Source organism: Bradyrhizobium sp. 35 (genome assembly GCF_023073215.1).
GTDB classification, from domain to species: domain Bacteria; phylum Pseudomonadota; class Alphaproteobacteria; order Rhizobiales; family Xanthobacteraceae; genus Bradyrhizobium; species Bradyrhizobium canariense_D.
The window spans coordinates 1-56,281 of record NZ_JADPJC010000092.1; the positions used below are offsets into that span (position 1 = coordinate 1).

Consider the following 56,281-nt stretch of genomic DNA (forward strand, 5'->3'; position numbering starts at 1 on the left):
AGGCGTGTTGCTACTCGCTACGACAAACTTGCCAGAAACTTCTTGGCCGCCGTCCACCTCGCCGCTCTCGTCGCTTATTGGATCAATTGAGTCTGAACCCTAGTGTCCGCCTCGGCTTATGCGGCAAAAATGGTTTGCTCGAATGTGTTCATTGCCGAACGTGATGCGGATGCGGTGATCAAAACCGACCTCGCGTTAACACATCCACGCATTGTCGAACGTCTGAAGATCAACGTCGACACCGCCAACCAGCGTGTCGAGGCGGCATATCGAGGCCTGTTCGCCAAACGCTACGCCCAATATGAGGAAGGACGTGGTTGTACGCTGGTGTCTAAGGACGAAATCCCCGACCGTGCCGAGCCGCCCTCACTGCCCGGAAAGCCTAGTGCGCTCTGGCCGGTCGGCGAGAGTGCTCAATTGTCTGACGACAAACACTTACTGGCGACGCTGAACGATCCGGCTCTCCAGGGGCCGGGCATGCGCGCGATCGTCGTGGTCCAGGACGGGCGCATCATCGGAGAAACCTACGGCGAAGGCTTCAACGCTTCGACGCCCCTCCAGGGCTGGTCGATGACGAAGACCGTGAACGCCGCCTTGGCCGGCATGGCGATCAGGGACGGAAAGCTTTCGCTGGACCGAAAAAATCTGTTTCCGCAGTGGACTGGCGACGCGCGCGCGGACATCTCGGTGGCCGATTTGATGGCCATGACAAGCGGATTGAAATGGAGTGAGGACGGTGACTCTCCCGACCCCGACGGGTTAGAAAATCTCGCACATGATGCGGCGGCTTTCGCGCGGGACCGTCCGCTTGTCGCCCCGCCTGGAACGCAGTTCAACTATTCCGGGGGTTCGTCTGTCCTGTTGGCCCGGGTCTGGCAGAACGCGGTTGGAGCCGACGCGCGAGCGTATCCGCAGGAGCGATTGTTCAAGCCTTGCATGACCAGCGCTGTTCTTGAGGCTGACCCTTCAGGCACATTCCTTGGCGAAGCCTTTCTCTTCGCCAATGCGCATGATTGGGCGCGCTTCGGCGAATTCCTGCGCATGAACGGAGAGTGGAACGGTGCTCAGCTTTTGCCGCCGGGCTTTGTCGATTACATGCGCTCGCCTGTGCCAGCGTCCGATGAGGGACATGGCCCGGTCTACGGTCGCGGACAGCTTTGGTTGGGGCCGGGCCAGGGATTCCAACTCCCTACCGACACGTTCATGTTGCAAGGGCACCTGCGCCAGGTGATTGCGATCATCCCCTCGCGTAAACTGGTGATCCTGCGTATGGGTCTCACGCGGGAAGATATCGGGTACAGCGTCGCGAAACTACTGTACGCGATTGTGGCGGCGCGCCGATCGAATGAATGAGCGATTACTTCCGCTTGTGGCCCAACTCGGACCCAGGGAGAGTTACGCCAACGCGACTGCTATCAAGATACGGAGCGGACCTCTACGAGGCAGCTCGGGTTTGTGAGTACACGCTCTAGCCGAGACCAGCGTCGACCTGAAAACACTGCCGCGTGATGCGCTGGCTGTCGTCCGAGGCGAGGAAAAGCGCCATGTTAGCGATGTCGTCGGGCGTCACCGCGTCGGGAATGGCCTGACGCGTGCGCAGCTCGGCGATCACCTGGTCGTCCGGGTACCACAGCCGGCGCTGACGCTCCGTGATCACCATCCCCGGCGCTATCGCGTTGACGCGGATGCGGTCGGGCCCGAGCGACCGGGCCAGGGAGTTGGTGAAGCCGACGATCGCGGCCTTTGCCGCGGCGTAGACAGGCAGCCCCGGCGCGCCGCGCATCCAGGCAATCGACGACATGTTGATGATCGAACCGCTGCCGCGCGCCTGCATCTGCGGCACCACCGCTTGCGCGGCAAAGAAGACGTGCTTGAGGTTGACGCCGATCATCCAGTCGAATTCGGCCGGCGTCACCTCGGCCAGCACCTGACGCTGATCATTGGCGGCGTTGTTGACGAGGACCGCGGCATCGCCAAGCGATCCCCGGACCTGCGCCATGGCGCCGCGCAAGGCGTCGATGTCGAGGAGATCGCACGGCACGAACAAGGGTACGGTCCCGGCCGCGGCCTTCACTTCCGCGACCAGCGTCCGGCCGGCTGCTTCATCGAGATCCAGGAACGCGACGCGCGCCCCTTGCGCCGCGAACGCCCGCACGAAGGCGGCACCGATGCCGCTGGCGCCACCGGTGATCAACACCACGCGGTCCCTAAGGCCGGCATAGCTCGTTCTTGTCATGCGATCAGTCGCTCCGTCTCGGGGTCGAACAGGCAGATGCGACGCGTGTCGAGCGCGAACGGGGCGGCGGCGCCCGGTGTGGGGCGGATGTCCGGCGTGATGCGCGCCAGCGCAGGCTCGCCGCCAAGCCGCAGCAGCACGATCGTTTCGGCTCCCGTCGGCTCGACCATCTCCACCGGCGCGTTGACGACGACGGGCGGATCGGCGGAGAACACGCGGCTGCCCTCGGCGATGCATTCCGGCCTGATCCCGACCACCACGTCACGGCCGACAAAGGGAGCCGCCGCGTCGTATTGGCCAAGGCGGAGGCGGACCTCGTCCGGCCGTCCCGCGCCGATCACGACCACCGGGCCGCTGGCATCAGCGTCGAGCCGTGCCGGCATCGTGTTCATCGGCGGCGAGCCCATGAAGCGGGCCACGAACAGATTGGCGGGATAGCGATACACGGTATCCGGGTCGGCAAACTGCTGCACCACGCCGCGATGCATCACGGCAATGCGCGTCGCCATCGTCATCGCCTCGATCTGATCGTGTGTGACATAGACGATGGTGGCGCCGATGCGCTGGTGCAGCCGCTTGATCTCCATCCGCATCTCGACGCGCAGCTTGGCGTCGAGATTGGAGAGCGGCTCGTCGAACAGGAAGAGCAGGGGATCGCGCACCAGCGCCCGGCCCATCGCCACACGCTGGCGCTGGCCGCCGGAGAGCTGCGAGGGCTTGCGGCCGAGCAGCGGCTCGATCTGGAGCAGCCTGGCCACATTCGCCAGCGCCTTTTCCTGCTCGGCCTTCGGGACGTGACGGCATTCCATGCCGAAAGTGATGTTCTGGCGCACCGTCATCGACGGATAGAGCGCGTAGGACTGGAACACCATCGCGATGTCGCGGTCCTTCGGCGGAATGTCGTTGACGATACGTCCGCCGATTTCCACGGTGCCTGCGCTCGGGAGGTCGAGCCCAGCGATGATGTTGAGCAGCGTGGACTTGCCGCAGCCGGATGGGCCAACGAGCACGGTGAATTCACCGCTCTCGATGTCGAGATCGATGCCCTTCAGCACCTCCAGATTGGCGTAGCGCTTGGACAGGGAGCGAATGCTTAGGGCTGCCATGACGATCCGATCATTTCACGGCCCCGGCGGTGAGGCCGCGCACGAAATACTTGCCGCCGATCAGATAGATCAGCAGGGTCGGCAGGGCGGCGATCATCACCGCAGCGCTCTGCACGCCATGCTGCGGGATGTCGGCGACCGCGGCGGATAGCGCGATCAGCGCGGCGGTGACCGGCTGCTGCTGACCAGTCGTGAATGTCACGCCGTAGAGAAATTCGTTCCAGATATGCGTGAACTGCCAGATCACGGTGACGACCAGAATAGGCGGCGAGAGCGGCAGGATGATGCGCCAGAAAATACGAAAGAACCCTGCGCCATCGATGCGCGCAGCTCTTATCAGATCCTGCGGGATGGCAGTGTAGTAGTTTCGGCAGAACAAGACGGTAAAGGAGAGCCCCTGGATCGTGTGGATCACGACCAGGCCCGTGAGCGTGTTCATCAGGCCCGTATCGCGCAACACGATGGTCCAGGGAAGCAAGCGCATCTGCTGGGGAAGGAAGAGGCCGAGGGTCACGATGCCGTAGATCCAGTTATCGCCGCGAAAACGCCAGAGCGACACAGCGTAACCGGCGACAGCACCGAGCAGAGTCGAGAAAATCGTCGCGGGAATCGTGACGAGCGCGGAGTTCAGCATGTACGGCCGGATGCCGGCGCAGGTCTCGGCGACGCAGAAACCGCTCCAGGCCGCGGCGTAGTTGCTCCATGCCCATTGCTTCGGCCAGCCGATCATCGACGCCTGCGCGATCTCCTCGTTGGTGCGGAGCGAGTTCAGCACGACAACAACCAATGGCGCGAGCCATGCTGCAGCGATCAGCGAGACGACGAGATAGATCAGAATCCGGCTTGGCGCGATGGTTCGCTCACGCATGGATCGCCCGCCGCCGCTGGACATAACGCCACGCTGCATAGGGCAGCAAAACCGCAAGAAGAATGAGCAACATGAGCACTGCCGCCGCCGCTCCGCGTCCGAGCAGGCTGCGCTGGAACATCAGGTCATAGACGACGAGGGCCGGCAGCTGGGTGGCGATCCCGGGTCCGCCATTGGTGAGCGCGCGGACGAGGTCGAAGGTCGAAATCGCGAACTGCAGCTGGATGACGATGACGGTGATGGTGATCGGCCAAAGGGTCGGCAGGATGACACGCCGGTACATTCGGATCGGTCCGGCGCCGTCGATCTGCGCGGCCTTGATCAGGTCGGCGTCGACGGAGCGGAGGCCGGCGAGGAACAGCGCCATGGCGAAACCGGACGATTGCCAGATCGCAGCGATGACAATGGTCCAAATGGCCATGTCGCGGTCGATCAGCCAGTCGAACCGGAAGGAGGTCCAGCCGAGGTCGCGGACCAGCTTCTGGATCCCGAGGCCGGGATTGAGCAGCCAACTCCAGACCGTGCCGGTGACCACGAATGACACCGCCAGAGGATAGAGGAAGATGGACCGCAGCAGGTTCTCGCCGCGAATGCGCTGATCGAGCAGGATCGCAAGGATGAGACCGGTCGCCAGGCTCAGCAACACGAAGGCGCTGCCAAACAGCAGCAGATTGTCCAAGGCAATCTGCCAGTTCCGCGATGCGGCGACCGCAGAATAGTTGCGCAAGCCGACCCAGCCCGAGACCGGGACCAGAGTGGACGGCGTGAACGATATCCAGATCGTCCACAGCATAAACGCAATGAGATGCGCGGCGGACAACAGCAGCGGCACCCAGATCGTCAGATATTCAGGCAGCCGGCGTACCCAGCCAGAGGCCGCCGGCCGGCCCGGTGTTGTCGAGACGGCGATCGTCAACGTGAGCTCTCGACGGCTTCGGCGAGGCGTATGGCCGCTTGCTCCGGCTTGATCGTCTTGTTCTTCACGTACTCCGTGATCACGTCGATCATCGCTGCGGTCATGCCGTTTTCCTGCGCCATGTTGTGCGCAAGGCTGAGGACGGCCTGATTGCTGGCAATCGCGTCTTTCAGGGCTGCTGCGGTCCGCCGTTGCCCGTCCGACCAGCCTTCGCCGGAGAGATCGACATCGGTGCGTACGGGGATCGATCCCGTGATCTGCGAATACATAGTCTGGATCGCCGGATCCATGACGAGCTGGGCCATCAGCGTCTGGCCGGCCTGCAGGTCGGGCTCCTTGCGCTGCCAGAATATGAAGGCATCGGCGTTCAACAGGAAGACCGGCTTGCTATTGTCGCTCGGGCCCGGGGCGATGATGAAGTCCTCGAACTTGAAGCCGGCGTTGCGCAAGACGCCCTGCGCCCACCCGCCCATGATCATCATCCCCATGTCGCCGTCGACAAAGCGCTTCAAGTTGGTCGAAAAGTGCTGGGCGCCGACGTTGGGGTCCATCCAGTCGGCAATCTTGCGCACCTGTACGAAGGCAGCCTTTATCTCGGGGCCCTCCAGGGCCTTCTTGTCGAGATTCATGATGGCTGCGCGGTAAGCGGTGGGGCTGATGCCCGCCAAAGCGGCCTCGAATTTCTGGCCGTCGTCCGGGCGGGTGCCACCGTTGGCGATGGGATAGGGGACGCCGCCTGCTTTCATCTTCTCGGCGAGGTCGTTGAACTCAGCCCATGTGACGGGGACCTTGTCGGCCTTGGCCTTGTCCATCGCGCGTTTGGAGAGAAACAGCATGTTGGTGCTGTAGATCTGCAACGGCAGTGCAATCCACTTGCCCCCCGGCTTGTGCAATTTTGCAAGATCCGGAGCGACAACCTTTTCGTAGCCGGCGGCAGCGACGACGGCATCGAGATCGACGGTTGGGGCAATCTTGGACCAGGCCGCGATCTCGGGACCTTTGAGCTGCGAGCAGGCCGGCGGATCGCCGGCCATGATCTGGGCACGCAGCTTGTTCATCATCTCGGTGGTGAAGCCGGGGACGGGCGAGTGCTGCCAAACCCCGCCTTTCTCCTCGAATTTCTTGCCGAGTGCCGTGATGGCCGCCCCATCGCTACCTGCGGACCATTGCGAGATCGCAGTCAGACGCGGCTTGATCGCGCCTTGCGCGCGGGCGAATGCCGGCAGCGCGAGCGCGGCCGCAGATCCGGCGAGCAGTTGGCGCCTTGTTGTCGTGATCGGCATGGCAATTTCCTCCCGGTGTGAACTCTTTCGCGCGAGAGCCGCGCGGCATCAGGTACGTCAGGCGGCCTCGGCCGATGCGGCCGGCATGCCGCCGCGGCAAGCGAGGCAGAAAGACGCGAATGCCAGCGCCGCCCGCGGATCGTTGCCGTTCGACGGCGGCACGAAAGCGAGCGACACTTGCGCGTGTTTGCGGCCGCCCAACAGGCTGGCGTCGATCCCCTCGACGAGCGCGTTGCGATCGTCCTCGGTGAGGAGCGACGGCCAGCCGCTGATCGCGACGCCCTTGCATGGCTTCACGTTCAGCGTATTGCCGATCGCAAGGCCAAGCCGGAACAGCCGCCGGCGCAATTCCTGCCGCACGCGCGACGAGAGCGGCATCGCGGTCACCCACTCGCTGCCGAGCTCAAGCAACTCGGCTTCCGCGACGCCAAGAAGCTCGGCCAAAGCGGGAAGCGACGTATAAGCCTCGACGCAGCCATGATGACCGCAGCGGCAAATTGGTCCGTCGGCTCCGAACACCATGTGGCCGAGCTCGACCGGCTGGGGGACATCGTCCTCGACCGCGTCATCCATCCAGGTGCCCGCGACGCCCTGACCGACGAAGACGAAGAGATGCGCGCCGCTGAATGGATAATGCTCCGTGCGGCAACGGTGAAAGATGGCGTGCGCGACGACCGAATTGGTGAACTCGACCCGCACGCCGGGAAGCGTCTCGCCGAACATCTCGCTGATCCGCCCGACATCGCAGGGAATGATCGGATTGCCTGACGCGCCCAGCCGGCCGAGACCCGGAATCGAGACGCCGATCTGTGCGAGGGGGATACGTCGACGCCGCGTCCACTCGCGCAGCAATGTCATCGCTTCGCGAAACGCCCGGCCGACCGTCGCGACGGTCGGCGTCTTCGGCAGCGGCACATGCCCGGTGTAGTGCAGTTCGCCCGACAGGCCCCCGACCCCGACGCTGAGCCGCTGAGTGGTCAGCTCGAACGCCGCGAGCGCCACCGCCTTATCGAGCGACACGAGACCCGTGGGGCCACCGACATAAGGGGCAGGGCGCCGCACTTCCTCGATCAGGCCTTCGGCCTTCAGATCGAACAGGATGCGCGACAGGCTCGCTTCCGACAGGCGCACGGCCTTGGCCAGCGGCGGGCGAAACGACGCGCCTGACTGAAGCAGATGAATCAAAATGGCAGCACGCGTCTGCCGCCGACTTCTCGGCTGCTCCGGCATTTCCATCCCTGTCGTCATTCTTACTTAGAGTAAGAATTTGCGCGCGAAGCGTCTCAACGTCAAGCGTCGGCCGAGGCATTGCGCTGACTTGTTGTTGTGCGCGGCAGCAAGATTGTCTCAGCGCAAACAAAAGCGGCGCCATCTTGTGATGGCGCCGCTTCGAAAGCCGTGATGGGCTCGACCTTACTTCCGGTTGTTGATCGCGACGTAGTCGCGGCGGGTGACGCCGGTGTAGAGCTGGCGCGGACGGCCGATCTTCTGCTGCGGATCCTCGATCATCTCGCTCCACTGGCTGATCCAGCCGACGGTGCGGGCGACCGCGAACAGCACGGTGAACATCGAGACCGGGAAGCCCATCGCCTTCAGCGTGATGCCCGAATAGAAGTCGACGTTCGGGTAGAGCTTGCGGTCGATGAAGTACTGGTCGCTGAGCGCGATCTTCTCGAGCTCGAGCGCCACCTTCAGCATCGGATCGTCGCCATGGCCGGTCTCCTTGAGCACGGCGTGACACATCTTCTGCATGATCTTGGCGCGCGGATCGTAGTTCTTGTAGACGCGGTGACCGAAGCCCATCAGGCGGACTTCAGAGTTCTTGTCCTTCACCTTGGCGATGAACTCGGGGATCTTGTCGACCGAGCCGATCTCGGCGAGCATCGCGAGCGCTGCTTCGTTGGCGCCGCCATGGGCCGGGCCCCACAGGCAGGCGATGCCGGCCGCGATGCAGGCGAACGGGTTGGCGCCGGAGGAGCCGGCGATACGCACGGTCGAGGTCGAGGCGTTCTGCTCGTGGTCGGCGTGCAGGATGAAGATCTTGTCCAGCGCGTCAGCCAGCACCGGGTTGATCTTGTAGTCCTCGCACGGCACGGCAAAGCACATGTGCAGGAAGTTCTCGGCGAACTTCAGCGAGTTTTTCGGATACACGAAGGGCTGGCCGACCGTGTATTTGTAGGCCATCGCAGCCAGCGTCGGGATCTTGGCGATCATGCGCATGGAGGCGATCATGCGCTGCTTCGGATCGTTGATGTCGGTTGAGTCGTGATAGAACGCGGCGAGCGCGCCGACAGCCGCTACCATGATCGCCATCGGATGGGCGTCGCGGCGGAAGCCCTGGAAGAAGCGGGCCATCTGCTCGTGCACCATCGTGTGATGGATCACGCGGTCGTCGAAATCCTTCTTCTGCGCGGCGGTCGGAAGCTCCCCGAACAGCAGCAGATAGCAGGTCTCGAGGAAGTCGCCATTCTCGGCGAGCTGTTCGATCGGATAGCCGCGGTATTCCAGCACGCCCGCGTCACCGTCGATATAGGTGATCTTGGACTGGCAGCTCGCGGTCGAGGTAAAGCCCGGATCGTAGGTGAACAGGCCGGACTGGCCGTAGAGCTTGCCGATATCGATGACGTCGGGCCCGACGCTGCCGCTGTGGATCGGAAGATCGAAATTCTTGTTTCCGACCGTCAGTGTGGCGGTCTTATTGCTTGGTTTGGCGTCCATCAGAGGTCCCCGATGTATGGTGAAACGGGCCGGACCCGGAGGCCCCGATGAGATATCGCGGGGCAGGCCGGATGTTCCAGAAGGTACGGGTGAGATGGGTATATTATTGCTGTGTGCGCTGCAAGATGGCGCCACGCATGGTCGACTTACGTCGTAGGCTGGCCCTCAGCTAGTCCTTAGCCTGATCCTTAAGCCGGCCCTGGCTTTCCTGGCGTCCCAGGACGTCCAAAACCTCGAATATGCCGGGCGACGTCGTCCGACCGGTCAGCGCGGCCCGCAGCGGCTGGGCGACCGCGCCGAGCTTGAGACTATTTTCCTCGGCAAAGGCGCGCAGCGCGGCTTCCGCATTGGCCGCGCTCCACGTCTCGACTTTCTCCAGCGCGGAATGAAGCTGGCCGATCAGCTTGCGGTTCTCAGGCGTCAGCAGCGCCGCCGCCTTCGGGTCAAGCTCCAGCGGCCGGTCCGCGAAAATGAAATAGGCGCTGTCGATCAGCTCGATCAGCGTCTTGGCGCGCTCCTTCAGGGCCGGCATGGCCTTCAGGAGCTGCGCGCGCGTGGTGTCGTTTAACTTGGCCTTAAGCTCGTCGCGGCTGGGCACGACGTGGTCGAGCACGTCCTCGAACATCTTCACGAGTGATTGATCGTCGGCATTGCGGATGTAGTGGCCGTTGAGGTTTTCCAGCTTGGCAAAATCGAAGCGCGCTGCTGCGCGGCCGACGCTGGCAAGATCGAACGCCGCGATCATCTCCTCCGTCGAGAAGATTTCCTGGTCGCCATGGCTCCAGCCGAGCCGGACGAGATAGTTGCGGAGCGCGGACGGGAGGTACCCCATGGCGCGGTAGGCATCGACGCCAAGCGCGCCGTGCCTCTTGGAGAGCTTTGAGCCGTCCGGGCCATGAATCAGGGGGATGTGGGACATGCTCGGCAGCGTCCAGCCCATCGCGTCGTAGATCTGCTTTTGGCGGGCCGCGTTGATCAAATGGTCGTCGCCGCGGATGACGTGGGTGACGCCCATGTCGTGATCGTCGACCACCACAGCGAGCATGTAGGTCGGGTTGCCATCGCCGCGCAGCAGGACGAGGTCATCCAGATTCTCGTTCTGCCAGACCACGCGGCCCTGGACCTGGTCCTCGATCACGGTCTCGCCGGTCTGGGGCGCACGGAGCCGGATGGTGGGCTTTACGTCGGTCGGGGCCGTCGCCGGATCGCGGTCGCGCCACAGGCCGTCATAGAGGCGCGTGCGCCCCTCTGCGCGCGCCTTCTCGCGCATCGCGGTGAGCTCCTCGGCGGTGGCGTAGCAGCGATAGGCCTTGCCGTCGGCGAGCAGCTGCTCGGCGACCTCGCGGTGGCGGGCGGCGCGGCTGAACTGGTAGATGACGTCGCCATCCCAGCCGAGCTCCAGCCATTTCAGGCCGTCGAGGATGGCGCCGATCGCGGCCTCGGTGGAGCGCTCCCGGTCGGTGTCCTCGATCCGGAGCAGCATCTTGCCGCCGTGCTTCTTCGCATAGAGCCAGTTGAACAGCGCCGTGCGCGCGCCCCCGATATGGAGGAAGCCGGTCGGCGAAGGAGCGAAACGGGTGACGACGGGAGAGGTCATTCTTGGCAGGGCCTATGCATTGGAGGCGCTGGTATATAACAGGACCGGAGCATAACTAAAGCCCGGCAGCGGACCGCCAGGGGTTGCTTGAGACCTTGCTTAAGCCCTTGGCTCAGCCAAGGGAATTTGGCAGAAGGGCCGCTGATTTCCCTACAGGATTTTCGTAATGACAGAACCGGTGGCGAACGAGGTTGGGCGCGATTTCATTCGTGACATCATCCAGGCCGACCTCGAGGAGGCCAAATACAAGGAGATCGTGACCCGGTTCCCGCCGGAGCCGAACGGTTATCTCCATATCGGCCACGCCAAGTCGATCGCGCTCAATTTCGGCATCGCCCAAGAGTTTCCGGGCCGTTGCCATCTGCGCTTCGACGACACCAATCCGGTCAAGGAAGAGCAGGAATATATCGATTCCATCCAGGCCGACGTGCGCTGGCTCGGCTTCGACTGGGGCAAGAACCTGTTCTTCGCTTCGGACTATTTCGACCGCCTCTACGAATGGGCGGAGCAGCTGATCCGCGACGGGCTCGCCTATGTCGATGACCAGACCCAGGAGCAGATTCGTCTTGCGCGCGGCACGCTGACCGAGCCCGGCAAGAACTCGCCGTTCCGCGATCGCACCGTGGATGAAAACCTCGACCTGTTCCGTCGCATGAAGGCGGGCGAATTCCCGAACGGCGCGCGCGTGCTGCGGGCCAAGATCGACATGGGTGCGGGCAACATCAATCTGCGCGACCCCGTGCTGTACCGCATCCTGCATGCGCACCATCCGCGCACCGGGACCAAATGGAGCATCTATCCAAGCTACGACTATGCCCACGGCCAATCGGACGCCATCGAAGGCATCACGCACTCGATCTGCACGCTGGAGTTCGAGGACCATCGGCCGCTCTACGACTGGTTCATCGAGAAGCTGCCGGTGCCCTCGAAGCCGCACCAGTACGAATTCGCGCGGCTGAACCTGACCTACACGCTGCTGTCCAAGCGTGTGCTGACCCAGCTCGTCCGCGAGGGCCATGTCGCGGGCTGGGACGACCCGCGCATGCCCACCATGGCGGGCATGCGCCGCCGCGGCGTGCCGCCGGCCGCGCTTCGCGAATTCGTCAAGCGCATCGGCGTTGCGAAAGCCAATAGCGTGGTCGACGTCGGCATGCTGGAATTCTGCATCCGCGAGGAATTGAACCGCACGTCGCAGCGGCGCATGGCGGTGCTTAAGCCGCTCAAGATCGTGATCGAGAATTATCCCGAGGGGCAGACCGAGGAGCTCGAGGCGATCAACCATCCGGATGATCCCTCCGCCGGCACCCGCAAGATCACGTTCGGCCGTGAGCTCTATATCGAGCAGGACGACTTCATGGAGAACCCGCCGAAAAAGTTCTTCCGTCTGTCGCCGGGCAACGAGGTGCGGCTGCGCTACGCCTATTTCGTCAAGTGCACCGGCGTGATCAAGAACGATGCCGGCGAGGTGGTGGAGCTGCGCTGCACCTACGATCCCGCGACCAAGGGCGGCAACGCGCCCGATGGCCGCAAGGTCAAGGCCACCATGCACTGGCTGCCGGCGGCGACATCCGTGCCCGCGGAAATCCGCATCTACAATCAGCTGTTTGCCAAACCGAGCCCGGACGCCTCGAACTTCGCCGCCGACCTCAATCCGCAGTCACTGGAAATTCTCGCTAATGCCCGCGTCGAGGCATCGGTCGCGGAAAGCAATTCGACCGAGCCGATGCAGTTCGAGCGCCAGGGCTATTTCGTGCGCGACAAGGACTCGACGTCCGACAGACCGGTATTTTCCAGGACTATCGGTCTGCGCGACACGTTCGCGAAGGAAGTTGCCAAAGGCTGAAAAGAGCTGCGAGACCACAATGAGCAACGAAGCCGACGCTATCGTTTCCGGCATCATCGCGAAATGGCGCGCCGGCTTCGCCACGCTCGATGCGGCCGCGCTCTCATCGCTCTATGCGAGGAATGCCTTCTTCTTCGGCTCCAACCCAAAGCTCTACCGGGGCAGGGCCGGCGTCGCAGACTATTTCAACGGCCTGCCGCGCTGGCGCAAGCCGAGCGCGGTGTTTTCCGAGGTGACGGCGGCGCAGGCAGGTCCTGATCTGATCAATATGGCCGCGACCATCTCGTTCGATCTCGCCGGCGAACGCCCCGATTTCTCGGTCAAGATGAGCTGGGTCATCATGCGCGAGGACGGCGAGTGGAAGATCGTCAATCACCATGCTTCGTCGCAGGCGCCGCTGATCTGACGAGCGGGCACACGGCTTCGTCATTCTCGTGAGAGAACGAACGTGCTCCCCGCGCGTTGGGGTGGGTCCAACAAGGAACCCACCATGCAGAACATCGCAGAGCATATGGAAGTGATCGGCGCCGACGGCGTCCACATCGGCACCGTCGACAAGGTCGAAGGCAATCGCATCAAGCTGACCAAGAAGGACAGCGGCGAGGGCAGCCACAAGGGCCATCATCACTTCATCGACAAGGGCCTCGTCGCCGATATCGAGGGCAACAAGGTCAGGCTGTCGGCCAAGGCGGATGTGGCCGTGACGATGGAAGAGGAAAAGTAGCGGCCGCGCCCCTTCGTTCCTGATCCGTACCGCTATCCGCCCACCTGCACGTTCCGGTAGCTTCTGGCTTCGTTGCGTATCATCGAGTGCAGGGAATGGCGGAGCCGGGCCGGCCGGTACGATCGCAGGGGATCGCGGGGACGTGGCCCGCGGGCCGCGCCGCGTCCGCGGGCGGCCTCGCGCCTGCAGGCCTCGACCTCTGGACATCGCTGGCCGAGACCCTCCGCGCCTGGCTGCGCGCCGAGGCGGGCGCCGGGCGGCTGTTGCCGTGGGTGCCCGTCGCGTTTGGCTGCGGCATCGCGCTTTATTTCTCTGCCGATCATGAGCCGGTGCTGTGGGTCGTTGCCACGACCGCCATCGCGCTCCTGCTTGGCGCGGCTCTGTTGCGGCGGAGCCGGCTGTTCGCCCCGGCCATCATGATCGCGGCGGTCGCGGCCGGCTTTGCCGTCGCAACCTGGAAGACGGCGCGCATCGTCCACCCGGTGCTGGCAAGGGCGCTCTATTCGGTGTCGTTGTCGGGCTTCGTCGAGGCTCGCGACATCCGCGAGCGTACCGATCGTTTCGTGCTGCGCGTCACGGCGATGGAGGCGCAGCGCAGCGACGTCAGGCTCGAGCGCGTGCGCCTGTCGGTCCGCAAGGGCACCGCGCCGGAGGTCGGTAGCTTCGTTCAGCTGAAGGCACGGCTGATGCCGCCACTCGCGCCGGTGCGGCCCGGCAGCTACGACTTTTCGCGTGACATGTTCTTCCAGGGCATCGGCGCCTCCGGCTTCGCGATGGGCGCCATCACGGTGGCGTCGCCGCCTGAGACCGGCGGCTTACGGCTGCGTTACGCGGCCTTCATGCAAGGCCTGCGCGATGCGATCGATGCCCGCATCCGGGCGACGCTCGACGGCGACAATCGGGCGATCGCGACCGCGCTGCTCACCGGGCGGCGCGATGCGATCACCACGCCCGTCAACGATGCGATGTTCATCTCCGGCCTCGGCCACGTGCTCTCGATCTCCGGTTATCACATGGCCGTCGTTGCCGGCGTCGTGTTCTTCGCGGTGCGCGCGCTGCTCGCTCTGATCCCCGGACTGGCAGCCGGCTTCGCCATCAAGAAATGGTCGGCCGCCGCCGCGCTGGTCGCCGCTGCGTTCTACCTGCTGCTGTCGGGCGCGGAGGTCGCCACGCAAAGGTCGTTCTTCATGACGGCGGTGGTGCTGATCGCGGTGATGGTCGATCGCCGCGCCATCACCTTCCGCACGCTTGCTGTGGCTGCGCTGATCGTGCTGGCGGTCGCGCCGGAAGCGCTGGTGCATCCGAGTTTTCAGATGTCGTTTGCGGCAACGCTCGGCTTGGTCGCACTGGTGCAAATCGGCATGCCCAATTTGTTTGCCTCGCCGGACAATTCGGCGACTGCGCGCATTGCGATGTGGGGTGGGCGCGAGATTGCGATGCTGTTCATGGCTTCGCTGATTGCGGGACTTGCGACCACGCCCTATGCCGCCTTTCATTTCCACCGTGTCACGCCGTTCGGCGTGCTCGCCAATCTCGGCGCGATGCCCGTGGTCTCTGCGCTGGTGATGCCGGCGGGGCTGTTGGGGCTGCTTGCTGCGCCGTTCGGGCTGGACAGCGTGTTCTGGTGGCTGATGGGGATTGGCATCGAGTGGATGGTCGCGGTCTCGCGCTGGGTCGCGGCCTTGCCGGGCGCGGTGGGCCGCATCCCGGCGTTCGGGATCGCGCCGCTGATCGCGGCGAGCCTGGGAATCATTGTGCTCGGCTTGTTGCGCACGCCGCTGCGCTGGTCCGGCGCCCTGGTGCTGCTGGCAGCGATCCTCTGGGGACTGTCGGCGCGGCAGCCCGACATCCTGATTGCCGGGGATGGCGCGAGCGTCGCGGTGCGGGGCAGGGACGGATATCTGCACCTGATCAGGACGAACAAGGACGGCTTTCTGCTCAAGGAATGGCTCGCTGCCGACGCCGATCCGCGCGATGCGGGCAGAGCCTCGCTTGCCGATGGCGTGTCCTGCGACGAATCCGGCTGCGTGACGCCACTGGCCGACGGGAGGCTGGTCGCGCTGGCACTGCGCGTCGACGCTCTCGCAGACGATTGCAGTCGGGCCGCCCTGGTGGTGACGACTCGTCCCGCGCCGCCCGATTGCGCGGCGATGGTGGTCGATCGGCAGCGGCTCGCCAGCCAGAGCGCGCTGGCGCTGACGCAGCGTGGTGACGGTTTTGTGGTTCAGGCAGTGAGGGCGAGAGGCACGAGCCGCCCCTGGTTGCCGGCCGGCGCCGGCGAGGGTGATTTCGACGGCAGCCTCGCGCCAAAGTCGACCGCGCCTCGCATCAAGGACGCAACGCCGGCGGACACCGACCTGCAAGCCGACGATTGATCTGATGGTGCGGAGCAACGCAGTGGTTCGGTGCGTCCGTTCGGATTCGCGGGGCGCAAACCACACCATCTCGCCGGCCACGGCCGGCGATGGCGATTCAATCCTGACCTCCGACCTCGTAGCCGGAGGGCGGCTCTGTCAGCCGATCGGCAGGTGCGTGACGGTCGGCTGCCTGTCGGCGGTGATCTGCGCCTTGTGCTCGCGCTCGGTGACCGACTGAGTCACCGGCAGTTGCAGCACCGTCGCGCGCTGGCCTTCGACGAGCTGCGTCACCAGCACGTATTTGCCGTCGGGGAATTCGATCGCATCATGATGGCGGTCGGGAACGTGCGGATCGATCTTGCCGAACTTGCCGACGCGGGAATTGATGGTGCGCGTCCAGATCCAGCGATTGTCGTAGCGGACGTCGTCGGCGAAGGCGAGCTCCGTCCCCGGCAGCAGGCAGACGGCGACGGACGGATCGGCTGCAGAGGCGAAGCCGCGCGTCGAGGTGCCGCGGAAGCTTGTCGTGACGATCGTCTCGCCGACTTCGGCGGGGCGCGACGCGACGGCATGTAGGCTGTAGTCACACATCGGGTGCTCCTCATGCTGGGATAGCAACCCGCGTCTCTTATCGAGGCGCAGGCCTCTATCAGAGTGGAAGCACGAACGCTGTGCTTGGTTGTGGGCAAATCTGCGGCTGGCTTCCGCAAGCCGCGATCACATTATCTTTCCCGAATTCAATAGGAACAAAGCTCGCCGCGATGCATTCGGGAGGCGCGTACGCGAACATTGCCAACTTGGCTGCAACGGCCGAACTTGACCGCTGGTCGCTGTTTCCTCGAACAACCGAGCCGCGAAGCGGTGCTGCTTGAAGCGGTGCTGCTTCGTCGGCGTGGCGAGGAGCCAGCGTTGGAGGAGGGGCCGGATAGTCTGTGCAGAACCAGAAAGGCTATCCAGCCGGAGCGGACGATGATCCGCTCCAATCTCTGACCGGCGATGCCGATCGGAAGCGCGCGAGGCGCCAAGCACCTCCGGCATGAAGTGCTTCCGATATGAAGTACTGCCGATAGAAAGGACTCCCGGTATCAGTACTTCCGGTAAAGCCCGATCAGCTTGCCCTGAATCTTCACCCGGTTGGGCGGCAGGATGCGGACCTCATAGGCCGCGTTGGCGGGCTCGAGCGCGATCGAGGCGCCGCGACGGCGGAAGCGCTTCAGCGTCGCTTCCTCGTCGTCGATCAGCGCCACCACGATGTCGCCGGTATCGGCGCTCTCGTTGCGCTGGATCAGGGCCATGTCGCCGTCGAGAATGCCGGCTTCGACCATCGAGTCGCCGCGCACTTCCAGCGCGTAATGCTCGCCCGAGCCGAGCATGTCAGGCGGTACGCTGATAGTATGGCTGCGGGTCTGCAACGCCTCGATCGGCGTGCCGGCCGCGATGCGGCCCATCACCGGCACCGCGACGGGACGTTCGCCCTCGTCAGCGGGCAGGCTCGCGCTCGCACGCACCTTGCCGAGATTGCCCTCGATGACGCTCGGCGTGAAGCCGCGGCGGCTGCCAGCGGCTGCCTGGAGCTCCGGCAGCTTGATGACTTCAATCGCACGGGCGCGGTTGGGCAGGCGTCGGATGAAGCCACGCTCCTCGAGCGCCGTGATCAGGCGATGGATGCCCGACTTCGAGCGCAGATCGAGCGCATCCTTCATCTCGTCGAAGGAGGGCGGCACGCCGCTTTCCTTCAGACGTTCACTGATGAACCGCAGAAGCTCGTATTGTTTGCGCGTTAACATCTCGACCAAAGTCCCCCGGTTGATGTCGTCCGATTCCGAGACGCTGAATTCGGCCATAAGCCGCTGCATGCTCGAAACAAATCATGAACAGACACTATATGTTCGATACATGTTCCGCAACTGCTTAATTTACGGTGAACAGAGCAAAGTGCGCGGAACGCGCGTTGCGGGGGCGCTCAGACGGGGAGCCGCAACACTTCGCAAGCCGTGCCGGCTTCGGCCTTCGGCGCGAATGGTGCGCGGACGAGAAGTACCTGTGCTGCAGCGAGATTCGCAAGCAGCGAAGAGTCCTGATGATTGACGGGAACAACGACGCGTGTGCCATCGTCACGCTCCTCAAGATGCGCGCGCAGATAGTCCTCGCGCTGGTCGTTGGCGCCGACGTCGCGGCCGAGCACGGCGCGTTCACGGCGATGGTGAATCACTGAACGGCCCGACAGGGCGCGAATCAGCGGCACCATGAACAGGAAAGCGCACACGTAGGACGATACGGGATTGCCCGGCAGGCCGATCACACCCATTGCGCCGAGTCGCCCGTGCATCATCGGCTTGCCTGGCCGCATCGCGATCTTCCAGAACGCCATCGCGATGCCTTCGTCCCGCAGTGCCTGCTGGACCAGATCGTGGTCGCCGACCGATGCGCCGCCGGTCGTGATCAGGACGTCGGCGCCGCTCTCGCGGGCGCGGCGGATGCCGGCGGTGGTGGCCTCGAGCGTGTCGGCGGCAATACCGAGGTCGATGGTCTCGGCGCCCTCGCTGCGGGCGAGCGCGTGCAGGGCGTAGCCGTTGGAATAGACGATCTGGCCGTGGCCGGGCGTGGTGCCCGGCATCACCAGCTCGTCGCCGGTGGCGAGAATCGCGACCTTCGAACGCCTGACAACGGCAAGGTGCGGATGATTCATCCCGGCGGCGAGCGCGAGGTCTCGCTCGGTCAGACGGCTTCCCTTGCGCAGGAGCACGTCGCCCTCGCGGAAATCGACGCCGGCGGGGCGGATGTGCCGGCCGGCGATCGCGGCTTCCTTGATCGTGATGCGCTTGCCGGCGGCGACCGTGTCCTCCTGGATCACGACGGCGTCCGCGCCAAAGGGAATGACGCCGCCGGTGAAGATCCGCACGGCCTCGCCGGCTCCGACCGTCCCCTCGAACGGTCGGCCCGCTGCGACTTCGCCGATGACGGTGAGCTCCGAATCGATCGTCGCGGCATCGGCCGCGCGCACCGCGTAGCCGTCCATCGCCGACATCGCTTGCGGCGGCTGCGTGCGCCGCGCCAAGACGTCACGCGCGAGCACGCGATGGTAGGCCTCGTCGAGGGAAATCATTTCTTCCGGCAGCGGCTCTGCACCCGCCAGCACCGCGGCAAGCGCGTCGGAAACCGGCATCAAGGCCACGGCGAAAACTCCTGCTCGGCACGTTCGGGCGAATGTTCCGCATGTCTTCTAGCCGAGCGCAGGCGCAGAGGCAAAAGCGGCTGAGCAGGCACAGTCATCCCGCCCCTTCACATTGTTCCGGAAGACAGGATCAAGCGCGTCGCGGCATGATCCGAAGGAGGTCACAGATCGGCAGGAGAGTGGTCATGGAAGCGACGAAAATCATGGCAAGGGGAGAACGCGCCATGGCCTGAATCGATCAGCTCCCTGCCTGCCCGGGAGTTACGTCGGGCGCCTTGGATCCCTGATCCTTGTCGGGCAGCGGGTCGGCTTGGGATTTCAGGTCGGCGGCCTTGCTCACAAGCTTGGCGGAAAGGTCCGAATCTGAAGTTGTCCTCGCGAATTCAAGAAGAAGAGAGGCCTGCTTGGTGAGGTAGGTTTTGCCCAGCAAGATGATGCATCCGTCCGTAGAAGTCCCAACGGACTCTAAGAGTCCGGAAGGCGGTATTCCGTTCCCGGAACTCTGTATAAAAATGTACAAAGTGATCCGGTTCCTCAATTTTTCAAAATTGGTCCGTCGGGCCGTGCCGTCGTGGGTTTCGCGACAACGGACCGTCGTCAAATGCCCAATGCCTTCAATGCGTTCCCGACGTCACGCGGCGAGGTCACATGCACCGCCATCAAGCCGCGCGCGCGCGCTCCCTCGATGTTTTCGGCAAGATCGTCGAAGAACACGATGCGCCCGGCGGGCACGCCGATCGCCGCAACGACGTGGTCGAAGGCCTCCGCATCCGGTTTGCGCAGGCCGATGCTGGACGACAAATACAGCTCGCGGAAATGGCCGAGGAGGTCGGCATATTCCCTCGAGAAATGGTCCACGTGCGGCCGGTTGGTGTTGGAGAAAGCATAGAGCGGCATCTGTTTCGCTGCGCGCGGCAGCAGCTCGGCGATGTCAGGCATTTCGCCGGCGAAAATCGCGTTCCAGCCTTCCAGGAATTGCGCGTCCGAAATGCCGATTCCGAGCGAGGCTCGCAATGAGGCGAAATAGTCCTCATCGCTGATCTTCCCCATCTCGTGCAACCGATAGGCTTCGCTGTCCCGCACATAGCGCGCGACGATGGCTTCGGGCTTGCAGCCGGCATGTCCCGCCCAGCAGGCGATCGCCTTGGAGAAATCGATATCGAGCACGACGCGGCCGAGATCGAACAGGAGCGCATCCGCGCTGCCGGGAGAGAGCGATGTCACCTGCGTCCTTTCACTCAGTATCGATACGGCTCGTGGTCGAACAGCGGAAACGCGCTGAACACACTCGGCGCGTTGGTTGCGGTCGCCTGGTGCAGGCAGGATTTGTTGACCTCGGCGAACGAGGTCGCACCCAAGAGGCCGAGGCAGCGCAGCACTTCGTCCTCGAGCAGTTCCAGCATGCGCGCCACGCCGGCTTCGCCGGCCGCCGCCAGCGCCCAGCATTGCAGCCGGCCGATGCCGACGAGGTCGGCGCCCGCCGCGATCGCCTTGACGATGTCGGTGCCGCGACAGACACCGCCATCGACCATGATCTTGGCGCGGCCGTTCACGGCGTCGACGATCTCGGGCAGCACGTGCATGGCGCCGCGACCGTGATCGAGCTGACGGCCGCCATGGTTGGAGACGTAGATCCATTCGACGCCGTGATCGATCGCGATCAGCGCGTCCTCTGGCGTCGCGATGCCCTTGAGGATCAGCGGGATCTTGAACTTGTCCTTGATCATCTTCACCGTCCGCCACTCCAGACCCTTCTGGTAATCGCCCCCGGTGGCGCGCAAGCGGCTCTCGCGAACGTAGCGCTTGGCGATGTCACGTTCGCGGCGGCTGTAGTGGGCGGTGTCGACGGTCAGGCAGAAGGCGGCGTAGGCGTTCTTCTCGGCCCGGCTGACGACGTCGGCGACGAAGGCGTCATCGCCGCGCACATAGAGCTGGTAGAGCCGCAGCGCGTCGGACGCAGCTTCGGCGGTCTTTTCTAGGCCGGGCTCGGACACCGAACTGAGCATGTGCGCCGCACCGAAAGTGCCGCAGGCGCGTGCCACGCTCGCCGCACCATCCGGATCGAAGATCTCGAGCGCGCCGACCGGGGCGAGGACCACGGGCAGGCGCATCTTGCGGCCGAACTGTTCGACCGAACCTGTAACCTTGCGAACATCGCGCAGCACGCGCGGGCGGAAAGCGATCTCGTCCAGCGCCATGCGGTTGCGACGCATCGTGGTCTCGGTCTCGGCCGCGCCGACGATATAGTCCCATGCATTCTGGTTGAGGTTGGCGCGGGCTTTCCGGATGAATTCATGCAGATTCTGGAACGGCTCGGTGCTGGCGCCGAGCTCGACGTTCCTTTCCGGTTGGATGCGGGGTGCTTCGTTCATTGTTATCCTCCCGAGAATTTGAAGCCTTCCCTGATCGCCTAACCCGTCCGGGGCGCCAAAACCATCCTAAAATGGCATGGCTGCGAGGCGCGGGCCGGCCGGCCGACCCCCGCGGCGCACGAACCGGTCCTGCAACGTTGCCGAAAGTTTAGGTCCGGACCAACCGATTTTTACGGTGTACCCGCCGGCGTGGCATCCCGGCCTTGAAGAAACCAGAATGGTATTGTGAGAAGCAGGCTGGATCGCCATTTGCATGGCGGCTCCCAGCCCCACCGAACCGCGAAGCAAAAAGGCCAGCCTATCCATGCGGAAAACCCTGCTGTTTCCACTGGGCGCGCTCACCGGAGCGTGTCTGACCCTTTTGGTAGCCAGTCCGCACGGCGGCGTATGGGCGGCACGGGCGGCAGCGAGCGCGGATGACGCCTATTCCAAGCTCAATCTGTTCGGCGAAGTGTTCGAGCGGGTGAAGGCGAGCTATGTCGAGAAGCCTGACAATGCCAAGCTGATCGAAGGCGCGATCACCGGCATGGTGACCTCGCTCGATCCGCACTCGCGCTACATGAACGACAAGGCCTGGACCGAGATGCAGGAGACCACCTCCGGCGAGTTCGGCGGGCTCGGCATCGAGGTCACGATGGAGGAGGGGCTGGTCAAGGTCGTCTCGCCGATCGACGACACGCCGGCATCCAAGGCCGGCATCATGTCGGGCGACCTCATCAGCAAGATCGACGGCGATGCCGTGCAGGGCATGACGCTCGAGCAGGCCGTCAACAAGATGAAGGGGCCGGTCGAGACCCAGACCAAGCTCACGATCGTGCGCAAGGGCGCCGACGCCCCGCTCGACGTCGCGATCAAGCGCGAGATCATCCATGTGCGTCCCGTGCGCTTCCACGTCGAGAACGGGGATATCGGCTATATCCGCGTCACCTCGTTCAACGAGCAGACCACCGATGGCCTGAAGAAGGCGATCGCATCGATCACCAAGGAGGTTCCGCCGGAGAAGCTGGTAGGCTACGTGATGGACCTGCGCAACAATCCGGGCGGATTGCTCGACCAGGCCGTGTCGGTGTCGAGCGCGTTCCTGCAGCGTGGCGAGGTCGTCTCGACCCGCGGCCGCAATCCGGAAGAGACCCAGCGCTTTACCGCCCATGGTGGCGACCTCACCAAGGGCAAGCCGCTGGTGGTTCTCGTCAACGGCGGCTCCGCCTCAGCCTCGGAAATCGTGGCCGGCGCGCTGCATGACCACAAGCGCGCGACGCTGATCGGCACGCGCTCGTTCGGCAAGGGCTCGGTGCAGACCATCATTCCGCTCGGCACCGGCAACGGCGCGCTGGCGCTGACCACGGCGCGCTACTACACGCCCTCGGGCCGCTCGATCCAGGCCCAGGGCATCGCGCCCGACATCGAGATCCTCCAAGACGTGCCGCCCGAGCTGAAGGGCCGGATGGACACCATGGCGGAGTCCCAGATGCGCGGTCATCTCCAGGCAGCCGACGGCACCGAGCAGACCGGGTCGCAGTCCTATGTCCCACCGGAAGCGAAAGACGACAAGGCCCTGCATACGGCCTACGACTTCCTGCACGGCCAAACCGCGAATGCGGTCGCCGCCAAGCCGGCGTCGAAGGCTGCGGTGCCGAACTAGGCGCTCGCGACGGTAAGGTGTTGATCGCCCGGGAGCGGATAGCCGTTCCCGGGCGAACTTGTTTCGGGACGCTGTGTCAGCTCGGGTTCATGGCCGCGAAGGTGGCCTCGTAGCAGCCATCGCGCTCGGCCCAGCGGCGGGCGCGGTCGCGCTCGACCAGACCTCGCCGCTGGACCCGCAACTCCAGCAATTGCATGACCTCCGCGACACCCTGCGTCGTGTGTATCGAGGAGAGCTTCTGGGAATGCCGCTGCGCCGACCACGAGGTCCGAACTAGCTTGCCTCGCGGCGCCGGCCTTCCTCGCCATTACGCCGGGCGAGACGGCTGCGATGAGCTGCGAACAGCTCCAGCACCTTGTCGGCGGGCTTTGCGGCGCTGAACAGATAACCCTGCATCTCGGAGCAGCCGAGCGCGCGCAGCAACCGCTGCTGCTCCTCGGTCTCGACGCCCTCGGCCGTGGTGGTCATGCGGCGGGCGGCCGCGAGATTGACGAGCGCCTGCACGATGCTGGCGGAGCCGTCGGGGCCGGCGATGTCGTTGACGAAGCAGCGGTCGATCTTGATCTTGTCGAACGGGAAGCGGTGCAGATAGCTTAGCGAGGAGTAGCCGGTGCCGAAATCGTCCAGCGCGATGCGGACGCCGATGGCGCGGAGTTGATGCAGGATCGCAAGCGCCGTGTCGTCGTCGCGGATCAGCACCGCCTCGGTGATTTCGAGCTCGAGCCGGCTCGCCGACAAATTGGAGGCGGCAAGCGCCGCCATGATCTTCAGCGCCAGCGTGCCGCTCTTGAATTGCACCGGCGAGACGTTGACGGCGAGGCGGATGTCGTCGGGCCAGTTCGCCGCGTCCCGGCAGGCGGTCGCCAGCACCCATTCGCCGATCTCGTTGATCAGGCCGGTGTCCTCGGCGATCGGAATGAACTCGGCCGGCGAGACCATGCCGCGCTCGGGATGGCGCCAGCGCACCAGCGCCTCGCAGCCGGTGATGCGGTCGTCCTTCAGGCTGAGGCAGGGCTGGTAATACACCTCGAGGCCGCCTTCGCGTCCGCCTTGGGCGATGGCGTGGCGCAGGGCGATCTCGAGCTGCCGCCGCTCGTGGATCTTGGCGTCCATCTCCGGCTCGAAAAAACGGTAGGTGCGGCGCCCGGCGGCTTTGGCGGCGTACATCGCCATATCCGCGTTCTTCAGGATCTGGTCCAGCGCCGTTCCATGTTGCGGCGCCAGCGCGATGCCGATGCTGGCGTCGGTGGCAAGATGATGTCCCATGCAGTCGAACGGCGCGCGGATGGCCTCAAACACCCGCGCGACGAGTTCGTTGACCTGATCCAGCGATGTCACCGCGCTCTGGACGATGGCAAATTCGTCGCCGCCGAGGCGCGCCACGAAGTCCGTCGGCCCCGCACAGCGGTGGAGGCTCTGCGCGACCGACTTCAGGAGCTCGTCGCCGACGAGATGCCCGAGCGCGTCGTTGACGCCCTTGAACTCGTCGATGTCGATGTAGTGCACCGCGAGTTGTTCGCCGCCGGCGACGAGATCGAGTTCCTGACGCAGATGCTCGTGGAACATGGTGCGGTTGGGCAGGTCGGTCAGTGCGTCGTAATGAGCGAGATGGGTGATGCGCTCCTCGATACGCCGGCGCTCCGTGATGTCCTCATGCGTCGCCACCCAGCCGCCATCCGTGAGCGGTTCGTTCACGATCTGGATCGAGCGACCGTCGGAGGTCTCGACCACCATGGAATTGCGCACGTGGACGTCGCGCAGGACCCGTGCGACATACTGGTCCGCATCGCCGGTGAACGAGCCGGTGGCTTTGCGGTGTGCAATGATGTCGTGAAAGCTGCAGCCGGGTCTCACGATTTCGGCCGACAGCCCGTACATCTCGATGTAGCGCTGATTGCAGATCACGAGCTGCTGCGAGGCGTCGAACAGCAGCAGGCCCTGGGTCATGTTGTTGACGGCGCGGTCGAGACGCTGCTTTTCCAGCGTCAGCCGTTCCCGCGAAAGACGATGCTGCTCCAGGAGCTTGCGAACGATCGCGATCAACACGCCCGCGATGGCGAGCGCGGAAGAGGCCGCGACCGAGATCAGGATGCCGATCTGCTCGCGCCAGTCCGTCAGGGCCGTCGCGCGCGTCGTGGTGGCCATCATCAGGATCGGGAAGTGAGGCAGGGCATGTGAGGAAATCAGCCGGTCCTCGCCGTCAACGGGGCTCATGAAGCGGCCGGTAAAATGGTCGAGCCCGAAAACCCTTTGATGCGCGAACGGACCGTTCTTGAAATTCCGTCCCATCAATTCACTGGAATGGGGATAACGGGCGAGCATCGTGCCGTCCCGGTGCAGCATCGAGATCGTCGTGCTTTCGCCGAGCACGGCTGACTCGAAGAATTTTTCGAAGTTTGCCGGCTCAATGCCGCGTCCGACCACACCCATGAATTCGCCGTTCGGTCCGACGACCTTGCGCACGATCAGGATGGTCCATGCGCCGGAGATGCGACTGTAGAGTGGCTCGATCAGGACGTCGGGAGCGTCGGGATCGTACCGGAAGGTCTGGAAATAGGCGCGATCGGCAACGTTCACGTTCGGGGCCGGCCATGCCGCCGACGAATTGATCAAATTGCCTTCGGCATCGATGATATTGACGCCGCCCATGTAGGGCAGTGCCTCGATCTTCGAACGCAGCATCCGGTGGAGGTCCTGGCCGGCGAGGCGCTTGCGATAGTCCGCCGCACTGGTGATGCCGCTTGCGCGGACGTAGTCGACGAAATCCTTCTGGATGACCGCGAAATCCTGCAATTGCTGGTCGAAATGATGGGCCAGCATCAGCACGGTGTTTTCCAGCTCGCGCCCGGAGCTGCGCAGCGCACGTTCGCGGAAATTCTGCGCCATCAGCGTCGCGCCGACGGCGATCGCAGCGATCAACAGTGTGCCGCCCACCACCAGCCAGCGGATCGGTCCGCTGCGCACGAAGGCCTGGTCAAAAAGGCGACTGCCGAATCCCGTCATCATGATCGATCGTTGTCGTGCACACGCCAGGGTCAATTCTTGGCCCCGGAAACATCCGTTGGTTTACGGGAACGGAGTGGAGGCGAAGTTAGCAAGCTGGGTTAATGGGCCGTGAAGGGACCCTCGCAAAAGCAATCAATATGCGATCGAGTATGGGCTGATTGCGCTCGCGATCGTCGCCGTGGTGGACGGCCTGGGCAGCAAGCTCAATTCAAAATTCGGGTCGATCAGCGCGTCGTTGAAGTAGCAGCCGCAATCAGACGCGGTAATGGCCGGACTTGCCGCCGAGCTTCTCGACCAGATGGATGCCTTCGATGCGCACGCCGCGCTCCACCGCCTTGATCATGTCGTAGATGGTGAGGCAGGCGACCGAGACGGCGGTGAGCGCTTCCATCTCGACGCCGGTCGGGCCCGTGACCTTCACGCTGGCGCGGACGAGGCAGCCCGGCAGCGTTGCGTCTGGCTCGATCTCGACCGTCACCTTCGACAGCGCGAGCGGATGGCAGAGCGGGATCAGCTCCGCGGTGCGCTTGGCGGCCATGATGCCGGCGATGCGGGCGGTGCCGAGCACGTCGCCCTTCTTGGCGTTGCCGGACACGATCAGGTCAAGCGTCGCCCTGGTCATGACGACGCGTCCTTCCGCGACCGCGAGCCGCTCGCTGGCGGGCTTGTCCGACACGTCAACCATCCGCGCCTCGCCGGAGGCGCCGATATGGGTGAGGGCAGGGCCGGTCTTGGTGTTGGACTGGGTCTTGAACTCGGACTTGGCTGGTTTCGTCGCGGTCGGCTTGCGGGCCATGTCAGCGCGTGCCCGTCGCGCGCGCCGTCGTCTCGCGCGCCAGCAATGTGCGCGTCGCAGCGGTAACATCGGCTTGCCGCATCAGGCTCTCGCCGACCAGGAAGGTCGACATGCCGACGCGCTCGAGCCGGGCGAGATCGGCGGGCGTGAAGATGCCGCTCTCGCCGACCATCAGCCGGTCGCCGGGGATCAGCGGCGCCAATGTTTCGCTGGTCGCAAGCGTGGTTTCGAAGGTGCGCAAATTGCGATTGTTAACGCCGATCATCGGCGAACGCAGCTTCAGCGCGCGGTCAAGCTCGGCGCGGTCGTGGATCTCGATCAGCACGTCCATGCCGTGGGCGATGGCGGCATCCTCGAGCTCCTTGGCCGCGGCATCATCGAGCGCCGCCATGATGATCAGGATGCAGTCGGCGCCGTGCGCGCGGGCCTCCGCCACCTGATAGATGTCGAACATGAAATCCTTGCGCAGCACCGGCAGTGACGTTGCCGCGCGGGCCGCCACCATGAAGTCGAGATGGCCCTGGAACGAGGGCGTGTCCGTCAGCACGGACAGGCAGGCAGCGCCGCCGGCCTCATAGGCCCTGGCCAACAGCGGCGGATCGAAATCGGCGCGGATCAGGCCCTTTGACGGCGACGCCTTCTTGACCTCCGCGATCAGCGCGTAGTCGCCATTGGCGTGCTTGGCCTTGATCGCGCGCAGGAAGCCGCGCGGTGCTGCTTGCGCCTTGGCCTTCGCCTCTACCGCCGACAGCGGCTGCGCGCGCTTGGCCGCAGCGATTTCTTCGCGCTTGTAGGCTTCGATCTTGGTCAAGATGTCCGACATGTCAGGCTCAGCCGTTCGAGACCGCGATCAAATGTTTCAGCCGCGCGCGCGCCGCGCCGCTGTCGAGTGATTTTGCGCCGATCACGACACCTTCCTTGAGATCCCCGGCACGCCCCGCCACGACCAATGCGGCAGCGGCGTTGATCAGCGCGACGTCACGGTAGGGGCTCGGTTTGCCGTCGAGCACGCCCTGCAAGGCGATAGCGTTGGCGTCGGCGTCGCCGCCTTTGAGTGCACCGGCCTCGCAGCGCGGCAGGCCCGCGTCCTCCGGCGTCACCTCGAAATTCCGGATCTCGCCATTGTGGAGCGCGGAGACGAAGGTCGGGCCGGTGAGGGTGATTTCGTCGAGGCCGTCTGAACCGTGCACGACCCAGGCGGATTCAGAGCCGAGGTTCTTGAGCACTTGCGCCAGCGGCTGCACCCATTGCCGGGAGAACACGCCGACCATCTGCCGCTTCACACCGGCCGGATTGGACAACGGACCGAGCAGGTTGAAGATCGTGCGTGTCGCAAGCTCCACCCGGGTCGGGCCGACGTTCTTCATGGCGGGATGATGGGCGGGCGCGAACATGAAGCCGATGCCGCATTCGCGTATGCAGCGGCCGACCTGCTCCGGCCTCAGATCGATCTTCACCCCGAGCGAAGCCAGCACGTCGGCAGCGCCCGAACGCGACGATAGCGCGCGGTTGCCGTGCTTGGCCACCGGCAGACCGGCGCCCGAAACGATGAAGGAGGCACAGGTCGAGACATTGACCGAGCCGGAGCCGTCGCCGCCGGTGCCGACAATGTCGACGGCGTCCGCGGGCGCATCGACCGTGAGCATCTTGGAGCGCATGGCCGAGACCGCGCCGGTGATCTCGTCCACGGTCTCGCCGCGTACCCGCAACGCCATCAGCAGGCCGCCCATTTGCGAGGGCGTAGCCTCGCCGGACATCACGGCGTCGAAGGCGGAAGCCGCTTCGTCACGCGACAGGCTGGCGCCGGTCGCCACTTTTCCAATGATCGATTTCAGGTCGTCCATCGCGTGCTTTCAACTCACTGGTTCGCGCCGGTCACCTGCGCGAAGGCGGCCTGATTAATCGTGGTCCCGATGTCGGTTTCAAGCTTGTTGACGTAGGACGCGACCTGCTCCTCGGTCTGCGCGCGGTCGAGACTGTCCTTCAGCTTCTTGACCGCATCGGAAGCGGCATCGACGGTGGGATCGATGATCTCGGTAACGCGGAACACGATCACCTCGGTGCCGCCGGTCACTGCCGTCTGCCCGACGCCGTCCTTGGCGACGCGGAAGGCGGCCGACACGATGGCCGCGGGCACGCTGGCGGGCGAGTCGTCCCGCTTGAAGCCGGTGGCGGTCTCGACCTTGGCGCCGATCGCGGCTGCTTCGTCGGCGAGCTTGCCGCCAGATTCGAGCTTCTGCACCATCTCGGTCGCCTTGGCCTTCAGCTTGGTCGCGATCTGGTCCTGGCGCCAGCGCACCTCGACCTGGTCGCGAACCTCGTCGAGATTGCGGTCGCGCGAGGGCGTGATGGCAAGCACGTCGTACCAGACATAGCCGCCCTTGAACGAGATCGAGTCGTTGTCGACGCCGACATCGGTGTTAAAGGCCTGCGACACCACGTCGAGGCCCTGCGGAATGCCGGAGACCGGCTGGCCGCTCGGCGCGCGGCCGGAACGGTCGACGGCGTCGATGGTCACGGCGGTGAGGCCGAGCTTCTGCGCCGCGTCGATCACGCTGGCACCGCCGCCGCGCTCGTCTTCCATCTTGTCGCGGAGATCGGCGACCTTGACGCGCGCACGCTCGGTGGCGATCTCGCGCTTGATGTCGGCGGCAACGCTCGCGTAGTTCGCCTCAGTGCCCGGCTCGATCTTTTCGACCTTGACGATCGACGTGCCGAGACGGCCCTGGATCGGCTGGCTGATTTCACCGGCGGGAAGCGCGAAGACAGCGTCTCCAACTGCGGGATCGAGCGAGGATTTGGTCACGAGCCCGAGATCGACGTCAGACGCGCTCAGTCCGCGCTCCTTGCCGAGGTCCTCGAACGACGTCCCGCTGGTGAGCCGCTCGCGTGCGGCCTGTGCCTCGGCGGCGTTGGGGAATACGATCTGCTGGATTTGGCGCTTCTCCGGCGTGCCGAGCCGGTCCTTGCGCTGGTCGAATGCTTTCTTGGCGTCCTCGTCCGACACCTCGCTCCACTTGCCGATCTCCTCCGGCGAGACCACGACGAACGCGATCTTGCGATATTCGGGCGCGCGGAACTGGACCTTGTGATCCTCGAAATAGGCGGCGAGCGCCTCCGGCGATGGCGCGTCGATGGTGCCTGCCTGGGCTGCGTCGAGCCTGACGAATTCAATGGCGCGCTGCTCGTTCTGGAAGCGCGTCAGCACGTCGAGCATCGCCTTCGGCGGCTCGAGGCCGGCACCGATCGTGCCGGTGATCTGCCGACGCAGTGAGACCTTGCGCTGCTCCGAAACGTAGCGCTGCTCGGTATAGCCGAAATTGCGGATCACGGACTGAAAGCGGTTCGAATCGAAGTTGCCGCCGACGCCCTTGAAGTTCGGGTCGTTCATGATGAGCTGGCGGATCTGGTCGTCGGACTGGCCGAGCCCGAGCCGGCGCGCCTCTTCGTCGAGGGCGGCTTCCGCGATCGTCTGCTGGAGCACCTGACGGTCGAGGCCGAAGGCGCGCGCCTGCTCAGGCGACAGCGGCCGGCCGAACTGGCGGCTGATCTGCTGGAGGCGATCAGTGTAAATCTGGCGGAACTCGTTCAACGAAATCTCGGTGCCGCCGACCTTGGCCACGGTGGATTGCCCAAAACCCTTGAAGATGTCGGCAATGCCCCAAACGCCGAAACTGATGATCAGCACGCCCATCACAATGGCCATAATGGTCTTGCCGAGCCAGTTTGATGAGGCCTTGCGCATTCCTCGAAGCATTTGGTCCAACTTGTTTGGCAGGAGGGGAACGGGAGCGCGTCTTAATGCAGATTCCGCAAAAGCGCGTCACCAAATTGATCAATCATCATAAAGTGGTGGCTTTCCCCCCGCAACCTCGGGTCTAGCGGGCTTTCGATCCCTGCGGTTAAAAGCCCCTGGTCTCTGGAACTGCCACGGGACCTCTGCTAGCGCATGAACAAACCAAATTTTGCTGGAATTTGACATGACCGATGCCATCCGCCCCCTGATCGCCGGCAACTGGAAAATGAACGGCCTCAAGGCCTCGACTGCCGAATTCGACGCCATGCTCAATGGCGCGGCAGAGGTGGCCGGCAAAGCCGAGCTGCTGGTTTGCCCGCCGGCGACCCTGATCGCTGTCTTTGCCGAGAAGGCACGCGGCAAGAAGGTCGCGGTGGGGGCCCAGGATTGCCACCCCAAAGCCTCGGGCGCCCATACCGGCGACATCGCCGCCGAAATGCTAGCGGATTCGGGTGCGACCGCCGTCATCGTCGGCCATTCCGAGCGCCGCGCCGACCATGGCGAGGGCGATGCCCTGATCCGGCAGAAGGCTGAGGCCGCCTGGCGCGCCGGGGTGACGGCGATCGTCTGTATCGGAGAGACGCAGGGCCAGCGCGATGCGGGCCAGACCCTGGATATCCTGCGCGGCCAGCTCACCGGCTCGCTGCCGGATGGCTCGACCTCCGCCAATCTGGTCGTGGCCTATGAGCCGGTCTGGGCGATCGGCACCGGCCTGACCCCGACGTCTCGGGATGTCGAGCAGATTCATGGCTTTATCCGGGAATTCCTGACCTCCAGGTTCAAGGCCGACGGCGCCGGGATGCGCATTCTCTATGGCGGCTCGGTCAAGCCCTCGAACGCGGCCGAGCTGATGGCCGTGAAGAACGTCAATGGCGCGCTGGTCGGCGGGGCCAGTCTGAAGGCGGCCGATTTCCTTGCGATTGCGCAGGGCTGCCCTATTTAGGCAGGGCCGTCCCTGGCTGGTTCAAACCACTGGTCCGGGGCTGATCGGGGGTGGCAATGCCCCGTCCGATCGTGTAACACCGCGCAACTTCAGGAAAACCCCGCGAAGCACGATTGGCCGCCGTCTCGGCGCTGTCGGCTTGTGACGGAAGGACACTATGCAGACCGTTGTCATCGTCATTCACCTCATGATCGTCACCGTTATGATCGGCGCCGTCCTGCTCCAGAAGTCGGAAGGCGGGGGCCTCGGCATGGGAGGCGGCGCAGGCTTCATGTCGAGCCGCGGCACGGCGAACCTTCTGACGCGGACCACCGCGATTCTGGCCGTCGGCTTCTTCCTCACCAGCCTGTTCCTGTCCTGGTATGCCGGCTACGACCGCAAGCCGTCGTCGATCATCGGTGCGCCGGCGTCGCAGACACAGCCGGCCGGTGGCGGACCGATCGCGCCGCCGACCTCGGGTGGCATCCTGGATTCGCTGAAGAAGGCCGACGAGCAGCAGCAGGCTCCGGCACCGAGCGGCCCGCAGGTACCGCGTTCGCAATAAAACAGGGGGGCCATGCAGGGCGGCTTCTACCGTCCTGGATCAACAATCCCTATCAAGGCTCTGTCACCACTCTCAGTTCTGGCTCACCCACAGCCCCGCAAAATGTTTGGGGCGGAATACGAATCGCTTTGGCGAATCGAATTCGAGGGATTAGAGGTTAAGCCCCATGGCGCGGTACATATTCATCACCGGCGGCGTGGTTTCTTCGCTCGGCAAGGGTCTGGCTTCAGCGGCACTCGGTGCCCTGTTGCAAGCTCGGGGCTACAAGGTCCGCCTCCGCAAGCTTGACCCCTATCTCAATCTCGATCCCGGAACGATGTCGCCGTATCAGCACGGCGAAGTGTTCGTGACCGATGACGGCGCGGAGACCGACCTCGATCTCGGTCACTATGAGCGCTTCACCGGGCGGCCGGCGACCAAGGCCGACAACATCACGACCGGGCGGATTTATCAGGACATCATCTCCAAGGAGCGGCGCGGCGATTATCTCGGCGCGACCATCCAGGTGGTTCCGCATGTCACCAACGCCATCAAGGATTTCGTCCTCGACGGCAACGACGATTACGACTTCGTGCTGGTCGAGATCGGTGGCACCGTCGGCGACATCGAGGGCCTGCCGTTCTTCGAGGCGATCCGCCAGCTCAAGAACGAGTTGCCGCGCGATCACGCCATCTACATTCATTTGACGCTGCTGCCTTACATCCCGAGCGCCGGTGAGCTGAAGACAAAGCCGACGCAGCACTCCGTCAAGGAGCTGCGCTCGATCGGCATCCAGCCGGACATCCTGCTCTGCCGTACCGATCGCGAGATCCCGAAGGAGGAACGGCGCAAGCTCGGGCTGTTCTGTAACGTGCGCGAGAGCGCCGTCATCGAGGCGCGCGACGCCGACAGCATCTACGCTGTCCCTCAGGCTTACCATGCGGCAGGCCTCGACGACGAAGTGCTTGCCGCCTTCGGCATCGGCTCGCGGATTCCGCCGGAGCTGCGGAGCTGGCAGCAGATCAACGAGCGCATCCGCAATCCCGAGGGCAACGTCACCATCGCCATCGTCGGTAAGTATACCGGCATGAAGGATGCGTATAAGTCGCTGATCGAGGCGCTCTCCCATGGCGGCATCGCCAACAAGGTGAAGGTCAATCTCGACTGGATCGAAAGCGAGATCTTCGAGAAGGAAGATCCCGCGCCGTTCCTCGAGCACGTCAACGGCATTCTGGTGCCCGGCGGCTTCGGCCAGCGCGGCGCCGAAGGCAAGATCCGCGCGGCGCAGTTCGCGCGCGAGCGCGACGTGCCGTATTTCGGCATCTGCTTCGGCATGCAGATGGCGGTGATCGAGGCAGCTCGGAATCTCGTCGGGATCGAGGAGGCCAACTCCACCGAGTTCGGCCCGACCAAGGAGCCCTTGGTCGGCCTGATGACGGAATGGCTGCGCGGCAACGAGCTCGAGAAGCGCACCAACGCCGGCGATCTCGGCGGCACGATGCGCTTGGGCGCCTATCCCGCGGCGCTCAATCGCGGCAGCCGCGTTTCGGAAGTCTATGGCGGCGCGACCGAGATTTCCGAGCGCCACCGCCATCGCTACGAGGTCAACACCGCCTATAAGGATCGCCTCGAGCAGCACGGGCTGAAATTCTCGGGCCTGTCGCCCGACGGCGTGCTGCCGGAGATCGTCGAGTACGAGGATCACCCCTGGTTCATCGGCGTCCAGTTCCATCCGGAACTGAAGTCGCGACCGTTCGAGCCGCATCCGCTGTTCGCGTCGTTCATTCGCGCGGCAATGGTTCAGAGCCGCCTGGTGTAATCGCTCAGCGCGTGGCGGTGCAGTCACCTGCAAGATGCATCGGCTCCGGCGCGGCCGGCATTGACGTATCAGGCGTAAGCGATCCCGTGACGAGCTTCATCTGCGGCCGTCGCGTCAGCTTGTAGACGGCGGCCGGCGGCACGTTCAGCAGGGCACGATCCACCAGCTTTGCGCGCAAGCCCAGCCGGTCGAGCACGGGCCGCGGGATCGGACAACTCATGCCGTAGGTGAACTGGTAGAAGGCGCCGCCGGGGCGGACATGACTGAACGCGCCACCGACGATCGAGACCACCTTGCGCGTCGACATGTTGAGCAGCGGCAGGCCGCTCACGACCGCGCCGACGGGCGCGCCGTCATAGAGGCGCTCCGTTGCGAGCCGCCCTGCATCCATCCACAAGACGCGCGCGTTCGGAAAACGCATCTGGAGCACCTTCATGAAGTCGGAGCCGTATTCGATCAGCGTGAGGTCCTGCTGGCGCACGCCGCGTTTGAGCAGCTTGTAGGTGAACGCGCCGGTGCCGGGGCCGAGCTCGAGAACAGGGCCGGTCGATGCGGTGATCTCGCGGGTGATGAGATCGGCCAGCGCCGCGCCTGACGGCGCGATCGCGCCGACGCGGCGCGGGGCTGACATCCATGACAGGAAGAACGAGAGGAAATCGTTGGGCATGCGCACTCCGGCATCTTGGTTGCGCCTCGCAGGTCAGAGGTGAGGCGGCCGAACAATCGCTTGAGTGCATTGCGACAGCATTGCGTGCCGCCTGTCGATTGCGTCAATTCTCCCGGACGGGCGGCAGTGACATCCTGAAGCACGCGCCGCCGATCGCTGTGTCCGCGACCGAGATGTGGCCGCCATGCAGGAGCACGATCTCGCGCACCATGTTGAGACCGAGGCCGGCACCGCGATCCAGCGGTGTCAGCCGGTAGAACGGTTCGAATATCTGTTCGCGCTGATCGGCCGGAATGCCGGCGCCTTCGTCCGTGACCTCGATGCTCGCGGGCCTGCTGACACGAATGCCTATGGTGCCGCGGCGCGGGCCGTGCTGGATCGCATTCTGCACAAGGTTGGTCAGCGCGCGCTCCAGCGCCGCCGAATCGCCGATCGTTTCGACCGGCGTGGAGGGGGCGTCGAGCGCCAACTCGTAGCCGGCGGCAATGGCCAGCGGCGCAAGATCTGCGGCCGCGCTTTGCGCGATTGCGACGAGGTCAACGCGCGTGAAGGGATGGCCGCAGCGGTCGAGCCTTTGAATGTCCAGCAGCTGCTCGGCAAGCGTTGCCAGCCGCGCGGAATCCTCCAGCAACCGGGTCTTGTCCGGCCCCGCTGGAAGCGACTCCAGCCGCGTGTTCAGGATCGCGATCGGTGTGCGCAACTCGTGTGCGGCATCGGCGACGAAGCGCTTGTGGCGGGCATAGCCCTGGTCTAGCCGCGCCAGCGCGTCGTTGACCGCGGTCACGAGCGGCACGACTTCCAGCGGCATCCGGTCCAGCGACAGCCGCGCGCCGCGTTGATGGATGTCGATGCGCCGCGCCTGGTCCGCCGTCGCATCGAGCGCCTCGAAGGCGCGCCGCACGATCATCGGCGTGGCGATGAACGTCGCCGTTCCCATGAGGAGCAGGCCAGGCAGGGCGATGCCGAGCAGTGCAAGCGATGTCATGATCAACGCCTTGGCGCCCGTGAGCTTGCCTTGCGTCGCCGTGATGATTTGCACATTGCCGGCGTCGGTATCGACCCGCTTCAGCCGCGCCGGGGGCTTGCGCGGATCGTCCTCGAACAGCTGCCAGCCGAGCCGGGCCTGGCTGATCTGGTCGAGGCCGCTGCCGATGGCGGCGAATTCGGCCGGCACGGCGCCTTCGCTGAGCGAATGTCCCTGCCTGTCGCGGACCAGGAACCAGAGATCGGGGGTCTCGCTGCGCAATTGTTTCAGCTCGGTCGTCGGCCGCAGGACCAGGTCGCCTTGCGCGTCGCGTCCGAGCGCGCGCTGGACGATATCGATCACGCGATCTTCGTCGCGCCCGGCGATCACGAATCCCGACGCGCTCAATGCCCCGACGACGACGGCAACGAGCGCCGTGAGCAGCACCGCCTGGAGCGACAGCAGGCGCCAGCTCAGCCGCGAGCGCAGGCAATAGGGTTCGTGGTGCTTGCTCATAGCAGATTCTTCAAGAGATAGCCGACGCCGCGGATGCCGTGGATCTCCACGCGCGCATCGGCTTCCGAGAGTTTGCGGCGCAGGCGCGACACGTGTGTATCGAGCGCATTCGACTGGATCTCGTCGTCGAAACTGTAGACGGCTTCTTCCAGCGCGGAGCGCAGCACGGTCCGGCCCATGCGGCGGACCAGGGCTTCCAGCACGAGGAGCTCGCGTCGCGGCAGCTCGAGCGGAGCCCCGTCGATGCTTGCCTCGCGATGGCCGAAATCGAAGGCGAGGCGGCCGGCGTGCATGATGTCGGGATGCAGCCCGGCGGGCCGGCGCAGCACGGCGCGCAGCCGCGCCAGCAATTCCTCTACCGCGAACGGCTTTGACAGATAATCATCCGCCCCGCAGTCGAGCCCGGCGACCCGGTCGGCGAGTTCGCCGCGCGCCGTCAACACGATGATCGGCACGCCGTCGGCGCGCGCCCTGAGTTTCGGGATCAGGGTGAGACCGTCGCCATCGGGAAGCTGGCGATCGAGCAGGACGGCGGCGTGGACGTCGGCAGAAATGGCCTCTTCCGCCTCCGCGAGCGTGGGGGCGTGGTCCACCACCATGTCGTAGCGCTTCAGCGCCGACGCCAGCGCGTCGGCCATTTCGACCTCGTCCTCGACGAGCAAAATCCGCATGATCCGCACCTCAACCTCAATCGCGCCAATCTAGCGGCCGTATCATTGCGGCAGCATTGCGGGAACCGGCTCTCGAGGCTTTGAGCGGGCGCTAGCCATGCACGGAACGCTACCGGGGGCGGCCGAGCGGGCCTCAAGACACCGTCGGGGCCGGCCGTTATAACCGCCGCACCTGATCAGGGAGGAATACGAATGATCTACGAAATGCGCATCTATCGCTGCGTGCCCGGCCGCCTGCCGGCACTGCTCAAGCGGTTCGAGACCGTCACGCTGAAGGTGTGGGAAAAGCACGGCATCAAGCAGGCCGGGTTCTTCACGACCGTGATCGGTGAATCCAACCAGGAGCTGACCTATTTCCTGGCCTGGGAGTCGCTCGCCGAGCGCGAGAAGAAGTGGGCCGCCTTCATGACCGATCCGGACTGGATGAAAGGGCGCGCCGAGAGCGAGGCGGACGGCCAGATCGTCGGCAACATCGTCAGCCAGATCCTGGCGCCGACCGCCTTCTCGTCGGTGAAGTAGAGACGGCCGGCGCGAGGGCGTCGCGGGGAGCCTGGGCGCAACCCTGATATTCTGGGAGCCCAGGCCGAACGGGGTTGATCCGCCCTTCATCGCGGCTATGGTCGCGCCGAAACGAGGGATTTGCCTTGAGCTCTTCGACGTCAGCGGCGCCGGTCGTCACCATTGGCAAGGTCAAATTCGGCAATGATCTGCCGATCTCGATCATTGCCGGGCCGTGTCAGCTCGAAAGCCGCCAGCATGCGCTGGAGGTGGCCTCCGCGCTGAAGGAGATCGCCGCGCGACTGCAGATCGGCCTCGTCTACAAGACCTCATTCGACAAGGCCAATCGCACCAGCGCGTCGGCCGCGCGTGGCCTCGGACTTGCACAATCGCTGCCGATCTTCGCCGAAATCCGATCGTCGCTCGGCCTGCCGGTCCTGACCGACGTGCATGACGCCGGGCAGTGTGCCGAGGTGGCGCAGGCGGTGGACGTGTTGCAGATTCCCGCCTTCCTGTGTCGCCAGACCGATCTGCTGCTGGCGGCGGCCGCAACCGGCAAGGTCGTCAACGTCAAGAAGGGTCAGTTTCTTGCGCCCTGGGACATGGCCAACGTCGTGTCCAAGATCACGAGCGCGAACAATCCCAACGTGCTCGTCACCGAACGCGGCGCGTCCTTCGGCTACAACACCCTGGTCTCCGACATGCGCGCGCTGCCGATCCTGGCGCGCACCACCGGCGCCCCCGTGATCTTCGACGCGACTCATTCGGTGCAACAGCCGGGCGGGAAGGGGACGTCTTCCGGAGGCGAGCGCGAATTCGTGCCGGTGCTCGCACGCGCAGCCGTCGCCGTCGGTGTTGCCGGTATCTTCATCGAGACCCATCCCGATCCTGACAGCGCGCCGTCCGACGGACCCAACATGGTGCCGCTGCGCGAGTTCGAAGGGCTGATCCGAAGGCTGATGGCGTTCGACGCGCTCGCCAAAGATTCGACCAAAGCCGACCCGCGCTGATGCAGCAAGGCGAGGCGCGGGCGCACGATCACGGCCTGCCGGCCGCGCTTTACGTCATCTCCGGTGCAAGCTTCGCCGCGGCGCTCTCCGCGCGCGCGCTCGATCCGGTGCTGCCGCACGTCGCGGAGGACTTTGGCGTCAGCATCGCGACCGCTGCCGGTTTTGCCGCGGTGTTCGCCTTCACCTTCTCGATCATCCAGCCGATCGTCGGCGCCGCCGCCGATCTGTTCGGCAAGACGCGGCTGATGATCGGCTGCCTCGCGCTGCTCGGCCTTGCCAACATCCTGGGGGCGCTCTCGAGCTCATTCTCGGTTCTGTTCGCGACCCGTATCCTCGCCGGTATCGGCTCCGGCGGCGTGTTTCCGGTGGCGCTCAGCCTGACCAGCGATCTCGTCGGTCCGGAGAAGCGTCAGGTCGCGATCAGCCGCACGCTCGCCGGCGCGATGGCGGGCAATCTCCTCGGCGCCTCGGCCTCCGGCCTGATCGGCGATTTCCTCGGCTGGCGCGGCGTGCTGGCGGTGCTCGGCGCGCTGGTGATCGTTGCCTCGATCGCGGTCGCCGCCGGTTTTCGTGGCGCCAAGGTCAAGCATCCGCCGAAGACGAGCCTGTCGGCGCTGAAGGCGGGCTATCGCACCATCTTCACCAACCCGAACGCCTATGTCTGTTATGCGGCGGTGTTCATCGAAGGCTGCTGCGTGCTCGGCCTGTTTCCCTACATCGCTTCGTTCCTGTTCGAGCTCGGTCAGACCTCGCTCTCGATCGCGGGCATCGTCATCGCGGGCTTTGCGGTCGGCGGCTTGTTCTACACGCTGACGGTGTCGCGCCTGCTGCCATGGCTGGGCATGAAGGGAATGATGATCGCGGGCATGACGCTGGTGGCTTCGCAGCTCGTTGCCGTCGGCTTCGGCCTGCGCTGGGAAGTGCAGGCGTTCAATCTCATCGTGATGGGATGGGGCTTCTACATCGCCCATGGCTGCCTTCAGATGTTTGCCAGCGAACTCTCGGTCGAGGCGCGCGCAACCGCGTTGTCGCTGCATTCGTTCTTCTTCTTCATGGGGCAGACGGTGGGGCCGCTCGCCTATGGACTTGGCCTCCAGCATGGCGGCAAGATGCCGACCCTGTTCGCGAGCGCCGCGATCATGGTCGCGCTGGGCTTCGCCTGTGCGCGGCTGTTGAAACAGCGGGCGCCATCGGATGCAGTCGCCTAAAAGATGTCTAGCGCCTGACGCGGCGTATCGTCATTTAGAACCTCCTGTCCTCAGTTTTTGCTTCATCTGGGAAAGCATCTTGGGGCCCCCCGCCGATAGTCTCTCGGCAATCGCACCAAGATCCGGATCAGCATTACGATATTTGCTGCCCCATAAGCCAAGCTCGGCGAGGACAGGCAGCAGATCAATGCCCGCCTCCGTAAGGCGATAAATCGCCTTCAGTTTATGCGTGGGGTCGTCATGACGGGTAAGGACGCCGCCTTCTTGCAGCGTTTGAAGCCGCTCCGCAAGCGTCCGCGATGATATCGATTCATCGGACTGCAGAAATTCCCGGAAGTGCTGTTTCCCCGCGAAAACGATGTCACGCACAATCAGCAGCGTCCAGCGATCGCCGAGCAACTCCAGCGACAGACTGATTGGGCAACCTGATCGCTGTCTTCCCGACATCCGTAGTTCCCTTTGTAAATCGATTTACTATTGACATCATTCGAGGCTGGCGTCAATGCTTCCAAATGTAAACCAATCACAAAGTCTCAATGCTGGAGGAGTGGTGGAAAATGCCCGCAGATATCCATCAGGTTGCAAGCGGCGGCTTTTAAATATTTCAGAAGGTGACAGAGCTCCTGGGCAGGAAACTGCGCAAAGACGTGACTTATCGATCTGTCCCGCTCGATGACGCCCGCAGCAGCATGATCGCAAACGGGATATCAGCCAGCTTCACGGAAGCGTTGATCGAAACCCCAGCGAGCTTCAATCGCCAAGAGCGATGGGCACTCGACACGCCAGCTTCAGAAAACACAACTCGAACGACCTTCAAACAATGGGCTGCTGAATCGTTCGCAGCTTCGATCCTTGCATGATTCGAGAGAATAGACCGATGCGAAAACTTATCCTTCAGATGCAGGTGTCAGCCGATGGCTTTGTCGGCTCCTACGGAACGGTAAATTGGCAGCTATGGGGTTGGGGTGACAACAACTTTTGGGATGATGAACTGAAGCGCGATTTCAATGCTCACTTCGAGCGCATCGACACGATTCTTCTCAGTCGGAAGATGCTGAATGAAGGGTATCTACGGCATTGGGAGAACGCAGCGAACCGCTACCCAACTGAGCCATTCTACGCGTTCGCTAAGCGTATCACAGAAATGAGCAAAATGGTTCCGACGAATAAGCCAACGGAGCCGGCGTGGGAACGAACCACGCTTGTCAGCGGAGATTTGCACGAGGTGGTCGGCGCCTTAAAGAGCCAACGAGGGCGCGACATTGGCGTGTTCGGTGGCGCGGGGTTTGCCGCGGCGCTGATCGAACAAGGTCTCGTTGACGAGTTTCAATTCTACGTCAACCCGGCGGTATTGGGTGACGGCGTCAGGATCTTCGCGGCGTCGGGGTTCAGGAAGCTAAAATTACTCGAGGCCAAGGCTTATTCGAGCGGCATGGTTGTTAGCCGCTATACCTCGTCCCCCGAGCGAGCAAATCTTCGCGGTCGAGACCGAACGCGGTGAGTCAGAAACGGTCTCTTCAAGCTCAGCCCCGGCCGCGATAGGGCGCGACGCCCTGCTCGGGCACCCACAATCCCTTCGGCGCGCGGCCCGTCTGCCAGAACACGTCGATTGGAATGCCGCCGCGCGGATACCAATAGCCCCCGATGCGTAGGAACTTCGGCTTGATCTCGCTCGCGATGCGCTTGCCGATCATCACGGTGCAGTCCTCGTGGAAGGCGCCGTGATTGCGGAAGCTCGCGATGTAGAGCTTGAGCGACTTCGACTCCAGTAACCATTGGCCGGGGGCGTAGTCGATCATCAGATGTGCGAAATCCGGTTGTCCCGTGACCGGGCAGAGCGAGGTGAATTCCGGCACGGTGAAGCGTACCAGATAGTCCGTGCCCTTTTGCGGGTTCGGCACGCGGTCGAGCTGCGCTTCTTCCGGTGTGTGCGGCCATTCGACCGCGCGGCCCAGCTGAAGGGATTTCTTCGCCATTGTCGTCACATCCTGTTCCGCGTGCCGGGATGGACGCAAATGCCGCTGTCGTCAACCGGCGGCGACCGTCTGGATCATGACGATCCGGTCGTTGCCGGATTCGCAGCCCCAGAGCTCGCCCGGCCTCCCGTCGAGCTGGCGCACATTGGCGTTAGCCTTGTCGCTGGCGAACACGTTGAAACGCTCGGTGGCGGGATCGAAGCGGACGATGGCGTTGGCGGAGAAATCGGTCAGCCAGACTTTGTCCTTGTCATCGACATAGACCGCGTAGGTGCGGGGACGCTCGCCGGGCAGCTTCCAGGTCTTCCAGGAGGCTTCCGCGGGATCGTGCACCGAGACGTGGCCACTGTTCCACTCGCTGACCCAGATCCGGCTTTTCGAATCCGACCAGACCCGTCGCGAACCCTGGCTCGGCGTCGGCGGCTCGACCACACTGGCGCTGCCCGTCGCCGGATCGATCCTGGCAATATAGCTGCCGGCAAGCGAGGCATACCAGACGTCGCCCTTGGGCGTGACGGTGATTCCGTAGGGGCCGACGCCCTTGGGCGCCCTGAACACGTCCGTCCCGCCCGCGTTCGGCTTGAGGCGGCCGTAATAGCCGGACTGGCCGGTGAACCAATAGGTGCCGTCCTTGTCGAACACGCCGGTGTTGAGATTGGCGTAGGCGAACTTCTCGGGCAGGCGGAACAGGGTGACCTTGAGGTCGGAAGGATCGACGCGGGCGATCGCATTCCGGCCGCCCTCGGTGATCCAGGGCGCGCCGTCGGGGCCGATGGTCACGCCGTGCGGGGCGGCGCCCTGGCCGAGGCTGACCGTCTTGTGGCTGCCATCCTTCGGATCGAGCCTGCCGAGCAGGCCCTTGCCCTGGGCCGTAAACCAGACCGTGCCATCGGGAGCGGGAGCGAGGTCGTGCAGACCGATGCCGGAGCTAATGGGGTAGTATTTTGTCCGGAACGGGCCTTCCTGCGCAAAACTCGGGCGGGTCGCGAGGAGGGCGATGCTCGAGGCAAGAAACTGGCGGCGATTCATGGCGTTACCCCGACTGTTTCAGATTGAGGTTTTGCGCGCAGACCAGATGCGGTCAACCTTAGTCCGAGCCGCTTCACGCGTCAGTCGAAGCCCACCCTCCAAGCGTTCACATTTGCTTGCGGTCCGTGTAAGACCCGCGGCACCGATCAGCTCTAACGAACGGAAGTGCACATCATGACCGCCATCATCGACATCATCGGCCGCGAAATTCTCGATAGCCGTGGCAATCCCACCGTCGAGGTCGACGTCGTGCTGGAAGATGGCGCGCTTGGCCGTGCTGCCGTGCCGTCCGGCGCCTCCACCGGCGCCCATGAGGCGGTGGAACTACGCGACGGTGACAAGACTCGCTATCTCGGCAAGGGCGTCACCAAGGCGGTCGGCGCCGTCAACGGCGAAATCTTCGAGGCCCTGAGCGGCCTCGATGTCGAGCAGCAGGCCCAGCTCGACCAGATCATGATCGACCTCGACGGTACGCCGAACAAGAGCCGGCTGGGCGCCAACGCCATCCTCGGCGTGTCGCTCGCCTGCGCCAAGGCGGCCGCGAACTCGCTCGACATGCCGCTCTATCGTTACGTTGGCGGCACCTCGGCGCGGCTGCTGCCGGTGCCGATGATGAACATCATCAATGGCGGCATGCACGCCGACAATCCGATCGACTTCCAGGAGTTCATGATCCTACCGGTTGGCGCGTCCTCCTTTGCCGAGGGCTTGCGCTATGGCGCGGAGGTCTTCCACACCCTGAAGTCCGAATTGAAGAAGGCCGGCCACAACACCAATGTCGGCGATGAGGGCGGCTTTGCCCCGAACCTGCCGTCGGCGGACGCCGCGCTCGAATTCGTCATGAACGCGATCGGCAAGGCCGGCTACAAGGCGGGCTCCGACATCGTCATTGGCCTCGACTGCGCCTCGACCGAGTTCTTCAAGGACGGCAAATACGTCTACGAGGGCGAGGGCAAGACCCGCTCGATCTCCGAGCAGGCCAAGTACCTTGCTGATCTCGTCTCGCGCTATCCGATCGTGACCATCGAGGACGGCATGTCGGAAGACGACATGGACGGCTGGAAGGAGCTGACCGACCTCGTCGGCAAGAAGTGCCAGCTCGTCGGTGACGATCTCTTCGTCACCAACGTCAAGCGCCTCGCCGAAGGCATCAAGGCCGGACGGGCCAATTCGATCCTGATCAAGGTCAACCAGATCGGCACGCTGACCGAGACGCTCGCCGCCGTCGAGATGGCGCACAAGGCCGGCTACACCTCGGTGATGTCGCACCGCTCCGGCGAGACCGAGGATTCTACCATCGCCGACCTCGCGGTCGCCACCAATTGCGGTCAGATCAAGACCGGCTCCCTTGCGCGCTCCGATCGCACCGCCAAATACAACCAGCTCCTGCGCATCGAGCAGCAGCTCGGCAAGCAGGCGCTCTACGGCGGCAAGGCGGCACTGAAGGCGCTGGCATAAGCCAGCGGTCGGACAAGAACAGGGGAGGATCGACATGAGCGACGGCAAGAACGGTCTGCAACTGCGTTCGCTGATCAAGAAGAGCGGTGAGCTCGAAATCTCGCTGCTCGACGTGCCGACCCCCGAACCCGCCGCGGACGAGGTTGTCGTCCGCGTCGAGGCCGCGCCGATCAACCCGTCCGACCTCGGGCTCTTGATCGGCGCGGCCGACATGAGCACGGCAAAGGCTTCGGGCACCAAAGAAGCTCCCGTCATCACCGCGAAAGTGCCGGAAGGCGCGATGCGGGCGATGGCAGGCCGGCTCGACGAATCCATGCCGGTCGGTAACGAAGGCGCGGGAGTCGTGATCAGGACCGGCTCCTCGGATGCCGCGAAGGCGCTGATGGGCAAGACCGTCGCCATGATCGGCGGCGCGATGTACACGCAGTATCGCACGTTGAAAGTGCGCGAGTGCCTGCCGCTGCCGGAAGGCACCACGCCGGCCGAAGGAGCCTCCTGCTTCGTCAATCCGCTGACCGCGCTCGGCATGACCGAGACCATGCGGCGCGAGGGTCACAAGGCGCTGGTGCACACTGCGGCCGCATCCAATCTCGGGCAGATGCTGAACAAGATCTGCATCAAGGACGGCATCCCGCTGGTCAACATTGTGCGCAGCAAGGAGCAGGCCGACATCCTGCACAAGATCGGCGCCAAATATGTCGTCGATTCCACCGCACCGAGCTTCCTCGGCGATCTCACCAATGCGCTGGTCGAGACCGGCGCCACCATCGCCTTCGACGCCATCGGCGGCGGGAAGCTCGCCGGCGACATCCTCAACTGCATGGAAGTCGCGATCAACAAGACCGCGAAGGAATACAGCCGCTACGGCTCCAACGTGCACAAGCAGGTCTATGTCTATGGCGCGCTCGATGTCCGCCCGATTGAGCTGCCGCGCGGCTTCGGCATGGCCTGGGGCGTCGGCGGCTGGCTGCTCTTTCCGTTCCTGATGAAGATCGGGCAGGCGGACGGGGCCAGGCTGCGCCAGCGCGTCGTCGACGAACTGAAGACCACGTTTGCCAGCCACTACACCAAGGTGGTGTCGCTTTCCGAGGCGCTCGATCCCGCCAACATCGCGGTGTACGCCAAACGCGCCACTGGCGAAAAATTCCTCATCAACCCGAACAAATAATCGGGACGTGCGACGGCACGTCACCGAAAGAAGGTCTTGCCTTCTGAGCGAAGCCGGGGATTATTCCGCCGCCATTTGCACGCGGGAAAACCGCGGGGCGCTCAGAAGGGGACCTCATGACCGATCTTAATCGCCGCCATTTGCTTGCAGGCGCCGCCACCTTCGGTGCGGCTGCCGTGACCGGCTTTGGGCCGACCGCCGCCAATGCCTCAGTACCGCAAGCCGGCACGCAGGCGCCGGGCTTCTACCGCTACAAGGTCGGCAGCTACGAGTGCACCTCCATCAATGACGGTGCGCGCACTTTCCCGATGCCGGACAAGTTCGTCGTCAACGCGCCGAAGGAGGAAGCGCTGGCCGCTGGCGAGGCGGCCTACATGCCGAAGGGCATGGTCACGGTGCCGTTCAACCCGCAGCTCATCAACACCGGCTCCAAGCTCGTGCTGATCGATACCGGCAACGGTGTCGCCAATCTCGAGCCCAGCAAGGGCGCGGTCGGCCGCACGCTGCAGAACCTCCAGGCCGCCGGCGTCGACCCCAAGAGCATCGACGTCGTGCTGCTCTCGCATCTGCATCCCGACCACACCAACGGCATTCGTCTCGCCGACGGCGCGCTTGCCTTCCCCAATGCGGAGATCATGGTGCCAGGCAAGGACTGGGAGTTCTGGACCAGCGAGGACAACGCCGCCAAGGCCGAGTCCAACGCGATGATGAAGAACTACTTCGCCAACGTGAAGAAGACCTTTGCCGGCCTCGAATCCAAGGTGACGAAGTACGAGTGGGGCAAGGAGGTCGCACCGGGCATCACCTCGATCGCGACGCCCGGTCACACCCCGGGGCACACCTCGTTCGCGGTCGCCTCAGGCGATTCCAAGGTGCTGATCCAGTCCGACGTCACCAACATCCCGGAGTTCTTCCTGCGCAATCCGAACTGGCATGTGGTGTTCGACACCGATGCAGCGCTGGCGCAGGAAACCCGCCACAAATTCTACGACATGGCGGCCGCCGAGAAGGCGACCGTGATCGGCTTCCACTTCACCTTCCCCTCGGTCGGCCATGTCGAGAAGGACGGCGCCAAATATCGTCTGATCCCGTCGGCGTGGAATCCGACCATCTGAGCCGATTTGCAGATTTGTACCAGGGATCGGGCCGCCACTTGGCGGCCTGATTGTTTGGGCAACCGTTCAGAAACCCAGCGTTTCCAAATCCGACCAGTCCATGCACTTGCATCTATCGGTCGAGATCGCTTAAGTGCCGACCCGGCACTCCCGCTGAAGATTTCGAGGACACTCTATGGCCTACAATATCGTCACGATCGCCGGCAGCCTGCGTAAGGACAGCTTTTCGCTCAAGATCGCCAATGCGCTCGCCAAGCTCGCGCCGGCCTCGCTCAAGCTCGAGGTCATCACGCCGGCCGGCATCTCGTTCTTCAACCAGGACCTCGAGGGAGCGCCGCCGGCGGATTGGCTGTCTTTCCGCGAAAAAATCCAGAAATCGGACGGCGTCATCTTCGTCACGCCGGAATACAATCGCGCGATCCCGGGGGTGCTGAAGAACGCCATCGACGTCGCCTCGCGGCCCTATGGCAAGAGCTCGTTCAACGACAAGCCGGTCGGCATCATCGCGAACTCGCCGGGCCCGCTCGGCGGCGTCAGTGCCGCCAAGACGCTCCAGAACATCCTGCCGGGCATTTCCGGCCCGATCATGCAGCAGCCGGAGGCCTATCTGAACGGGGTGGGCGACGCGTTCGATGCCGACGGCAACCTGACCAAGGAGTCCTTGAAGCCGGTGCTCCAGGCCTATATCGACGCGTTTGCGGTGCACGTCGCGAAGCATCACGGCTGAGGCCGCGAACCCCGGGTCTCCGTCATGGCCGGGCAAAAGCGCGAAGCGCGTCTTCGCGCTAGATGTCCCGGCCATCCACGTCTTTGCCAAATTGACGAAGAACGTGGATGCCCGGCACAAGGCCGGGCATGACGGCTGAGCCAGGCATTGGAACGCCAAGCGGGCGGGCAATTAGCACGCCCTTAACCAACCTGTCCCATCTTACCAGGATGGTCTCCCGCGCGCGCCTGAAATCGATCCTGACCGGTCTTGCCCTCTATGCGATGGCGGCCGCCATCGTCGGCTATTTCGGCGTCAACGCCTATACCGGCAAATACGGCCTCAACGCCCGCCAGGAGCTCGACCAGGAGATCGTGGCGCTGACCAGCGAACTGGCGCAGCTCAAGCGCGAGCGCGCCAGGAGCGAGCAGCGCGTTTCGCTGCTGCGCTCCGCGAAGATCGACCCCGACATGCTGGACGAGCGGGCGCGCTTCCAGCTCGACTACGTCAATCCGCGCGATCTCGTCCGGACGATCCCGGCGAACTGACACGCGAGCGGCACAAGCGCCATTTGCGGGGTTTGCGGTCTGCCGCTGACTCCATCGAGCCAGCGCGATTGCGATATGCAAGCAGCCCGTTGCTTCCTGCGGCTGACGTGAGCGGGTCTGCGATCGGTATTCCACACACGATGCGGGAGTCGGGGAGCTAAATGTTGCCCGATCCGCGTCAAAGATTTTGCAATATTACGATCGCGTTGCAGTGCGGCATAATGAAAGGCGTGCCATGCCGCCGCGGTGCTTTCCAAGGGCGTTTGACTTGGGTTAGACAGGGCTGAAGTTTTCTCTGACCCGGAATTCCCATGGCCGCACCCAAGAAAGCCGCCGCAAGTACTGCACAGGACAAGACCGACGGCGGTTCGCCCCCGGAATTCACCAGAGAGCAGGAGCTCAAGGCGCTCCGCGACATGCTCCTGATCCGGCGGTTCGAGGAAAAGGCCGGCCAGCTCTACGGCATGGGCGCGATCGGCGGCTTCTGCCACCTTTATATCGGCCAGGAGGCCGTGGTGGTCGGGATGCAGATGGCCCTGAAGCCGGGCGATCAGGTCATCACCGGCTATCGCGATCACGGCCATATGCTCGCCACCGGCATGGAGGCCAAAGGCGTCATGGCCGAGCTCACCGGCCGTCGCGGCGGCTATTCCAAGGGCAAGGGCGGCTCCATGCATATGTTCAGCAAGGAGAAGCACTTTTACGGCGGCCACGGCATCGTCGGCGCACAGGTCTCGCTCGGCACCGGGCTCGCTTTCGCCAATCACTATCGCGACAACGACAATGTCAGCGTCACCTATTTCGGCGACGGCGCGGCCAACCAGGGCCAGGTCTATGAGAGCTTCAACATGGCGGAGCTCTGGAAGCTGCCGGTGATCTACGTCATCGAGAACAACCGCTACGCCATGGGCACTTCGGTCTCGCGCGCCTCGGCGCAGCAGGATTTCTCCAAGCGCGGCGCCTCCTTCAACATTCCCGGCCAGCAGGTCGACGGCATGGACGTCCGCGCCGTGAAGGCCGCCGGCGACGAGGCGGCGGCCTGGTGCCGCGCCGGCAAGGGACCCTTCATCCTGGAGATGCAGACCTACCGTTATCGCGGCCACTCGATGTCCGATCCCGCAAAGTACAGAACGCGCGAGGAGGTCGAAAAAGTCCGCCACGACCAGGATCCGATCGAGCAGGTGCGCAACCGCCTGTTGGCCGCCAAGGTCAGCGAGCAGGATCTGAAGGCGATCGACGCCGAGGTGCGCGACATCGTCAACGCGTCCGCCGATTTCGCCCAGCATGATCCCGAGCCGGATGCCGCCGAGCTCTGGACCGATATTTACCGCTGAACGCGCGCAAGCTTTCTTTTGGAGCCGATATGCCAATTCAAGTGCTGATGCCCGCGTTGTCGCCCACGATGGAGAAGGGCAACCTCTCCAAATGGCTGAAAAAAGAGGGTGAGACGATCAAGTCCGGCGACGTCATCGCCGAGATCGAGACCGACAAGGCGACCATGGAGGTCGAGGCGACCGATGAAGGTACGCTCGGCAAGATCCTGATCCCCGAGGGCACCGCCGACGTTGCCGTGAACACACCGATCGCGACAATTCTGGCCGATGGCGAAAGTGCCGCCGATCTCGCCAAGGCGCCCGCGCCTGCCCAGCAGCAGAAGGCTGCCGAATCCGTAGCCCCTGCCGCCGCGAAGACCGAGGCTCCAGCTCCCAAGGCTGCGCCGGCGCCGCAGGCCGTCGCAGAACCCGACCCGGAAGTGCCCGCAGGCACCGAGATGGTGACGCAGACCATCCGCGAAGCCCTGCGCGATGCTATGGCCGAAGAGATGCGCCGCGATGCCGACGTCTTCGTGATGGGCGAAGAGGTTGCCGAATACCAAGGCGCCTACAAGGTGACGCAAGGGCTGCTTCAAGAATTCGGCGCCAAGCGCGTCATCGACACGCCAATCACGGAGCACGGCTTTGCCGGCATCGGCGTCGGCGCCGCGATGACCGGGTTGAAGCCGATTGTCGAGTTCATGACCTTCAACTTCGCTATGCAGGCGATCGACCAGATCATCAACTCCGCGGCCAAGACGCTCTATATGTCCGGCGGCCAGATGGGCTGCTCCATCGTATTCCGCGGGCCCAACGGCGCCGCTTCCCGCGTGGCCGCCCAGCACAGCCAGGATTATTCGTCCTGGTATTCGAACGTCCCCGGCCTCAAGGTCGTCGCGCCGTTCTCGGCCGCTGATTACAAGGGCCTGCTCAAGGCTGCGATCCGCGATCCCAATCCGGTGATCTTCCTCGAGAACGAAATGCTCTACGGCCACACTGGCGAGGTGCCGAAGCTCGACGACTTCGTGATTCCGATCGGCAAGGCGCGCATCGTGCGCTCCGGCAGCCATGTCACGATCATCTCGTGGTCGAACGGCATGAGCTACGCGCTGAAGGCCGCCGACGAACTCGCCAAGGACGGCATCGAGGCCGAAGTGATCGACCTGCGCACGCTGCGTCCGATGGATACCGACACCATCGTCAACTCCGTCAAGAAGACGGGACGTGCCGTCACGGTGGAAGAGGGCTGGGCCCAGAGCGGTGTCGGCGCCGAGATCGCCGCGCGGATCATGGAGCATGCCTTCGACTATCTGGATGCGCCTGTAACCCGGGTCTCCGGCAAGGACGTGCCGATGCCGTATGCCGCGAACCTGGAAAAGCTCGCGCTGCCTTCGGCTGCCGAAGTGGTCGAGGCCGCCAAAGCCGTCTGCTACAGGTAGACCATGGCGGGTCCGAAGGAGCAGCCATTGCCACCCGACGTCCTCGTCCGCGATGATGCGGTCGAGATCCTGCGCGTGTTCGTGCTGGACGGCGGGCTGTCGATGGCGTTCCAGCGGGCCTTCGACGAGCCCGACATGTGGGGCCTGCTGCTCGTCGATCTCGCCCGTCACGCCGCGCGCGCCTATGCGCGCGAGAGCGAATACACCGAGGAGGACGCGCTGAACCGGATCATCGAGATGTTCCAGGCCGAGATCGAGCGTCCCACCGACACCGGCACCACGACGCCGCGCGGGAAGGGGCACTGACCGTGGCGATCGAAGCCTATCATTTCGATTTCATGCTGGAGGCGATCCGCGAGGCGGAAGCCTCGATCGCGCAAGGCGGCCTGCCGATCGGCGCCGTGCTGACCCGCGACAACAAGGTCATCGCCCGCGGCCACAACAACCGCGTGCAGGAAAACAACCCGATCCTGCACGGCGAGATGAGTTGCCTGCGCGAGGCGGGTGCGATTTCGTTCCACGATACCGTCATGTACACCACGCTGTCGCCATGCGCGATGTGTGCCGGTGCGCTCGCACTGTTCAAGGTGAAGCTCGTGGTGATTGGAGAGTCCGTCACCTTCGAGGGCTCCAAGGACATTCTCGACAAGTTCGGCATCTCCTGGATCGACCTTGCCGACGACCGCTCCATCACCATGATGAAGAATTGGCGTTCCATCCCTGCCAATGAGCGCCTGTGGCAGGGCGACATCGGCAACTAACCTGGTCTGTTCGTCTTCGGTCCGGAGACGGATTTTTGCAAAGTTCTTCTTGAGGTCAGCATGCCCATCAACATCCTGATGCCCGCTCTTTCGCCGACGATGGAGAAGGGCAACCTCGCCAAGTGGCTGAAGAAGGAAGGCGACAAGGTCAAATCCGGCGATGTCATCGCCGAGATCGAGACCGACAAGGCGACCATGGAGGTCGAGGCCATCGACGAGGGCACGATCGCCAGGATCCTCGTGCCCGAGGGCACGCAGGACGTCCCGGTCAATGATGTGATCGCGGTGCTGGCCGGCGAGGGCGAGGACGTGAAGGCGGCAGGTGCCGCCAAGCCCAGTGCTTCCACCGCACCTCCGAAAGCTGCTGAAGCTCCCGCTGCTGCGCCGGCTCCTGCGCCTGCTGCGCCCAAGGCCGCGCCGGCGCCCGCCGCAGCACCTGCACCGCAGGCCGCAGCACCGGCTGCGCAGAGCAACGGCCATGCCGGCCGCGTGTTCTCCTCGCCGCTGGCGCGCCGGCTCGCCAAGGAAGCTGGCGTCGATGTTGCGATGGTGACCGGCACCGGCCCGCACGGCCGCGTGGTCGCGCGCGACGTGGAGCAGGCCAAGTCCGGCAAGGGCCTCAAGGCTCCCGCGGCGACGCCGTCGGGCGCGCCCTCGAGCGCGCCGACCATGTCGGACAAGCAGATCCTGTCGCTGTTCGAGCCGGGCTCCTACGAGGTGGTCCCGCATGACGGAATGCGCCGCACGATTGCGCAGCGTCTGACCGCGTCGATCCAGAACGTCCCGCACTTCTATCTCACCATCGACTGCGACATCGGCAAGCTGCTCGCCGCGCGCGAGGAGATCAATGCGGCTGCTCCCAAGGACAAGGAGAAGAAGCCGCTCTACAAGATCTCGGTCAACGACTTCGTCATCAAGGCGATGGCGGTGGCGCTGCAGAAGATCCCGAATTGCAATGTGAGCTGGACCGAATCCGGCATGGTCAAGCATCACCATTCCGACGTCGGCGTCGCCGTGGCGATGCCGGGCGGCCTGATCACGCCGATCATCCGCAAGGCCGAGACCAAGACGCTGTCGACCATCTCCAACGAGATGAAGGATTTTGCGGCACGCGCGCGCTCGCGCAAGCTGAAGCCCGAAGAGTACCAGGGCGGCACGACGGCCGTCTCGAACCTCGGCATGTTCGGCATCAGCCACTTCACTGCCGTGATCAATCCGCCGCATGCGACCATCCTCGCGGTCGGCACCAGCGAGGAGCGGCCTGTGGTCCACGGCGGCAAGATCGAGATCGCGAACATGATGAGCGTGACCCTGTCCTGCGATCACCGCGCCATCGACGGCGCGCTCGGCGCGGAACTGATCGGCGCCTTCAAGCAGCTGATCGAAAATCCCGTCATGATGATGGTCTGACGCGCGGTAGAGGGGGCACCGTTGCATGTCCGTACCCGCTGGCCATGGATGTCGCTGCTGCTTGGAGCAGTCGTCGCGCTCAACCCGATTGGGCTCGATCTTCATTACTCCGCGTTCTTTGCCGGTGAACAACTGGCACGGAACATCGCCCAGCCGGTCGTGCTGATCGCCTTGGCCGTAATGGCTTTGGCGACGATGCTCGAATGGCTGGTGAGGTCTTTTCTGATCAAGCGCCGCGCCCGCGGCGCCTCTTGAGTTGAATGGGAGCCGCCATGGCCGAGACATCCTTCGACATCATCATCATCGGCTCCGGTCCGGGCGGCTATGTCACCGCGATCCGCGCCGCCCAGCTCGGCTTCAAGGTCGCGATCGTCGAAAAATCCTATCTCGGCGGCATCTGCCTGAACTGGGGCTGCATCCCGACCAAGGCGCTGCTGCGCTCGGCCGAGATCTACCACTACATGCAGCACGCCAAGGATTACGGCCTGTCGGCCGATAACGTCTCGTTCGATCCGAAGGCGGTGGTGCAGCGCTCGCGCGGTGTCTCGAAGCGGCTGAACGATGGCGTCGGCTTCCTGATGAAGAAGAACAAGGTCAGCGTGATCTGGGGCGCGGCCTCGATCGACGCGCCCGGCAAAGTCACCGTGAAGAAGTCGGACGTCGAGGGCCCCAAGGGTGCGCCGGGCGAGGGGACGTATCAGGCCAAGCACATCATCATCGCGACCGGCGCGCGGCCGCGGGTGCTGCCGGGCCTCGAACCCGACAAGAAGCTGATCTGGACTTATTTCGAGGCGATGGTGCCGGAGCGGATGCCGAAATCGCTGCTGGTCGTCGGCTCCGGCGCGATCGGCATCGAGTTCGCCTCCTTCTTCCACACCATGGGCTCGGACGTCACCGTGGTCGAAGTGCTGCCGCAGATCCTGCCGGTGGAGGACGCCGAGATCGCCGGCCTGGCCCGCAAGCGTTTCGAGAAGCAGGGCATCAAGATCCTGTCCTCGACCAAGGTGACCAAGCTCGAGAAGAAGGCCGACAGCGTCGTCGCTACCATTGACGACGGCAAGGGCAAGCCTGTGACGACCGAGTTCGAGCGTGTGATCTCGGCGGTCGGCGTCGTCGGCAACATCGAGAACCTTGGACTCGAGAAGCTCGGCGTGAAAACGGATCGCGGCGTCATCGTGATCGACGGCTACGGCAAGACCAACATCCCCGGCATCTATGCCATCGGCGATGTCGCGGGGCCGCCGATGCTGGCTCACAAGGCCGAACATGAAGGCGTGATCTGCGTCGAGGCGATCAAGGGCCTGCATCCGCACGCCATGGACAAGAACCTGATCCCGGGCTGCACCTATTGTCAGCCGCAGGTGGCCTCCGTCGGCCTCACCGAAGCCAAGGCCAAGGAGAACGGCCGCGAGATCCGCGTCGGCCGCTTCCCCTTCGTCGGCAACGGCAAGGCCATCGCGCTCGGCGAGGACCAGGGCTTGGTCAAGGTGATCTTCGACAAGAAGACCGGCCAGCTGCTTGGCGCCCACATGATCGGCGCGGAGGTCACCGAGCTGATCCAGGGCTACGTCGTCGCCATGAACCTTGAGACCACGGAAGAGGAGCTGATGCACACGGTGTTCCCGCATCCGACCCTGTCGGAGATGATGAAGGAAGCCGTGCTGGATGCGTATGGACGGGTGCTGAATATTTGACGGGCGCGCATCGCCGCCCACCACCGTCATTGCGAGCGAAGCGAAGCAATCCAGACTGCCTCCGCGGAAAGACTCTGGATTGCTCCGCTGCGCTCGCAATGACGAGCGGAGGGATCTGTTTGCAAAACAAGAAGGAAATCACCCCATGCAAGACAACGACAACCTCACCATCGAACGCCCGACCTTCGTCACCCATCTCGAATGCGCGATGGAGGGCGATCATTACGCCGCCGACCAGGTCCACAACCTCTCCAAGGCCGGCAAGCCGCTGCTGGTGCGCTACGACCTTGCCGGTGTGAAGACGGCGCTGACGAAAGACGCGCTCGCCCAGCGCCCCGCCGACATGTGGCGCTACCGCGAGCTTTTGCCGGTGCGTAAATGTCAGGACATCGTCTCGCTCGGCGAGGTCACGACGCCGCTGATCCGGCTGCCCAAGCTCGGTGCAAAACTCGGCGGCGGCGAGATCATCGTCAAGGACGAGGGGCGCTTGCCGAGCGGCTCGTTCAAGGCGCGCGGCCTCGTGATGGCGGTGTCGATGGGCAAGGCGCTCGGCATCAAGCATATGGCGATGCCGACCAACGGCAATGCCGGCGCGGCGCTCGCGGCTTATGCGACCTCCTGCGGCATCAAGACCACGATCTTCTGCCCGGCCGATACGCCGGAGGTGAACGTCAGCGAGATCGAGCTGCAGGGCGCCACCGTCTACCGCGTCAACGGCTATATCGACGATTGCGGCAAGATCGTCGGCGAGGGCAAGGCGAAAGTCGGCTGGTTCGACACCTCGACCTTGAAGGAGCCGTACCGCATCGAAGGCAAGAAGACGATGGGGCTCGAACTCGCCGAGCAGCTCGGCTGGGACGTGCCCGACGTGATCTTCTATCCGACCGGCGGCGGCACCGGCCTGATCGGCATGTGGAAGGCGTTCGACGAACTAGAGAAGATCGGCTTCATCGGCAGCAAGCGCCCGCGCATGGTCGCGGTGCAAGCCTCCGGCTGCGCGCCCATGGTGCGCGCCTATGAGGCCGGCACCGAGCATGCGACGCGCTGGGAGGACGCTCACACCATCGCGTCAGGCATTCGCGTGCCGCAGGCGATCGGCGACTTTCTCATTTTGCGCGCGGTGCGGCAGAGCAACGGTTTTGCCATTGCCGTCGACGACGACAAGATCTCGTCGGCGCTCAGCGAGGTCGCGCGCGAGGAGGGGCTGTTGCTCTGCCCCGAAGGTGCTGCCACCTACGCCGCCTACAAGGACAGCCTCGCCGACGGCCGCGTCAGCAAGTCCGACCGCGTGATGCTGTTCAACTGCGCCACCGGCCTGAAATACCCGCTGCCGCCGGTCACCCGCACGCTCGATCGCCACAAGCCGATCGACTATTCGCAGTTCTAGCGCGGCATTTCGTCCCTTCACGAACGATCCCTCTTCCCGTACGCGGGAAGAGACAAAAACAACAATGACATTGCTGGGAGAAGACAATGAAGGCCGCCTGGGCTGCGCTGATTGCTATTCTCGCTGTTGCAGGCGCCGCGCGCGCCGACGACTATCCCTCGCGTCCCATCACCATCATCGTTCCCTTCGCCGCCGGCGGTCCGTCGGATGCGATGGCGCGAGTGCTTGCCGAGCGGATGCGGACATCGCTTGGGCAGCCGCTGGTGATCGAGAACGTCACCGGCGCGGGCGGCTCGATCGGCGTCGGCCGCGCCGTGCATTCGGCCCCCGACGGCTACACGATCTCGTTCGGCCATCTCGGCACCCACGTCGCCAACGGCGCCGTCTACAAGCTCAATTACGACCTGGTCGCGGACCTGGAGCCGGTGGTGCTGCTGCCGAGCAATCCGATGATCGTCGTCAGCAAGAACGCGGTGCCCGCGACCTCGCTGAAGGAGCTGCTGGACTGGCTGAAGTCGCGACCGTCGCCGCCGACCGCCGGCACCGCCGGCGCGGGCTCGGGTAGCCACATCGCCGGGGTCTATTTCGAGAGCGTCAGCGGCATCAAGCTGCAATACGTACCGTATCGCGGCACCGCGCCCGCCCTGAACGATCTCATTGCCGGCCAGATCGACATCATCGTCGACCAGACCTCGAACTCCATCAACCAGGTCCGCGCCGGCACCATTCGCGCCTACGCCATCACCGATGACAGGCGCCTGTCGTCGGCGCCCGACATCCCGACGGCGGAGGAGGCGGGCCTGAAGGGCTTCAACATGACGCTCTGGTCCGGCATGTGGGTGCCGAAGGGCACGCCAAAGGCGATCGTCGCCAAGCTCAATGCCGCTGCCGTGGAAGCGCTGAACGATCCCGGCGTGAAGAAGCAGCTCGAAAGTCAGGGGCTTGAGATGACACCCCAGGATCAGCTCACGCCCGAGGCCCTGGGCGCCCGCCAGAAGGCGGAGATCGCGAAGTGGTGGCCAA

General features: G+C 64.2%; 53 protein-coding genes and 1 pseudogene (1 of these 54 cut by a window edge). 29 read left to right on the forward strand and 25 right to left on the reverse strand.

Annotated features, from left to right (window positions below; genetic code table 11):
* Nucleotides 1-90 (forward strand): annotated as a pseudogene (locus IVB36_RS19650) (IS5/IS1182 family transposase); the annotation flags it as partial.
* 12 nt (nucleotides 91-102) lie between these two features.
* The gene (locus IVB36_RS19655; RefSeq protein WP_247392794.1) at nucleotides 103-1,353 is read left to right on the forward strand and encodes a serine hydrolase; all 1,251 of its coding nucleotides are present in this window, start codon (nucleotides 103-105) and stop codon (nucleotides 1,351-1,353) included.
* A gap of 115 nt (nucleotides 1,354-1,468) precedes the next feature.
* Here the strand turns inward: IVB36_RS19655 and IVB36_RS19660 are convergent, their stop codons facing one another.
* The 8 genes from IVB36_RS19660 to gltX form a co-directional block, all read right to left on the reverse strand.
* Nucleotides 1,469-2,236 carry an SDR family oxidoreductase gene (locus tag IVB36_RS19660; protein WP_247392795.1) on the reverse strand — a complete coding sequence of 256 codons (768 nt, stop codon included), beginning with the start codon at nucleotides 2,234-2,236 and terminating at the stop codon, nucleotides 1,469-1,471.
* Nucleotides 2,233-3,342, reverse strand: a complete 1,110-nt coding sequence (locus tag IVB36_RS19665) for an ATP-binding cassette domain-containing protein (RefSeq protein ID WP_247296567.1) — start codon at nucleotides 3,340-3,342, stop codon at nucleotides 2,233-2,235. The genes IVB36_RS19660 and IVB36_RS19665 overlap by 4 nt, the downstream gene beginning before the upstream one ends.
* Before the next feature lie 10 nt (nucleotides 3,343-3,352).
* Nucleotides 3,353-4,210: a carbohydrate ABC transporter permease gene (locus IVB36_RS19670; RefSeq protein WP_018458097.1), complete on the reverse strand. Its 858-nt coding sequence runs from the start codon at nucleotides 4,208-4,210 to the stop codon at nucleotides 3,353-3,355.
* A complete protein-coding gene (locus IVB36_RS19675) occupies nucleotides 4,203-5,126 on the reverse strand; it encodes a sugar ABC transporter permease (protein WP_247392796.1) in 924 nt (307 codons plus the stop codon). The genes IVB36_RS19670 and IVB36_RS19675 overlap by 8 nt, the downstream gene beginning before the upstream one ends.
* Nucleotides 5,123-6,409: an ABC transporter substrate-binding protein gene (locus tag IVB36_RS19680; protein WP_085353258.1), complete on the reverse strand. Its 1,287-nt coding sequence runs from the start codon at nucleotides 6,407-6,409 to the stop codon at nucleotides 5,123-5,125. The genes IVB36_RS19675 and IVB36_RS19680 overlap by 4 nt, the downstream gene beginning before the upstream one ends.
* A 57-nt stretch (nucleotides 6,410-6,466) precedes the next feature.
* A complete protein-coding gene (locus IVB36_RS19685; protein WP_247392820.1) occupies nucleotides 6,467-7,645 on the reverse strand; it encodes an ROK family transcriptional regulator in 1,179 nt (392 codons plus the stop codon).
* 177 nt (nucleotides 7,646-7,822) lie between these two features.
* Nucleotides 7,823-9,127, reverse strand: coding sequence for a citrate synthase (gene gltA / locus IVB36_RS19690; RefSeq protein ID WP_018458093.1), 1,305 nt, complete (start codon nucleotides 9,125-9,127; stop codon nucleotides 7,823-7,825).
* A 169-nt stretch (nucleotides 9,128-9,296) separates the two neighbouring features.
* The gene (gene gltX, locus IVB36_RS19695) at nucleotides 9,297-10,724 is read right to left on the reverse strand and encodes a glutamate--tRNA ligase (protein WP_085353254.1); all 1,428 of its coding nucleotides are present in this window, start codon (nucleotides 10,722-10,724) and stop codon (nucleotides 9,297-9,299) included.
* Between the two features lie 166 nt (nucleotides 10,725-10,890).
* On the opposite strand from gltX, the gene IVB36_RS19700 reads away from it, so the two are divergent.
* The 4 genes from IVB36_RS19700 to IVB36_RS19715 all read left to right on the forward strand — a co-directional run bounded on the left by IVB36_RS19700 (nucleotide 10,891) and on the right by IVB36_RS19715 (nucleotide 15,666).
* On the forward strand, nucleotides 10,891-12,567 hold the full coding sequence (locus IVB36_RS19700; RefSeq protein WP_085395031.1) for a glutamine--tRNA ligase/YqeY domain fusion protein: 1,677 nt from the start codon (nucleotides 10,891-10,893) through the stop codon (nucleotides 12,565-12,567).
* Nucleotides 12,568-12,586: 19 nt separating this feature from the next.
* Nucleotides 12,587-12,973, forward strand: coding sequence for a nuclear transport factor 2 family protein (locus tag IVB36_RS19705; protein ID WP_018458090.1), 387 nt, complete (start codon nucleotides 12,587-12,589; stop codon nucleotides 12,971-12,973).
* A gap of 84 nt (nucleotides 12,974-13,057) precedes the next feature.
* Nucleotides 13,058-13,291 carry a DUF2171 domain-containing protein gene (locus IVB36_RS19710; protein ID WP_007610829.1) on the forward strand — a complete coding sequence of 78 codons (234 nt, stop codon included), beginning with the start codon at nucleotides 13,058-13,060 and terminating at the stop codon, nucleotides 13,289-13,291.
* Nucleotides 13,292-13,386: 95 nt separating this feature from the next.
* Nucleotides 13,387-15,666 (forward strand): ComEC/Rec2 family competence protein, encoded by a 2,280-nt coding sequence (locus tag IVB36_RS19715; RefSeq protein WP_247392797.1) that lies wholly within the window; start codon nucleotides 13,387-13,389, stop codon nucleotides 15,664-15,666.
* Between the two features lie 138 nt (nucleotides 15,667-15,804).
* On the opposite strand, the gene IVB36_RS19720 is transcribed toward IVB36_RS19715, so the two are convergent.
* From IVB36_RS19720 to IVB36_RS19745, 6 genes are all read right to left on the reverse strand, one after another.
* Nucleotides 15,805-16,239: a hypothetical protein gene (locus IVB36_RS19720; RefSeq protein ID WP_018458088.1), complete on the reverse strand. Its 435-nt coding sequence runs from the start codon at nucleotides 16,237-16,239 to the stop codon at nucleotides 15,805-15,807.
* 494 nt (nucleotides 16,240-16,733) lie between these two features.
* On the reverse strand, nucleotides 16,734-17,435 hold the full coding sequence (lexA, locus tag IVB36_RS19725; protein ID WP_026233499.1) for a transcriptional repressor LexA: 702 nt from the start codon (nucleotides 17,433-17,435) through the stop codon (nucleotides 16,734-16,736).
* A 176-nt stretch (nucleotides 17,436-17,611) separates the two neighbouring features.
* A complete protein-coding gene (gene glp, locus IVB36_RS19730) occupies nucleotides 17,612-18,823 on the reverse strand; it encodes a gephyrin-like molybdotransferase Glp (protein WP_247392798.1) in 1,212 nt (403 codons plus the stop codon).
* A 238-nt stretch (nucleotides 18,824-19,061) separates the two neighbouring features.
* A complete protein-coding gene (locus IVB36_RS19735) occupies nucleotides 19,062-19,253 on the reverse strand; it encodes a hypothetical protein (protein WP_026233498.1) in 192 nt (63 codons plus the stop codon).
* A 167-nt stretch (nucleotides 19,254-19,420) separates the two neighbouring features.
* Nucleotides 19,421-20,047: an HAD family phosphatase gene (locus IVB36_RS19740; RefSeq protein ID WP_247392799.1), complete on the reverse strand. Its 627-nt coding sequence runs from the start codon at nucleotides 20,045-20,047 to the stop codon at nucleotides 19,421-19,423.
* A gap of 14 nt (nucleotides 20,048-20,061) precedes the next feature.
* Entirely contained in the window at nucleotides 20,062-21,195 is a 1,134-nt protein-coding gene (locus tag IVB36_RS19745) for an alpha-hydroxy acid oxidase (protein ID WP_018458083.1), read from the reverse strand.
* A 304-nt stretch (nucleotides 21,196-21,499) separates the two neighbouring features.
* Here IVB36_RS19745 and IVB36_RS19750 point away from each other — a divergent pair, with 304 nt between their 5' ends.
* Entirely contained in the window at nucleotides 21,500-22,837 is a 1,338-nt protein-coding gene (locus IVB36_RS19750) for a S41 family peptidase (RefSeq protein ID WP_026233497.1), read from the forward strand.
* Between the two features lie 273 nt (nucleotides 22,838-23,110).
* Here IVB36_RS19750 and IVB36_RS19755 read toward each other — a convergent pair whose 3' ends face one another.
* Entirely contained in the window at nucleotides 23,111-25,843 is a 2,733-nt protein-coding gene (locus tag IVB36_RS19755) for an EAL domain-containing protein (protein WP_018458080.1), read from the reverse strand.
* 142 nt (nucleotides 25,844-25,985) lie between these two features.
* Here IVB36_RS19755 and IVB36_RS19760 point away from each other — a divergent pair, with 142 nt between their 5' ends.
* Nucleotides 25,986-26,087, forward strand: coding sequence for a Flp family type IVb pilin (locus tag IVB36_RS19760; protein ID WP_085353576.1), 102 nt, complete (start codon nucleotides 25,986-25,988; stop codon nucleotides 26,085-26,087).
* Nucleotides 26,088-26,096: 9 nt separating this feature from the next.
* On the opposite strand, the gene moaC is transcribed toward IVB36_RS19760, so the two are convergent.
* The 4 genes from moaC to IVB36_RS19780 are packed head-to-tail and all read right to left on the reverse strand — an operon-like array spanning nucleotide 26,097 to nucleotide 30,396.
* Entirely contained in the window at nucleotides 26,097-26,639 is a 543-nt protein-coding gene (gene moaC, locus IVB36_RS19765) for a cyclic pyranopterin monophosphate synthase MoaC (protein ID WP_247392800.1), read from the reverse strand.
* A gap of 1 nt (nucleotide 26,640) precedes the next feature.
* Nucleotides 26,641-27,462 carry an indole-3-glycerol phosphate synthase TrpC gene (gene trpC, locus IVB36_RS19770; RefSeq protein WP_018458078.1) on the reverse strand — a complete coding sequence of 274 codons (822 nt, stop codon included), beginning with the start codon at nucleotides 27,460-27,462 and terminating at the stop codon, nucleotides 26,641-26,643.
* A 7-nt stretch (nucleotides 27,463-27,469) separates the two neighbouring features.
* The gene (gene trpD / locus IVB36_RS19775; RefSeq protein ID WP_085362122.1) at nucleotides 27,470-28,483 is read right to left on the reverse strand and encodes an anthranilate phosphoribosyltransferase; all 1,014 of its coding nucleotides are present in this window, start codon (nucleotides 28,481-28,483) and stop codon (nucleotides 27,470-27,472) included.
* Nucleotides 28,484-28,497: 14 nt separating this feature from the next.
* Complete coding sequence (locus IVB36_RS19780) at nucleotides 28,498-30,396, reverse strand: peptidylprolyl isomerase (RefSeq protein ID WP_026233496.1); 1,899 nt, start codon at nucleotides 30,394-30,396, stop codon at nucleotides 28,498-28,500.
* Between the two features lie 223 nt (nucleotides 30,397-30,619).
* Between IVB36_RS19780 and tpiA the strand changes: the two genes are divergently transcribed.
* The 3 genes from tpiA (at nucleotide 30,620) to IVB36_RS19795 (ending at nucleotide 33,720) form a co-directional block, all read left to right on the forward strand.
* Nucleotides 30,620-31,378 carry a triose-phosphate isomerase gene (gene tpiA, locus IVB36_RS19785; protein ID WP_085395037.1) on the forward strand — a complete coding sequence of 253 codons (759 nt, stop codon included), beginning with the start codon at nucleotides 30,620-30,622 and terminating at the stop codon, nucleotides 31,376-31,378.
* Nucleotides 31,379-31,535: 157 nt separating this feature from the next.
* Entirely contained in the window at nucleotides 31,536-31,922 is a 387-nt protein-coding gene (gene secG / locus IVB36_RS19790) for a preprotein translocase subunit SecG (RefSeq protein ID WP_007590603.1), read from the forward strand.
* 166 nt (nucleotides 31,923-32,088) lie between these two features.
* Entirely contained in the window at nucleotides 32,089-33,720 is a 1,632-nt protein-coding gene (locus IVB36_RS19795) for a CTP synthase (protein WP_007590604.1), read from the forward strand.
* Between the two features lie 4 nt (nucleotides 33,721-33,724).
* On the opposite strand, the gene IVB36_RS19800 is transcribed toward IVB36_RS19795, so the two are convergent.
* The 3 genes from IVB36_RS19800 to IVB36_RS19810 form a co-directional block, all read right to left on the reverse strand.
* Nucleotides 33,725-34,387, reverse strand: a complete 663-nt coding sequence (locus IVB36_RS19800; RefSeq protein ID WP_247392801.1) for an rRNA adenine N-6-methyltransferase family protein — start codon at nucleotides 34,385-34,387, stop codon at nucleotides 33,725-33,727.
* A 103-nt stretch (nucleotides 34,388-34,490) separates the two neighbouring features.
* Nucleotides 34,491-35,867: a HAMP domain-containing sensor histidine kinase gene (locus IVB36_RS19805; RefSeq protein ID WP_247392802.1), complete on the reverse strand. Its 1,377-nt coding sequence runs from the start codon at nucleotides 35,865-35,867 to the stop codon at nucleotides 34,491-34,493.
* A complete protein-coding gene (locus IVB36_RS19810) occupies nucleotides 35,864-36,538 on the reverse strand; it encodes a response regulator transcription factor (protein WP_247392803.1) in 675 nt (224 codons plus the stop codon). The genes IVB36_RS19805 and IVB36_RS19810 overlap by 4 nt, the downstream gene beginning before the upstream one ends.
* A gap of 192 nt (nucleotides 36,539-36,730) precedes the next feature.
* On the opposite strand from IVB36_RS19810, the gene IVB36_RS19815 reads away from it, so the two are divergent.
* The 3 genes from IVB36_RS19815 (at nucleotide 36,731) to IVB36_RS19825 (ending at nucleotide 39,254) form a co-directional block, all read left to right on the forward strand.
* Nucleotides 36,731-37,057 (forward strand): NIPSNAP family protein, encoded by a 327-nt coding sequence (locus IVB36_RS19815; RefSeq protein ID WP_085353235.1) that lies wholly within the window; start codon nucleotides 36,731-36,733, stop codon nucleotides 37,055-37,057.
* A 125-nt stretch (nucleotides 37,058-37,182) separates the two neighbouring features.
* A complete protein-coding gene (kdsA, locus tag IVB36_RS19820; protein ID WP_018458071.1) occupies nucleotides 37,183-38,046 on the forward strand; it encodes a 3-deoxy-8-phosphooctulonate synthase in 864 nt (287 codons plus the stop codon).
* A complete protein-coding gene (locus IVB36_RS19825) occupies nucleotides 38,046-39,254 on the forward strand; it encodes an MFS transporter (protein WP_018458070.1) in 1,209 nt (402 codons plus the stop codon). The genes kdsA and IVB36_RS19825 overlap by 1 nt, the downstream gene beginning before the upstream one ends.
* 30 nt (nucleotides 39,255-39,284) lie before the next feature.
* On the opposite strand, the gene IVB36_RS19830 is transcribed toward IVB36_RS19825, so the two are convergent.
* Nucleotides 39,285-39,701 carry a helix-turn-helix domain-containing protein gene (locus tag IVB36_RS19830; protein WP_247392804.1) on the reverse strand — a complete coding sequence of 139 codons (417 nt, stop codon included), beginning with the start codon at nucleotides 39,699-39,701 and terminating at the stop codon, nucleotides 39,285-39,287.
* Between the two features lie 430 nt (nucleotides 39,702-40,131).
* Here IVB36_RS19830 and IVB36_RS19835 point away from each other — a divergent pair, with 430 nt between their 5' ends.
* The gene (locus IVB36_RS19835; protein WP_085395044.1) at nucleotides 40,132-40,755 is read left to right on the forward strand and encodes a dihydrofolate reductase family protein; all 624 of its coding nucleotides are present in this window, start codon (nucleotides 40,132-40,134) and stop codon (nucleotides 40,753-40,755) included.
* A 22-nt stretch (nucleotides 40,756-40,777) separates the two neighbouring features.
* Here the strand turns inward: IVB36_RS19835 and queF are convergent, their stop codons facing one another.
* Both queF and IVB36_RS19845 read right to left on the reverse strand, forming a co-directional pair.
* On the reverse strand, nucleotides 40,778-41,230 hold the full coding sequence (queF, locus tag IVB36_RS19840) for a preQ(1) synthase (protein ID WP_018458066.1): 453 nt from the start codon (nucleotides 41,228-41,230) through the stop codon (nucleotides 40,778-40,780).
* 51 nt (nucleotides 41,231-41,281) lie between these two features.
* Complete coding sequence (locus tag IVB36_RS19845) at nucleotides 41,282-42,259, reverse strand: lyase (RefSeq protein WP_247392805.1); 978 nt, start codon at nucleotides 42,257-42,259, stop codon at nucleotides 41,282-41,284.
* Between the two features lie 174 nt (nucleotides 42,260-42,433).
* Between IVB36_RS19845 and eno the strand changes: the two genes are divergently transcribed.
* The 14 genes from eno to IVB36_RS19915 form a co-directional block, all read left to right on the forward strand.
* The gene (gene eno / locus IVB36_RS19850; RefSeq protein ID WP_018458064.1) at nucleotides 42,434-43,717 is read left to right on the forward strand and encodes a phosphopyruvate hydratase; all 1,284 of its coding nucleotides are present in this window, start codon (nucleotides 42,434-42,436) and stop codon (nucleotides 43,715-43,717) included.
* Nucleotides 43,718-43,751: 34 nt separating this feature from the next.
* On the forward strand, nucleotides 43,752-44,885 hold the full coding sequence (locus tag IVB36_RS19855) for a zinc-binding dehydrogenase (protein ID WP_018458063.1): 1,134 nt from the start codon (nucleotides 43,752-43,754) through the stop codon (nucleotides 44,883-44,885).
* A gap of 116 nt (nucleotides 44,886-45,001) precedes the next feature.
* A complete protein-coding gene (locus tag IVB36_RS19860; protein ID WP_085353228.1) occupies nucleotides 45,002-46,000 on the forward strand; it encodes an MBL fold metallo-hydrolase in 999 nt (332 codons plus the stop codon).
* A gap of 175 nt (nucleotides 46,001-46,175) precedes the next feature.
* On the forward strand, nucleotides 46,176-46,727 hold the full coding sequence (locus tag IVB36_RS19865) for an NADPH-dependent FMN reductase (protein ID WP_085353225.1): 552 nt from the start codon (nucleotides 46,176-46,178) through the stop codon (nucleotides 46,725-46,727).
* Between the two features lie 209 nt (nucleotides 46,728-46,936).
* A complete protein-coding gene (locus IVB36_RS19870; protein ID WP_007590617.1) occupies nucleotides 46,937-47,254 on the forward strand; it encodes a septum formation initiator family protein in 318 nt (105 codons plus the stop codon).
* Between the two features lie 311 nt (nucleotides 47,255-47,565).
* Nucleotides 47,566-48,588 (forward strand): pyruvate dehydrogenase (acetyl-transferring) E1 component subunit alpha, encoded by a 1,023-nt coding sequence (gene pdhA, locus IVB36_RS19875; protein ID WP_085353223.1) that lies wholly within the window; start codon nucleotides 47,566-47,568, stop codon nucleotides 48,586-48,588.
* A gap of 29 nt (nucleotides 48,589-48,617) precedes the next feature.
* A complete protein-coding gene (locus IVB36_RS19880) occupies nucleotides 48,618-50,006 on the forward strand; it encodes a pyruvate dehydrogenase complex E1 component subunit beta (protein WP_026233491.1) in 1,389 nt (462 codons plus the stop codon).
* A gap of 3 nt (nucleotides 50,007-50,009) precedes the next feature.
* A complete protein-coding gene (locus IVB36_RS19885; RefSeq protein WP_007590623.1) occupies nucleotides 50,010-50,312 on the forward strand; it encodes a DUF5076 domain-containing protein in 303 nt (100 codons plus the stop codon).
* Nucleotides 50,313-50,314: 2 nt separating this feature from the next.
* The gene (locus tag IVB36_RS19890) at nucleotides 50,315-50,767 is read left to right on the forward strand and encodes a nucleoside deaminase (RefSeq protein WP_018458058.1); all 453 of its coding nucleotides are present in this window, start codon (nucleotides 50,315-50,317) and stop codon (nucleotides 50,765-50,767) included.
* A gap of 60 nt (nucleotides 50,768-50,827) precedes the next feature.
* Nucleotides 50,828-52,177 (forward strand): pyruvate dehydrogenase complex dihydrolipoamide acetyltransferase, encoded by a 1,350-nt coding sequence (locus IVB36_RS19895; RefSeq protein WP_247392806.1) that lies wholly within the window; start codon nucleotides 50,828-50,830, stop codon nucleotides 52,175-52,177.
* Nucleotides 52,178-52,225: 48 nt separating this feature from the next.
* A complete protein-coding gene (locus IVB36_RS19900; protein WP_247392807.1) occupies nucleotides 52,226-52,432 on the forward strand; it encodes a hypothetical protein in 207 nt (68 codons plus the stop codon).
* Between the two features lie 17 nt (nucleotides 52,433-52,449).
* On the forward strand, nucleotides 52,450-53,871 hold the full coding sequence (gene lpdA / locus IVB36_RS19905; protein ID WP_247392808.1) for a dihydrolipoyl dehydrogenase: 1,422 nt from the start codon (nucleotides 52,450-52,452) through the stop codon (nucleotides 53,869-53,871).
* Nucleotides 53,872-54,016: 145 nt separating this feature from the next.
* Entirely contained in the window at nucleotides 54,017-55,258 is a 1,242-nt protein-coding gene (locus IVB36_RS19910) for a threonine synthase (protein ID WP_247392809.1), read from the forward strand.
* Nucleotides 55,259-55,344: 86 nt separating this feature from the next.
* On the forward strand, nucleotides 55,345-56,281 hold the 5' portion of the coding sequence (locus tag IVB36_RS19915; RefSeq protein ID WP_018458053.1) for a tripartite tricarboxylate transporter substrate binding protein BugD. Its footprint extends 32 nt past the window's final position; 937 of the gene's 969 nt are visible here — the first part of the coding sequence; it begins with the start codon at nucleotides 55,345-55,347; its stop codon lies off the right edge, out of view.

Excerpts from the sequence above, each read along its gene's own strand:
- eno (WP_018458064.1), top strand. The coding sequence starts at position 42,434 with ATGACCGCCATCATCGACATCATCGGCCGCGAAATTCTCGATAGCCGT.
- IVB36_RS19720 (WP_018458088.1), bottom strand. The coding sequence starts at position 16,239 with ATGTGTGACTACAGCCTACATGCCGTCGCGTCGCGCCCCGCCGAAGTC.
- IVB36_RS19745 (WP_018458083.1), bottom strand. The coding sequence starts at position 21,195 with ATGAACGAAGCACCCCGCATCCAACCGGAAAGGAACGTCGAGCTCGGC.
- IVB36_RS19830 (WP_247392804.1), bottom strand. The coding sequence starts at position 39,701 with ATGTCGGGAAGACAGCGATCAGGTTGCCCAATCAGTCTGTCGCTGGAG.
- IVB36_RS19845 (WP_247392805.1), bottom strand. The coding sequence starts at position 42,259 with ATGAATCGCCGCCAGTTTCTTGCCTCGAGCATCGCCCTCCTCGCGACC.
- trpC (WP_018458078.1), bottom strand. The coding sequence starts at position 27,462 with ATGTCGGACATCTTGACCAAGATCGAAGCCTACAAGCGCGAAGAAATC.
- secG (WP_007590603.1), top strand. The coding sequence starts at position 31,536 with ATGCAGACCGTTGTCATCGTCATTCACCTCATGATCGTCACCGTTATG.
- IVB36_RS19710 (WP_007610829.1), top strand. The coding sequence starts at position 13,058 with ATGCAGAACATCGCAGAGCATATGGAAGTGATCGGCGCCGACGGCGTC.
- IVB36_RS19715 (WP_247392797.1), top strand. The coding sequence starts at position 13,387 with ATGGCGGAGCCGGGCCGGCCGGTACGATCGCAGGGGATCGCGGGGACG.
- IVB36_RS19700 (WP_085395031.1), top strand. The coding sequence starts at position 10,891 with ATGACAGAACCGGTGGCGAACGAGGTTGGGCGCGATTTCATTCGTGAC.
- gltX (WP_085353254.1), bottom strand. The coding sequence starts at position 10,724 with ATGACCTCTCCCGTCGTCACCCGTTTCGCTCCTTCGCCGACCGGCTTC.
- IVB36_RS19685 (WP_247392820.1), bottom strand. The coding sequence starts at position 7,645 with ATGGAAATGCCGGAGCAGCCGAGAAGTCGGCGGCAGACGCGTGCTGCC.
- queF (WP_018458066.1), bottom strand. The coding sequence starts at position 41,230 with ATGGCGAAGAAATCCCTTCAGCTGGGCCGCGCGGTCGAATGGCCGCAC.
- IVB36_RS19860 (WP_085353228.1), top strand. The coding sequence starts at position 45,002 with ATGACCGATCTTAATCGCCGCCATTTGCTTGCAGGCGCCGCCACCTTC.
- IVB36_RS19750 (WP_026233497.1), top strand. The coding sequence starts at position 21,500 with ATGCGGAAAACCCTGCTGTTTCCACTGGGCGCGCTCACCGGAGCGTGT.
- IVB36_RS19900 (WP_247392807.1), top strand. The coding sequence starts at position 52,226 with ATGTCGCTGCTGCTTGGAGCAGTCGTCGCGCTCAACCCGATTGGGCTC.
- lpdA (WP_247392808.1), top strand. The coding sequence starts at position 52,450 with ATGGCCGAGACATCCTTCGACATCATCATCATCGGCTCCGGTCCGGGC.
- IVB36_RS19815 (WP_085353235.1), top strand. The coding sequence starts at position 36,731 with ATGATCTACGAAATGCGCATCTATCGCTGCGTGCCCGGCCGCCTGCCG.
- IVB36_RS19780 (WP_026233496.1), bottom strand. The coding sequence starts at position 30,396 with ATGCTTCGAGGAATGCGCAAGGCCTCATCAAACTGGCTCGGCAAGACC.
- IVB36_RS19805 (WP_247392802.1), bottom strand. The coding sequence starts at position 35,867 with ATGAGCAAGCACCACGAACCCTATTGCCTGCGCTCGCGGCTGAGCTGG.
- IVB36_RS19680 (WP_085353258.1), bottom strand. The coding sequence starts at position 6,409 with ATGCCGATCACGACAACAAGGCGCCAACTGCTCGCCGGATCTGCGGCC.
- IVB36_RS19870 (WP_007590617.1), top strand. The coding sequence starts at position 46,937 with ATGGTCTCCCGCGCGCGCCTGAAATCGATCCTGACCGGTCTTGCCCTC.
- IVB36_RS19855 (WP_018458063.1), top strand. The coding sequence starts at position 43,752 with ATGAGCGACGGCAAGAACGGTCTGCAACTGCGTTCGCTGATCAAGAAG.
- moaC (WP_247392800.1), bottom strand. The coding sequence starts at position 26,639 with ATGGCCCGCAAGCCGACCGCGACGAAACCAGCCAAGTCCGAGTTCAAG.
- IVB36_RS19810 (WP_247392803.1), bottom strand. The coding sequence starts at position 36,538 with ATGCGGATTTTGCTCGTCGAGGACGAGGTCGAAATGGCCGACGCGCTG.
- IVB36_RS19880 (WP_026233491.1), top strand. The coding sequence starts at position 48,618 with ATGCCAATTCAAGTGCTGATGCCCGCGTTGTCGCCCACGATGGAGAAG.
- IVB36_RS19865 (WP_085353225.1), top strand. The coding sequence starts at position 46,176 with ATGGCCTACAATATCGTCACGATCGCCGGCAGCCTGCGTAAGGACAGC.
- IVB36_RS19755 (WP_018458080.1), bottom strand. The coding sequence starts at position 25,843 with ATGATGACGGGATTCGGCAGTCGCCTTTTTGACCAGGCCTTCGTGCGC.
- tpiA (WP_085395037.1), top strand. The coding sequence starts at position 30,620 with ATGACCGATGCCATCCGCCCCCTGATCGCCGGCAACTGGAAAATGAAC.
- IVB36_RS19705 (WP_018458090.1), top strand. The coding sequence starts at position 12,587 with ATGAGCAACGAAGCCGACGCTATCGTTTCCGGCATCATCGCGAAATGG.
- IVB36_RS19835 (WP_085395044.1), top strand. The coding sequence starts at position 40,132 with ATGCGAAAACTTATCCTTCAGATGCAGGTGTCAGCCGATGGCTTTGTC.
- IVB36_RS19895 (WP_247392806.1), top strand. The coding sequence starts at position 50,828 with ATGCCCATCAACATCCTGATGCCCGCTCTTTCGCCGACGATGGAGAAG.
- IVB36_RS19910 (WP_247392809.1), top strand. The coding sequence starts at position 54,017 with ATGCAAGACAACGACAACCTCACCATCGAACGCCCGACCTTCGTCACC.
- gltA (WP_018458093.1), bottom strand. The coding sequence starts at position 9,127 with ATGGACGCCAAACCAAGCAATAAGACCGCCACACTGACGGTCGGAAAC.
- IVB36_RS19660 (WP_247392795.1), bottom strand. The coding sequence starts at position 2,236 with ATGACAAGAACGAGCTATGCCGGCCTTAGGGACCGCGTGGTGTTGATC.
- IVB36_RS19885 (WP_007590623.1), top strand. The coding sequence starts at position 50,010 with ATGGCGGGTCCGAAGGAGCAGCCATTGCCACCCGACGTCCTCGTCCGC.
- IVB36_RS19665 (WP_247296567.1), bottom strand. The coding sequence starts at position 3,342 with ATGGCAGCCCTAAGCATTCGCTCCCTGTCCAAGCGCTACGCCAATCTG.
- IVB36_RS19825 (WP_018458070.1), top strand. The coding sequence starts at position 38,046 with ATGCAGCAAGGCGAGGCGCGGGCGCACGATCACGGCCTGCCGGCCGCG.
- IVB36_RS19795 (WP_007590604.1), top strand. The coding sequence starts at position 32,089 with ATGGCGCGGTACATATTCATCACCGGCGGCGTGGTTTCTTCGCTCGGC.
- IVB36_RS19800 (WP_247392801.1), bottom strand. The coding sequence starts at position 34,387 with ATGCCCAACGATTTCCTCTCGTTCTTCCTGTCATGGATGTCAGCCCCG.
- IVB36_RS19670 (WP_018458097.1), bottom strand. The coding sequence starts at position 4,210 with ATGCGTGAGCGAACCATCGCGCCAAGCCGGATTCTGATCTATCTCGTC.
- pdhA (WP_085353223.1), top strand. The coding sequence starts at position 47,566 with ATGGCCGCACCCAAGAAAGCCGCCGCAAGTACTGCACAGGACAAGACC.
- lexA (WP_026233499.1), bottom strand. The coding sequence starts at position 17,435 with ATGTTAACGCGCAAACAATACGAGCTTCTGCGGTTCATCAGTGAACGT.
- trpD (WP_085362122.1), bottom strand. The coding sequence starts at position 28,483 with ATGGACGACCTGAAATCGATCATTGGAAAAGTGGCGACCGGCGCCAGC.